This window comes from Rhizobium esperanzae (assembly GCF_014197615.1).
GTDB lineage: Bacteria > Pseudomonadota > Alphaproteobacteria > Rhizobiales > Rhizobiaceae > Rhizobium > Rhizobium esperanzae_A.
Genome location: NZ_JACIFY010000001.1, coordinates 388742 through 446412, shown reverse-complemented (window position 1 = coordinate 446412; position 57671 = coordinate 388742). Strand labels below are relative to the sequence as shown.

The 57671-nt window shown below is 62.4% G+C and carries 52 protein-coding genes and 1 pseudogene (1 of these 53 cut by a window edge); 33 read left to right on the top strand and 20 right to left on the bottom strand.

Going from position 1 to position 57671, the window contains the following annotated elements; translation table 11 throughout:
* The 4 genes from GGD57_RS02270 to GGD57_RS02255 form a co-directional block, all read left to right on the top strand.
* On the top strand, positions 1-929 hold the end of the coding sequence (locus tag GGD57_RS02270; protein WP_184466402.1) for an efflux RND transporter permease subunit. Its footprint begins 2224 nt before the window's first position; 929 of the gene's 3153 nt are visible here — the last part of the coding sequence; its start codon lies beyond the left edge, outside the window; the stop codon is at positions 927-929.
* 184 nt (positions 930-1113) lie between these two features.
* The gene (locus GGD57_RS02265; protein ID WP_010066762.1) at positions 1114-1428 is read left to right on the top strand and encodes an ArsR/SmtB family transcription factor; all 315 of its coding nucleotides are present in this window, start codon (positions 1114-1116) and stop codon (positions 1426-1428) included.
* The gene (locus tag GGD57_RS02260; RefSeq protein ID WP_184466400.1) at positions 1425-1796 is read left to right on the top strand and encodes an SRPBCC family protein; all 372 of its coding nucleotides are present in this window, start codon (positions 1425-1427) and stop codon (positions 1794-1796) included. The genes GGD57_RS02265 and GGD57_RS02260 overlap by 4 nt, the downstream gene beginning before the upstream one ends.
* A gap of 46 nt (positions 1797-1842) precedes the next feature.
* Positions 1843-2454: an ATP-dependent Clp protease proteolytic subunit gene (locus GGD57_RS02255; RefSeq protein WP_184466398.1), complete on the top strand. Its 612-nt coding sequence runs from the start codon at positions 1843-1845 to the stop codon at positions 2452-2454.
* A gap of 122 nt (positions 2455-2576) precedes the next feature.
* Here the strand turns inward: GGD57_RS02255 and GGD57_RS02250 are convergent, their stop codons facing one another.
* Positions 2577-3326, bottom strand: a complete 750-nt coding sequence (locus GGD57_RS02250; protein ID WP_184466396.1) for a histidine phosphatase family protein — start codon at positions 3324-3326, stop codon at positions 2577-2579.
* Between the two features lie 185 nt (positions 3327-3511).
* Positions 3512-3844, bottom strand: coding sequence for a hypothetical protein (locus tag GGD57_RS02245; RefSeq protein ID WP_184466514.1), 333 nt, complete (start codon positions 3842-3844; stop codon positions 3512-3514).
* A gap of 240 nt (positions 3845-4084) precedes the next feature.
* Here GGD57_RS02245 and GGD57_RS02240 point away from each other — a divergent pair, with 240 nt between their 5' ends.
* Positions 4085-4924, top strand: a complete 840-nt coding sequence (locus GGD57_RS02240; RefSeq protein ID WP_184466394.1) for a UDP-2,3-diacylglucosamine diphosphatase — start codon at positions 4085-4087, stop codon at positions 4922-4924.
* A 164-nt stretch (positions 4925-5088) separates the two neighbouring features.
* Entirely contained in the window at positions 5089-6309 is a 1221-nt protein-coding gene (locus tag GGD57_RS02235; protein ID WP_184466392.1) for an MFS transporter, read from the top strand.
* Here the strand turns inward: GGD57_RS02235 and dgcA are convergent.
* Positions 6261-7244 carry an N-acetyl-D-Glu racemase DgcA gene (dgcA, locus tag GGD57_RS02230; protein ID WP_184466390.1) on the bottom strand — a complete coding sequence of 328 codons (984 nt, stop codon included), beginning with the start codon at positions 7242-7244 and terminating at the stop codon, positions 6261-6263. The genes GGD57_RS02235 and dgcA overlap by 49 nt on opposite strands.
* Before the next feature lie 85 nt (positions 7245-7329).
* On the opposite strand from dgcA, the gene GGD57_RS02225 reads away from it, so the two are divergent.
* From GGD57_RS02225 to GGD57_RS02205, 5 genes are all read left to right on the top strand, one after another.
* On the top strand, positions 7330-8514 hold the full coding sequence (locus tag GGD57_RS02225; RefSeq protein WP_246713523.1) for an ABC transporter permease: 1185 nt from the start codon (positions 7330-7332) through the stop codon (positions 8512-8514).
* 1 nt (position 8515) lies between these two features.
* Entirely contained in the window at positions 8516-9361 is an 846-nt protein-coding gene (locus tag GGD57_RS02220; protein ID WP_184466389.1) for an ABC transporter ATP-binding protein, read from the top strand.
* 8 nt (positions 9362-9369) lie between these two features.
* Positions 9370-10740 carry an MCE family protein gene (locus tag GGD57_RS02215; protein ID WP_184466387.1) on the top strand — a complete coding sequence of 457 codons (1371 nt, stop codon included), beginning with the start codon at positions 9370-9372 and terminating at the stop codon, positions 10738-10740.
* Between the two features lie 22 nt (positions 10741-10762).
* Positions 10763-11374 carry an ABC-type transport auxiliary lipoprotein family protein gene (locus GGD57_RS02210; protein ID WP_184466385.1) on the top strand — a complete coding sequence of 204 codons (612 nt, stop codon included), beginning with the start codon at positions 10763-10765 and terminating at the stop codon, positions 11372-11374.
* 147 nt (positions 11375-11521) lie between these two features.
* Positions 11522-12775, top strand: a complete 1254-nt coding sequence (locus tag GGD57_RS02205; protein ID WP_184466383.1) for a sensor domain-containing diguanylate cyclase — start codon at positions 11522-11524, stop codon at positions 12773-12775.
* A gap of 12 nt (positions 12776-12787) precedes the next feature.
* On the opposite strand, the gene GGD57_RS02200 is transcribed toward GGD57_RS02205, so the two are convergent.
* Together GGD57_RS02200 and GGD57_RS02195 are read right to left on the bottom strand one after the other, a co-directional pair.
* Complete coding sequence (locus GGD57_RS02200) at positions 12788-13663, bottom strand: D-alanyl-D-alanine carboxypeptidase family protein (RefSeq protein WP_184466381.1); 876 nt, start codon at positions 13661-13663, stop codon at positions 12788-12790.
* A 44-nt stretch (positions 13664-13707) separates the two neighbouring features.
* Positions 13708-14040 (bottom strand): hypothetical protein, encoded by a 333-nt coding sequence (locus GGD57_RS02195; RefSeq protein ID WP_184466379.1) that lies wholly within the window; start codon positions 14038-14040, stop codon positions 13708-13710.
* Here GGD57_RS02195 and GGD57_RS02190 point away from each other — a divergent pair.
* Positions 14033-14782 (top strand): aminoacyl--tRNA ligase-related protein, encoded by a 750-nt coding sequence (locus GGD57_RS02190; protein WP_184466377.1) that lies wholly within the window; start codon positions 14033-14035, stop codon positions 14780-14782. The genes GGD57_RS02195 and GGD57_RS02190 overlap by 8 nt on opposite strands.
* A 45-nt stretch (positions 14783-14827) precedes the next feature.
* Here GGD57_RS02190 and GGD57_RS02185 read toward each other — a convergent pair whose 3' ends face one another.
* Together GGD57_RS02185 and GGD57_RS02180 are read right to left on the bottom strand one after the other, a co-directional pair.
* Entirely contained in the window at positions 14828-15388 is a 561-nt protein-coding gene (locus GGD57_RS02185) for a cysteine hydrolase family protein (protein WP_184466376.1), read from the bottom strand.
* A gap of 120 nt (positions 15389-15508) precedes the next feature.
* Positions 15509-22486 carry a hypothetical protein gene (locus tag GGD57_RS02180; RefSeq protein ID WP_184466374.1) on the bottom strand — a complete coding sequence of 2326 codons (6978 nt, stop codon included), beginning with the start codon at positions 22484-22486 and terminating at the stop codon, positions 15509-15511.
* A 463-nt stretch (positions 22487-22949) separates the two neighbouring features.
* Between GGD57_RS02180 and GGD57_RS02175 the strand changes: the two genes are divergently transcribed.
* Complete coding sequence (locus tag GGD57_RS02175; RefSeq protein ID WP_184466372.1) at positions 22950-23333, top strand: Hpt domain-containing protein; 384 nt, start codon at positions 22950-22952, stop codon at positions 23331-23333.
* Positions 23334-23555: 222 nt separating this feature from the next.
* On the top strand, positions 23556-23876 hold the full coding sequence (locus GGD57_RS02170) for a 2Fe-2S iron-sulfur cluster-binding protein (protein WP_085737415.1): 321 nt from the start codon (positions 23556-23558) through the stop codon (positions 23874-23876).
* A gap of 360 nt (positions 23877-24236) precedes the next feature.
* Here the strand turns inward: GGD57_RS02170 and GGD57_RS02165 are convergent, their stop codons facing one another.
* Positions 24237-24863 (bottom strand): DUF922 domain-containing Zn-dependent protease, encoded by a 627-nt coding sequence (locus GGD57_RS02165; protein ID WP_184466369.1) that lies wholly within the window; start codon positions 24861-24863, stop codon positions 24237-24239.
* Positions 24864-24964: 101 nt separating this feature from the next.
* On the opposite strand from GGD57_RS02165, the gene folP reads away from it, so the two are divergent.
* From folP to folK, 3 genes are read left to right on the top strand one after another with little or no spacing between them, the layout of a single operon-like run.
* Complete coding sequence (gene folP / locus GGD57_RS02160) at positions 24965-25834, top strand: dihydropteroate synthase (protein ID WP_184466367.1); 870 nt, start codon at positions 24965-24967, stop codon at positions 25832-25834.
* Positions 25831-26196, top strand: coding sequence for a dihydroneopterin aldolase (gene folB, locus GGD57_RS02155; protein ID WP_003569012.1), 366 nt, complete (start codon positions 25831-25833; stop codon positions 26194-26196). Before folP ends, folB begins: the two co-directional genes overlap by 4 nt.
* Complete coding sequence (gene folK / locus GGD57_RS02150) at positions 26189-26707, top strand: 2-amino-4-hydroxy-6-hydroxymethyldihydropteridine diphosphokinase (RefSeq protein ID WP_184466511.1); 519 nt, start codon at positions 26189-26191, stop codon at positions 26705-26707. Before folB ends, folK begins: the two co-directional genes overlap by 8 nt.
* Positions 26708-26776: 69 nt before the next feature.
* On the opposite strand, the gene GGD57_RS02145 is transcribed toward folK, so the two are convergent.
* The 4 genes from GGD57_RS02145 to GGD57_RS02130 form a co-directional block, all read right to left on the bottom strand.
* Entirely contained in the window at positions 26777-27328 is a 552-nt protein-coding gene (locus GGD57_RS02145) for a hypothetical protein (RefSeq protein WP_184466365.1), read from the bottom strand.
* A gap of 210 nt (positions 27329-27538) precedes the next feature.
* Positions 27539-28618: a YcjF family protein gene (locus GGD57_RS02140; RefSeq protein WP_184466363.1), complete on the bottom strand. Its 1080-nt coding sequence runs from the start codon at positions 28616-28618 to the stop codon at positions 27539-27541.
* Positions 28615-30090: a YcjX family protein gene (locus tag GGD57_RS02135; RefSeq protein WP_184466361.1), complete on the bottom strand. Its 1476-nt coding sequence runs from the start codon at positions 30088-30090 to the stop codon at positions 28615-28617. The genes GGD57_RS02140 and GGD57_RS02135 overlap by 4 nt, the downstream gene beginning before the upstream one ends.
* 77 nt (positions 30091-30167) lie before the next feature.
* Positions 30168-30662: a SixA phosphatase family protein gene (locus tag GGD57_RS02130; RefSeq protein ID WP_184466359.1), complete on the bottom strand. Its 495-nt coding sequence runs from the start codon at positions 30660-30662 to the stop codon at positions 30168-30170.
* A 276-nt stretch (positions 30663-30938) separates the two neighbouring features.
* Here GGD57_RS02130 and dksA point away from each other — a divergent pair, with 276 nt between their 5' ends.
* Positions 30939-31358 (top strand): RNA polymerase-binding protein DksA, encoded by a 420-nt coding sequence (gene dksA / locus GGD57_RS02125; protein WP_003569003.1) that lies wholly within the window; start codon positions 30939-30941, stop codon positions 31356-31358.
* Positions 31359-31466: 108 nt separating this feature from the next.
* On the opposite strand, the pseudogene GGD57_RS02120 reads toward dksA, so the two are convergent.
* Positions 31467-31970 (bottom strand): annotated as a pseudogene (locus tag GGD57_RS02120) (DUF1062 domain-containing protein); the annotation flags it as partial.
* 190 nt (positions 31971-32160) lie between these two features.
* Positions 32161-33246: a flagellar biosynthetic protein FliO gene (locus GGD57_RS02115; protein ID WP_348645948.1), complete on the bottom strand. Its 1086-nt coding sequence runs from the start codon at positions 33244-33246 to the stop codon at positions 32161-32163.
* Between the two features lie 300 nt (positions 33247-33546).
* Here GGD57_RS02115 and cckA point away from each other — a divergent pair, with 300 nt between their 5' ends.
* Positions 33547-36150, top strand: a complete 2604-nt coding sequence (cckA, locus tag GGD57_RS02110) for a cell cycle histidine kinase CckA (protein WP_184466354.1) — start codon at positions 33547-33549, stop codon at positions 36148-36150.
* 265 nt (positions 36151-36415) lie between these two features.
* Here cckA and GGD57_RS02105 read toward each other — a convergent pair whose 3' ends face one another.
* Complete coding sequence (locus GGD57_RS02105; RefSeq protein WP_184466352.1) at positions 36416-37342, bottom strand: pseudouridine-5'-phosphate glycosidase; 927 nt, start codon at positions 37340-37342, stop codon at positions 36416-36418.
* Between the two features lie 88 nt (positions 37343-37430).
* Positions 37431-38375, bottom strand: coding sequence for a carbohydrate kinase family protein (locus GGD57_RS02100; RefSeq protein ID WP_184466350.1), 945 nt, complete (start codon positions 38373-38375; stop codon positions 37431-37433).
* Between the two features lie 229 nt (positions 38376-38604).
* Here GGD57_RS02100 and recA point away from each other — a divergent pair, with 229 nt between their 5' ends.
* Both recA and alaS read left to right on the top strand, forming a co-directional pair.
* A complete protein-coding gene (gene recA, locus GGD57_RS02095) occupies positions 38605-39693 on the top strand; it encodes a recombinase RecA (protein ID WP_088681186.1) in 1089 nt (362 codons plus the stop codon).
* A gap of 151 nt (positions 39694-39844) precedes the next feature.
* Positions 39845-42499: an alanine--tRNA ligase gene (gene alaS, locus GGD57_RS02090; RefSeq protein ID WP_184466348.1), complete on the top strand. Its 2655-nt coding sequence runs from the start codon at positions 39845-39847 to the stop codon at positions 42497-42499.
* Between the two features lie 128 nt (positions 42500-42627).
* Here the strand turns inward: alaS and GGD57_RS02085 are convergent, their stop codons facing one another.
* Positions 42628-42993 (bottom strand): winged helix-turn-helix transcriptional regulator, encoded by a 366-nt coding sequence (locus tag GGD57_RS02085; RefSeq protein ID WP_184466346.1) that lies wholly within the window; start codon positions 42991-42993, stop codon positions 42628-42630.
* A gap of 113 nt (positions 42994-43106) precedes the next feature.
* Here GGD57_RS02085 and GGD57_RS02080 point away from each other — a divergent pair, with 113 nt between their 5' ends.
* Both GGD57_RS02080 and GGD57_RS02075 read left to right on the top strand, forming a co-directional pair.
* On the top strand, positions 43107-43487 hold the full coding sequence (locus tag GGD57_RS02080) for a nuclear transport factor 2 family protein (protein WP_210303660.1): 381 nt from the start codon (positions 43107-43109) through the stop codon (positions 43485-43487).
* 139 nt (positions 43488-43626) lie between these two features.
* Positions 43627-44478, top strand: a complete 852-nt coding sequence (locus GGD57_RS02075) for an AraC family transcriptional regulator (RefSeq protein ID WP_184466342.1) — start codon at positions 43627-43629, stop codon at positions 44476-44478.
* Positions 44479-44549: 71 nt separating this feature from the next.
* Here the strand turns inward: GGD57_RS02075 and GGD57_RS02070 are convergent, their stop codons facing one another.
* The 3 genes from GGD57_RS02070 to GGD57_RS02060 form a co-directional block, all read right to left on the bottom strand.
* Positions 44550-45176 carry a glutathione S-transferase family protein gene (locus GGD57_RS02070; RefSeq protein WP_184466340.1) on the bottom strand — a complete coding sequence of 209 codons (627 nt, stop codon included), beginning with the start codon at positions 45174-45176 and terminating at the stop codon, positions 44550-44552.
* 88 nt (positions 45177-45264) lie between these two features.
* Entirely contained in the window at positions 45265-45711 is a 447-nt protein-coding gene (locus GGD57_RS02065; protein ID WP_184466338.1) for a GNAT family N-acetyltransferase, read from the bottom strand.
* 70 nt (positions 45712-45781) lie between these two features.
* Entirely contained in the window at positions 45782-46993 is a 1212-nt protein-coding gene (locus GGD57_RS02060) for an NADP-dependent isocitrate dehydrogenase (RefSeq protein WP_003586206.1), read from the bottom strand.
* 187 nt (positions 46994-47180) lie between these two features.
* Here GGD57_RS02060 and GGD57_RS02055 point away from each other — a divergent pair, with 187 nt between their 5' ends.
* The 10 genes from GGD57_RS02055 (at position 47181) to GGD57_RS02010 (ending at position 57645) form a co-directional block, all read left to right on the top strand.
* Positions 47181-47708 (top strand): hypothetical protein, encoded by a 528-nt coding sequence (locus GGD57_RS02055; RefSeq protein WP_184466336.1) that lies wholly within the window; start codon positions 47181-47183, stop codon positions 47706-47708.
* Positions 47709-47830: 122 nt separating this feature from the next.
* On the top strand, positions 47831-49870 hold the full coding sequence (locus tag GGD57_RS02050) for an FUSC family protein (protein WP_184466334.1): 2040 nt from the start codon (positions 47831-47833) through the stop codon (positions 49868-49870).
* 4 nt (positions 49871-49874) lie between these two features.
* Positions 49875-50705 (top strand): RNA methyltransferase, encoded by an 831-nt coding sequence (locus tag GGD57_RS02045; RefSeq protein WP_184466332.1) that lies wholly within the window; start codon positions 49875-49877, stop codon positions 50703-50705.
* Positions 50686-51486, top strand: coding sequence for a glutamate racemase (murI, locus tag GGD57_RS02040; RefSeq protein ID WP_184466330.1), 801 nt, complete (start codon positions 50686-50688; stop codon positions 51484-51486). Before GGD57_RS02045 ends, murI begins: the two co-directional genes overlap by 20 nt.
* A 128-nt stretch (positions 51487-51614) precedes the next feature.
* Entirely contained in the window at positions 51615-53126 is a 1512-nt protein-coding gene (locus tag GGD57_RS02035) for an ATP-binding protein (protein WP_184466328.1), read from the top strand.
* 225 nt (positions 53127-53351) lie between these two features.
* The gene (gene rpsD, locus GGD57_RS02030; RefSeq protein WP_004676212.1) at positions 53352-53969 is read left to right on the top strand and encodes a 30S ribosomal protein S4; all 618 of its coding nucleotides are present in this window, start codon (positions 53352-53354) and stop codon (positions 53967-53969) included.
* 72 nt (positions 53970-54041) lie between these two features.
* A complete protein-coding gene (locus tag GGD57_RS02025; protein ID WP_184466326.1) occupies positions 54042-54971 on the top strand; it encodes a glutaminase in 930 nt (309 codons plus the stop codon).
* Between the two features lie 59 nt (positions 54972-55030).
* Entirely contained in the window at positions 55031-55903 is an 873-nt protein-coding gene (gene ttcA, locus GGD57_RS02020; protein ID WP_010069314.1) for a tRNA 2-thiocytidine(32) synthetase TtcA, read from the top strand.
* Between the two features lie 48 nt (positions 55904-55951).
* Positions 55952-56779, top strand: a complete 828-nt coding sequence (locus GGD57_RS02015) for an inositol monophosphatase family protein (protein ID WP_184466324.1) — start codon at positions 55952-55954, stop codon at positions 56777-56779.
* A 41-nt stretch (positions 56780-56820) separates the two neighbouring features.
* Complete coding sequence (locus tag GGD57_RS02010; RefSeq protein ID WP_184466322.1) at positions 56821-57645, top strand: inositol monophosphatase family protein; 825 nt, start codon at positions 56821-56823, stop codon at positions 57643-57645.
* Positions 57646-57671: the final 26 nt, after the last annotated feature.

The following is a 57671-nucleotide window of genomic DNA, read 5'->3' as shown; positions in this document are numbered from 1 at the left end:
CGATCACCGCCAATCTCGGTTCGAGCTATGTCAACGATTTCCCGAATTCCGGCCGTATGCAGCGCGTCATCGTGCAGGCGCAGGACAAGAGCCGACTTCAGGCCGAAGACCTGATGAAGCTCAATGTCCGCAACGCGAGCGGCGGCATGGTGCCGCTCTCCTCCTTCGCCGTCGCCGAATGGCAGAAGGGACCGGCACAGATCGTCGGCTACAACGGCTATCCCTCCGTGCGCATCTCGGGTGCTCCGGCGCCCGGATATTCATCGGGCGCGGCGATTGCCGAAATGGAGCGGCTGGCCTCGGAGCTGCCCGACGGCTTCGGCTTCGAATGGACCGGCCAGTCGCTGGAGGAGCTCAGATCGGGATCGCAGGCGCCGTTCCTGTTCGGCCTCAGCATCCTTTTCGTTTTCCTGCTGCTATCCGGGCTGTACGAAAGCTGGTCGATCCCGTTGTCGGTGATGCTGGTCGTGCCGCTCGGGGTCATCGGCTGCGTGCTCGCGGTGATGAGCCGCGACATGTCCAACGACATTTATTTCAAGGTCGGCCTGATCGCGATCATCGGACTGTCGGCGAAAAACGCCATCCTCATCGTCGAATTCGCCAAGGATGGCTTTGCCGAGGGGAAATCGCTGATGGAGGCCGCGATCGAAGGCGCCCGTCTGCGTTTCCGGCCGATCATCATGACCTCGCTCGCCTTCACCTTGGGCGTGGTGCCCTTGGCGATCGCCACCGGGCCAAGTGCTGCCAGCCAGAATGCGATCGGCACCGGCGTGCTCGGCGGCATGGTGTCGGCGACGGTGCTGGCGATCTTCTTCGTTCCGGTCTTCTTCGTCTTCGTGCTGCGTCTTCTGAGGACGAAGCGGCCGGAGAGCATAAACGAGGAGGCTCCGGCGGGGCAGGAACCGGCAACGGTGACGTCGCCGACATAAGGTCTCCGCGACAAGCAATCGTTACCGGAATCGGCGGAGACTGGCCCAGGCCGGCTCCGTGCCTCGGCCGGAGTGCGGCCGGCCGATATGGGTGGTCGCCCTGCGTCGCAGCCTTTGGCTGCCAATTCATACAAAAGTCTCAAGCGGGCTTGCGAATCACATAAGTTTGTGCTTATGTATTGTCATGATGGAGCATGATATTTTCCGGGCTTTGGCCGATCCGACCCGCCGTACGATTTTCGAGAAGCTGGCGAACGGCAGCATGAATGCCAGCGCGCTTCGGCAGGGTATGGATATCAGCCAGCCGGCGATGTCCCAACACCTCGCAGTGTTGCGGGAGGCACGACTGGTGCGCGAACAGCGGGAGGGACGTTTCGTGAATTACCAAGTCGATCCGGACGGGCTCGCCCTCATCGCAGAATGGCTGGCGAAATATCGTGCCTACTGGCCCACCCGCATCGACGCTCTCAAGCTCTTGCTGAAGGATATGGACCAATGACCGAGGTGAAGACCCCAGCGCAGACCAAACAACGGCAAACCGGCTTCGAACAGAGATACGAACTGGATGCGCCGCCGGAAAAGGTCTGGCGGGCCATCAGCATTGCGGAATTCCGGGAGAAGTGGCTGCCGAAGGAGGCGCTGTCCGATCCGCAAGCGCTCTCCGAGACACCGGGCAAAGAGGTTCGCTACAGATTGCGCGACGACAGTCCGCCCTTCCTCGAAAGCACCGTCACCTTCACGGTCGCGCCGAATGCATCGGGCGGTACCAGCCTGCGGATCATCCATGAATTGACCGGCGCGACATTCGAGCGCCTCACGAGTTCGGCCGCCAACAGCAACAGCCCGACCCTCATGCTCGCCGCCTGACGCGGCAAGCCATTCCGTCATAGTCCCAAACGATTGGAGTTCGCCGATGCGCGAAGCGATGCAACTCGTCCCTATGGTCGTCGAACAATCCTCCAGAGGGGAGCGATCTTTCGATATCTATTCCCGTCTGCTCAGAGAAAGGATCATCTTCCTCAACGGCGAGGTAAACGACACCGTCTCGGCGCTCGTCTGCGCGCAATTGCTGTTTCTTGAAGCCGAAAATCCCAGGAAGCCGATCCACCTTTATATCAATTCACCGGGGGGTGTCGTGACCAGCGGTCTCGCGATGTACGATACGATGCGCTACATCCGCGCGCCGGTGCATACGCTGTGCATGGGGACCGCCCGTTCGATGGGCTCGTTCCTGTTGATGTCAGGCCAGCCGGGTGAGCGCACAGCGCTTCCCAATGCCAGTATCCATATTCATCAGCCATTGGGCGGCTTCCAGGGGCAGGCATCGGACATGTTCATCCATGCGGAAGAAATGAGACGGACGAAGCACCGCATGACACGGCTCTACGCAGAGCATTGCGGGCGCACCTACGAGGATTTCGAGCGTGCGATGGACCGCGACCGTTTCATGACGGCGGAAGAGGCTGTGGAATGGGGCCTTATCGACCGCATCCTGCAGGTTCGGGAAGGCACGACCGAGCAATGACTTGCCGCCGGTTTTCACGGGCCGTGCAGATGCCCATCTGCGACCCAAAATCTACAAGCAGTCTTGGGATTTTCGCAATGTTGAAAGTGTGCGCCTGCCGGCCGGCTCGGTTCAAAGCCTGATCACGGTCCGCCGGTCTTCGGCGTAATCGTCACGTCGGCGCCATAGGCATCGCGCAGTTCGCCTTCCTGTCCGGGCTGCCGGTCGGCCGCCTGGTGGAGCAGGATCGACTCGTATCCTTGCAGGCGCGTTCCCTCGATCAGCGTGATATCGGCATTTCCAGGGTTGTCGGAGCGCTCGAACCATTCGACGGGATGGTGCAGAAAATTCATTTCGACCGCCCGGTTGGTGACGCCATGGCCGACGATGACGACGTTGTGGTCGCCGTTTTCGGCGTCGCGCATCACTGTCTGGAGGAACAGCCGCACCCGCTGGGCTACATCGGCGCGGCTTTCGCCATCGGGCGGCCGGGCGTAGAACTTGCCGCTGTTGTTGCGCAGCCTCGCCCATTTTTCGAATTCCTCGGGGAATTTCTGCTTCTGCTCGGCATGGTCGTAGATTTCGGTGAAGAGACCGAAATCCTGCTCGCGCAGCAGATAATCCTCCCTGATATCGCCGACGGAGCTTTCCGGCAGGGCCGAGAGCAGCGCATCCTTGCTCTGGCGCGTGCGCAGGAATGGCGAATACCAGATGTGGAGCGGGGAACCTTGGCTCGGCAATCCCTTCAAGTAGGAGGCAATGACGCTGCCTGCCTCGACCGCCTGGCGATAGCCCCATTGCGTCAGCGGCACGTTGTGATCGCCGAATTGGCGATAGGCCCGTTCGTTGATGTTGCCGAGGGATTCGCCGTGGCGAACGAGAAAGAGACGCATCAGCCATCCCGCATTGTCGGATATGGAATCGTCGCCATCATGAACGCGCCCGATCCACAGGGCAACATGCCGGCGAGAAGAGAGAGGGGCGAACGCTTGGTCTGCGCTGGCTCCAATCCCTGTGGGCCGTCGATGCTGTTCACGGTCTCGCCGATGGGATTAGTGAAAGAACGTCTTCGGGAAGATCAGCGGCCCTGGAAGATCTTGACGAGCTTTGGCGTAAACCGGTGAGCCTTGATGTCGAGGAGATCCTGATACGTGGCGCGACCGGAAATCGCGGCCGCCAGATATCGCTGGCAGGCGACCCTCGGAGCGTCCTTGTCCGAGACGTTTGTTACGATCCCGGCGGTACGGCGCTGATTTGCGTCGAAATCCCTTGCGCACACTTTGACGAACTCATTTCTCGCTCTGGCGCTGCCTTCCAGCAGCGTGACGGTCGCATCATAGTCCTGCTGCGTCGGTGCACAGCCTGCAAGCAGTGCAATAGAAATCATTATCGTCGCGGTGCGGGCGCGCATCATCAATTCCCCCAGGTTACGCCGTGATCGGCAACTGCTGTTAATTTGATTCTCGGTATGCGGGAAAGATCCCGAACCTCGCGGCGCGAAATTTAGGATTCCCAGGTGTTGGTATTGCGAGCGTCACGGCCGACGGGATCGGCCTTTACCATCCGGACGGAAAGAGCGGGTTTGCAGGGCTTTTCCCCAGCCTGTCATCTTCCTGAAACACGAGTCTGGTTTTGGAAGGCTAGATGAAAGATGGGGCATGAGCGGCAGCTCGTGATAGACATGATGGAACCCAGACATTTCCGCACGCTCTTCATTTCCGATGTCCATCTCGGCTCGAAGGCCGCGAAGGCGGATTTCCTCTTGGATTTCCTGCGCTACCATGAGGCCGATACGATCGTCCTCGTCGGCGACATCGTCGATGGCTGGCGCCTGAAGCGCAGCTGGTACTGGCCGCAGGTCTGCAACGACGTCGTCCAGAAGCTGCTGCGCAAGGCGCGCAAGGGCACGCGCGTCGTCTATATCCCCGGCAATCACGACGAATTCCTGCGCGACTTCCCGGGCATGCATTTCGGCGGCATCGAGGTCGTCGAACGCATGATGCATGATGGCGCCGACGGCAAGAAATACCTGATCCTGCACGGCGACGAGTTCGACGTCGTCGTCCGCAACGCCCGGCTGCTCGCCTATCTCGGCGACTGGGCCTACGATACGGCGATCCGTATCAACCTCCTGCTGGCGGCCGTGCGCCGCCGCCTCGGCATGCCCTACTGGTCGTTCTCGGCCTGGGCGAAGCTCCAGGTCAAGCATGCCGTCAACTTCATCGGGGAGTTCGAGCGCGTCGTGACGGAGGAAGCCCGTAAAAGCGGCGCCGACGGCGTGATCTGCGGACACATCCATCATGCCATCATCCAGGATATGGACGGCATCCGCTACATCAATACCGGCGATTGGGTGGAAAGCTGCACGGCGGTCGCCGAGCATGAGGACGGCACCTTCGAACTGATCACCTGGCGGGCGCTTGCCAGCGCTGTGCCGGCCCTTGCCGCCGTCGAGCGAGAAGACGCGGAGTTCGCACCCCAAGCTGCCTGATTTTAGCGTCGGCGCCTCGGCGCCTGCGCTCTCAGGAATTTAGCCGTTACCTTCCGGTGACAGGCCCAATTTATTTCCTAAAACGTTTCAGTAGGGCTATTTCTCGCAATAGTCGCCTCCAGGGTGCCATGTTAGGACAACGTCAGTTTCCTTCAGGTCCCCCTATGATTCCCGCTCAACATTCTCCGACAGGTGAGGGAGCGCCGCCGCGCTTCCGGCTGCTCAGCGCGCTTTCCTATTGCGCGCCGCTGCTCGTCAACGGCATCGTTCTGCCGTTCTTTCCCGTCTGGCTCGCAACCCACAGCTTCAGCGACCACGAGATCGGCATTATCCTTGCCATACCGATGGTGGTCCGCGTGCTGGTGGCGCCTGTCGTCGCCATGATCGCCGACCGTTTGAAGGAACGCGCCGACGTGCTGCTCTGGTCGGGCGGCCTGTCGCTGCTGACGGCGATCGCGCTCTTCTGGACGACGAGCTTCTGGCCGGTGGCGATCGTCTATGCACTGCAGGGCGCCACCTTCGCGCCCTATGTGCCGGTCGTCGAATCGATCGTCATCTCCGGCGTGCGCCGCTGGGGGCTCGATTACGGGTCGATGCGCGTCTGGGGCTCGATCGCCTTCATCGTTTCGACGCTGGCCGGCGGCCAGCTGGTCAGCCGTTGGGGCGGCGAGATGGTGCTTAATGTCATGGTGTTCGGCTTTGTCATGACCGTGGTCATGGCGATCTTCTGTCCGCGCATCGGACCGACTCGGCGACGCGGCCTGCCACTCGACATTCCGGCCGCCACCGGCAGCGGGTTGCGTGAACCGCACCTGCTGCTGCTTCTGATCGGCGTTGCCATCCAGCAGTCGAGCCATGCGGTGCTCAATGCGTTTTCGTCGATCTACTGGCACCATCTCGGTCTATCGGGCACCGAGGTCGGCCTGCTCTGGAGCGCCGGCGTCGCTTCGGAGGTAACGGTGTTCTTTCTGTCGAAGCGTCTCAGCCGGCGCTTCAACGCCTGGACGCTGATCCGCTTCGGCTGCGCCGTCAGCGTCTGCCGCTGGATCCTCTTTCCGATGAATACCGGCTTTGCCGGTTTCTTTCTGCTGCAATGTTTCCACGGCTTCACCTATGCTTTCGTGCATACCGGGGTGCAGCGGCGGATCGTGGCGACGGTGCAGGAGACGCAGGAATCCTCGGCGCAGGGCGCCTATTTCTTCTATGTCGGCATGGCGATGGCGCTGATGACCCTGGCGTCGGGTTATCTCTATGCCTGGCTCGGCGTCGTCAGCTATTACGTCATGGCGCTGGTCGCGTTTACCGGCCTGGGCCTTGTCATTTCAGCCTATTACCTTCAGCCCCAGAGCGCGCTTTCCGGCGGAAAGACCAGGGAAGCAGCGTAGCGCAGGCCGGGTTCGCGGTCGCGGGCAAGCAGCAGCGGGCCGTCGAGATCGACGAAATCGGCGTTCTGGGCGAGCAGCACGGCGGGCGCCATGGCAAGCGAGGTGCCGACCATGCAGCCGATCATGATGGAAAAGCCGAGCCGTTCGCCCTCGGCCTTCATCACCAGCGCCTCCGTCAAGCCGCCGGTCTTGTCGAGCTTGATGTTGATGGCGTCGTAACGGTCGGCAAGGCTTGCGAGATCGCCGGTATGGTGGACGCTTTCGTCGGCGCAGACGAGCAGCGGCCGGTGGATTTCTGCGAGCAGCGCATCGCGGCCGGCCGGCAACGGCTGCTCGACAAGAGCCACGCCCGCTTGTGCGGCGATATGAAGATGGCGTTCCAGCACCGCTTCCGGCCAGCCTTCATTGGCATCGAGGATGATGGCGGCATCGGGTGCGGCGGCGCGGACGGCGCGGATACGGCTTTCATCGTCGCCGGTTCCGACCTTGACCTTGAGCAGCGCGCGGCCGGCATGTTCGCGCGCCTGGGCGGCCATTACCTCCGGTTCGCCGAGCGAGATGGTGTAAGCGGTGGTGAGCGGCTTCAGTTCGGCAAGGCCGAGACGAGCCGCGACGCTTTCACCCGTGCGTTTCGCTTCCAGGTCCCAGAGGGCGCAGTCGACGGCGTTGCGGGCAGCGCCCGGCGGCATCGCCGAGAGCAGGTCGCGCCGCGAGATGCCGGCCTCGATCAGCGGGCGGGCGGCTTCGATCTGGGCGAAAACGCTCTCCATGGTCTCGCCGTAACGGCGGTAGGGCACGCATTCGCCATGCCCTCGCGCACCGTCTTCGGTCAGCGTGCAACTGATCACCTCGGCCTCGGTCTTTGCGCCGCGCGAGATGGTGAAGGTCCCGGCAATCGGAAAGGAATTCATCTGGATATCAAGGGTGCGCGGCATTATTGCTGTCCTGCGAGCATGGAAATTGCAGCCTGCTTCTGTATATTGACGCGCCGGTCGTCGAACGGTCGTTCGCGATTCGGCAATGTCGCTGCAAGCCTTGAAAGACATAAGTATCTTGAACGCCGAAAATCGCAACGCTGCCTCGCTTGACGTGGACGACCATGCCGATGGCTCGGGGCAGCATGTGCGTCTCCGCGGCAATTGGCGCAGCGCCTACATTCATCTCGTGCTGCGCGATTTCGAAAAGCTCCTTCATCAGAAGGCCGGCGACCTGACGGTCGACCTCTCTGATATTTCGGATATCGATACCGCCGGAATCTGGCTGCTGTGCCGGCTGAAGAAGGAAGAGGAGGCGGCCGGCCGGACGGTTCGCTTCGAAGGCACCAATCCGCATATCGACGAAATGCTGGCGATGTTTTCCGAGGAGCAGGCCAAACCCGAGCCGGAGCAGCAGGAGAAAGTCTCGCTTGTCGCGCGCATTTTTGCGCCTGTGGGCAAGATGACCTACGACCTCTGGGACAATTTCGCCGCCTCCATGTATATCCTCGGCTCGGCGGTGCGCGGGGCGCAGATGAAGTTCGGTCGCGGCAGCGGCGTTTCGCCGGCCTCGATCGTCAACCAGATCGACCATATGGGCGTTCGCGCCGTTCCGATCATCCTTCTGATGTCGTTTCTGATCGGGGCGATCATTGCCCAGCAGGGCGCCTTCCAGCTGCGCTATTTCGGTGCGGAGGTCTTCGTCGTCGATCTCGTCGGCATTCTGCAATTGCGCGAAATCGGTGTGCTGCTGACGTCGATCATGATCGCCGGCCGTTCAGGCAGCGCGATCACGGCCGAAATCGGCTCGATGAAAATGCGCGAGGAGATCGATGCGCTGAAAGTGATGGGGCTCAACCCCATCGGCGTGCTGATCTTCCCGCGGCTGGTGGCGCTGACCATCGCGCTGCCGCTTCTGACGGTGCTCGCAAATTTCGCCTCGCTCGCCGGCGCGGCCGCCGTCGCCTGGGGTTATTCCGGCATCACCTTCGCCAACTTCCTGTCGCGCCTGCACGAGGCGGTGACGCTGTCGACGGTGCTCTCGGGCATGATCAAGGCGCCGTTCATGGCACTGGTCATCGGCATCGTCGCCGCCGTCGAAGGACTGAAGGTCGGCGGTAGCGCCGAATCGCTCGGCCAGCATGTGACGGCCTCGGTGGTGAAGGCGATTTTCGTCGTCATCCTGATGGACGGGCTTTTTGCGATGTTTTATGCAGCGATCGATTTCTAGCATGGCGGACCGCGTGGACGATCAATCGAACGAAATCGAGAAAGACGGCGAGGGCAGGGACATCGTGCTTTCGGCGCGCGACGTCACCGTCGCCTTCGGCTCGAAGGTCGTGCTCGACAATCTCAATCTGAACATCTACCGCGGCGAAATCCTCGGTTTCGTCGGCGCGTCGGGCACCGGCAAATCGGTGCTGATGCGCACGGTGCTGAGGCTCCTGCCGCGCCGCTCGGGCACGATCAAGATTCTCGGCCAGGATTTCGACGAACTCGATGAGCCGCAGCGCAACGCCCTCGACATGCGGCTGGGCGTGCTGTTCCAGCAGGGGGCGCTGTTTTCATCGCTGACGGTCAAGGAAAACATCCAGGTGCCGATGCGCGAATATCTCGACCTGCCGCGCTCGCTGATGGACGAGCTGGCGCATCTGAAGATCCGCATGGTGGGTCTGGCCGCCGATGCCGCCGACAAATACCCGTCCGAGCTGTCCGGCGGCATGATCAAGCGCGCCGCTCTTGCCCGGGCGCTGGCGCTCGATCCCGAACTCGTCTTCCTGGACGAACCGACGTCGGGTCTCGACCCGATCGGTGCGGCCGAATTCGACGAGCTGATCGCCAACCTGCGCGATAGTCTCGGACTGACCGTGTATATGGTGACGCATGACCTCGACAGCCTGTTTTCGGTCTGCGACCGTATTGCCGTGCTCGGAAAGAAACGGGTAATGGTGGAAGGCACGATCGACGACATGCTGGCCTATGACGATCCCTGGGTGCAGGCCTATTTCAAGGGTAAGCGGGCGCGCTCGATCGTGCCGCAGGATGATGGCGCGCGGCACGGCGTGAGCGGGAAGTGACCGGATAAATGGAAACCAAAGCCAATTACACGATTGTCGGTTTTTTCACGGTGCTGGTGATCGCGGCGGCCTTCGGCTTCGTCTACTGGATGGCCGAATATGGCCGCGGCGGCCCGATGACCGAACTGATCGTGCGTATTCCGGGTTCCGCCAACGGCCTCAGCGTCGGTTCGCCGGTGCGCTTCAACGGCATCCAGATCGGCTCGGTGCAGACGTTGTCGATCGATGCCGACGATCCGCAATATTCGCTGGCCTTCACACAGGTGCGCACCGATGCGCCGATCTACCCCTCCACCAAGGCCGCTCTTGAAATCCAGGGTCTGACCGGGGCTGCCTATATCGAACTGTCGGGTGGCCGCAAGGGCGAGGAAAGTATCCTTCAGCATGCGATCGACAACGGCAAACGCGCCGTCATCGTCGCCGACCAATCGAGCGTCACCAACCTTCTGGCGACCGCCGACAAAATCCTCGATCGCGCCAACGACGCGGTCGGCGAACTCCAGGGCTTCATCCAGGATTCGCGCGCTCCGCTGACCCAGACGTTCAAGAATGCCGAGACCTTCTCGGATGCGCTGGCCAAGAATTCCGACAATATCGACGCCTTCCTGCAAAGCGTCGGTGAGCTCTCCAATACGGTGAAGGCGGTCTCCGGCCGTGTCGATTCGACGCTTCAGGCCGTCGAATCGCTGGTCAAGGCCGTTGACGCTCAGAAGATCGACAATATCGTTTCCAACGCCGAGAAGATCACCGCCAATGTCGCCGATGCCTCGGGCGACCTGAAGGGGGCGATCCAGAAGTTCGACCAGACGGCCACCACCTTCAATGATTTCGGCAAGCAGGCGCAGGCGACGCTCGATCGCGTCGACACGCTGGTTGCTCAGATCGACCCCGCCAAAGTGAAGGGTTCCGTCGACGACATCGCGCAGGCAACCAAGGATGCGCGCACCGCCGTCGCCTCGATCCGCGATGTCGCCGATACGGTTTCGGCCCGCAAGAAAGATATCGACCAGACGATCCAGGACGTTTCGCAGCTGACCAACAAGCTGAATTCGGCCTCGACCCGCATCGACGGCATTCTCATCAAGGTCGATGCGCTGCTCGGAACCGACAACACGCAATCGCTGTTTACCGAGGCGCGCGATACGCTGGAATCCTTCAAGAAAGTCGCCGACAATCTGAATGCGCGCATCGGGCCGATTGCCGATAATCTGCAGAAATTCTCGAGCGGCGGCTTGCGCGACGTGCAGACACTGGTCAACGACATGCGCGGCACCGTGAACAATCTGAACGATACGATCACCAACTTCGACCGCAATCCGCAACGCCTGATCTTCGGCGGGGACACGGTCAAGCAATATGACGGCCGGACGCGGCGTTAACTGGGAAGGCAGGGTAGCGCATATGGTCGCATCGCATTTGTTGTCGCGCCGTTCGTGGATCAAGGGAACGGTGGTCGCGCTGCCGCTGACTGCGTTGATCCTGTCAGGCTGCGGCACGTCAGCCAAGAACGATACCTATGATCTCTCCGCGGCGGTCGACGGCGAGGGGCCTGCCGCCAAATCCCGCCAGATCCTGATCGCCGGGCCGACGGCACTCCGGGCGCTGGACAGCGAGCAGATCGTCATTCGCGTTTCGTCTTCGGAAATCCAGTATCTCTCGCGGGCGCAGTGGGGCGACAAGCTGCCCCGCATGGTGCAGTCGAAGCTGGTGGAAGCCTTCGAAAACTCCGGTAAGCTTGGCGGCGTCGGCATGCCGGGGCAGGGGCTGGCGATCGATTATCAGGTCGTCACCGATATCCGCTCCTTCGAGATCGATGCTTCGAGCGGCAACCAGGCGGTGGTCGAAATCTCCGCCAAGATCCTCAACGACCGCAACGGCTCGGTGCGCGCGCAGAAGGTGTTTCGCGCCACGGCGCCGGCGGGCGGCGATAATGACGGATTCGTCAAGAGCCTCGACCGCGCCTTCTCCACTGTCGCCTCCGAGATCGTCAGCTGGACGCTGCGCTCAATCTGAGATGGCGCTTGGCAGTCGCTGCGTCGACATCAAGGGTTGCTGATTTCGAAAAATATTTGGCCCCATGACGTTGGGGCTGTCATCGTATTCAATTTCTTCACGAATTTATGGAACGCATCATGTTGTCACTGTCAGGAGGCATGCTGCATGGTGGTCGCACGCGTATTCGGAAAATCGTCATCGGAAGCGATTCAACGCGATAATGCTCGCCTGGCGGCGCTGCAGCAGCTCGACATTCTCGACACGCCGAGGGACGAAGGCTTCGAGCGGATCGTCCGCCTGATAAAGCAGATATTTTCCATCGACATCGGCATCGTATCGCTGATCGATGGGCATCGGCAATGGTACAAGGCCTGCTCCGGCCTGTCGGCAGACGAGGTGTCGCTCGAAGACACGTTCTGCCGCTGCGTGGTGGACTGCGACGAGCCTGTCATCGTGCAGGATGCCACCAAGGATGCGCGCTTTTCAAAACATTCCGCGGTGACGGGCGAGGATCATATCCGTTTCTATGCCGGCGTGCCGCTTAGAACGAAAGCCGGGCACATGATCGGAACGGTATGTGCGATCGACCGCCGGCCAAGGTCGTTCGGCAGCCGAGACCTCGCCATTCTCGAGGAGTTGGCGGGAGCGGCGATGGACCGCATCGAGCTGATGCAGTCGGCCGCCACCGACAGCCTGACCGAGGCGATGACGCGGCGCGCCTTCAAGCAGGAAGCAGATCAACTGATTTCGCTCGCTCTGCGGCACCAGCATGACCTGTCCTGCATCGTCTTCGATATCGACCATTTCAAACGGGTGAACGATACGCATGGACACGCTGCGGGAGACGATGTTCTGAAGGCAGTGGCGGCGATCTGCAAGACGACCCTTCGCGTCGGCGATCTGTTCGGCCGGATCGGAGGCGAGGAATTCGCCGTCGTCCTGCCGCATGTCGACCGGGAAGGGGCTGCCGCCGTCGCCGAAAAACTCAGGGCCGCCATCGCCTCGCAGCCGATCCGTGGCGAACATGGCGTCCTGCATGTCACGGCGAGCTTGGGAAGCTCGACGCTGTCGATCGTCAGCAAGGAGATCGAGACCCTGCTGGCTCAGGCGGATGCTGCGATGTATCAGGCCAAACATGGCGGCCGGAATCGCTGCGTATCATGGAGTTCGATTCATGCCGATCATGCCATCGGCGGTCGGCGGCGGGTTCTGAAAGCGGGTTCGATCCTGTTCAACGAGCGACGCTCGACAATCGACTGCACCGTCAAGTCCATCGGCTCGGAGAGTGCGGGCATCTCAGTCTCCAATACGACAGGCATTCCTTCGGAATTCATCCTGGCCATCAAAGGCGAAGGGTTCGAAACGAATTGCAGGGTGATTGCGCAAGACCGGCAGCATCTGGAAGTGGCTTTCAGATAGCCGTGACGCAGTCTACTTCGTCGGCTGCGCGTCCGTCATCGTGGCTCCGGGTTGTTTGCCCGGTGTGGTGGATGCCGTGGCGGTCGATGACGACGGCAGCGTGCTGTCCAGCAGGCCTGCCATCTTGTCGTCGCGCAGGCTGGCGGTTTTTTCGCCCATGACGACGCCGACGACGCGGCGGCCATCCTTCAGTGCCGAGGTCACGACATTGTAGCCGGATGCATCGGTATAGCCGGTCTTGATGCCGTCGACGCCGTTATAGCGGTACATGAGATTGTTGTGGCCGCGCAGCTTCATGCCGCGGAACTGAAAGCCGCGCATGGAGAAGAGCTTGAACTCCTCGGGAAAGTCCCGCATCAGCGAAACGCCGAGGGTTGCCATATCGCGCGCCGAGGTGACCTGTTCCGGGTCGGGGAGGCCCGAGGGATTCTTGAAGACCGTATTCCTCATGCCGAGCTGGCGCGCCTTGTCGGTCATCGTCTTGGCGAAAGCCTGTTCTGAGCCGCCGAGCTGTTCGGCGATCGCGACGGCAGAGTCGTTGGCGGACAGGACGACGATGCTTTCGACTGCTTCACGCAACGTCACCTGGCGACCGGCGCCGATGGCGAGCTTGAACGGCTCCTTGCTCTCGGCATTTTCCGACATGGTGAGCTTCTGGTCCCATTTGAGGCGTCCCTCGTGCAGAGCCTCGAAGGCGAGGTAGAGCGTCATCATCTTGGTCAGCGACGCCGGATAGTTCAGCTCGTCCTGATTGGATGCTTCGAGAACCTGACCGGATTGCGCATCGATGACGAAACTTGCCTGGCCGGCATGAGCGGCCGTGAATGCGCCCATCAGCATGGCGCAGGAGAGCGCGGTGGCAAGGAGCCGGGAGGTCATATTGGTCATCGGGCTACGGTCTCTGTTGTTGGACGGCCGAGGGGAGCCGTTGGCTAAACGCAAGCCGATCGGGAAAGTTTGTGACGAAAAGAAGGACGGAGGGAAATAAAAACGCTCTGTCCACAGCTGATTGCTTTTGCCTCGCGGTCTTCGGTTTTGACAATGGCGCGCATCGCACATAAAAATCCATCATGAGCATAAAGAGCGCGCCTTTCTCCCATCGTCACCGCACCTGCCTGCAGGTCGCGATTGCGCGCGCTTTTGGCGGACGAGGTCTTCGCGTCCTGCTGTGACGTCGGGCGCTGCGGGCGTCCGGGCGCATTGCCGGACGTAAAGCCCCTCACCACGTCAATCAAGGCTGCCAAGGAGACCGGCACCGTGCTCAATCTTTATCATGTCAATTCGCTCGTCCATTGGGAGGAGCGCGAGATTCATCTGCGCGATCACATGATCGGCTTCTTCGCGCAAGAGGTCCGCAGTTTTCTCAGATCCGTCAATCCTGCCTGGGATGTCAGGAGAGTCGAGGCGCCGGCGCTGATGCCGCGGGCGCTGGTTTCGAGCGCCTATTCGAATGCCGATATCTGGGTCCAGGAACAGCTTTCCGCCGGCGATACCGCGCTGGTGCTCAGACCGGAGACCACGCCGTCCACCTATGCCTATATGCAGCACATTCTCGGAAATCACTCGAGGACGCGGCTGCCGCTCTGCGTCTGGCAGGCGGGCCGGTCCTATCGCCGCGAGCAGGAGCAGCCGATGAAACATATGCGGCTGAAGGAATTCTGGCAGCTCGAATTCCAATGCGCCTTCACGGCCGGCAGCGGCAACGATTATCACGCTGCCTGCCTGGAACCTGTCCGCCGCATGATCGCCTCGCTGATCCATCTGCCGACGCGCATCGTGCCCTCCGATCGGCTGCCGGCCTATTCCGAGGTGACGACGGATATCGAGGTCGACAATGGCGACAAATGGATGGAGGTTTGCTCGATCTCGCGGCGTACGGACTTTCCGCAGCGCTACCGGTCGCAGCCCAAGAAAGGCCCCGACATCGAACACGACGTCCTGGTGCTGGAAATTGCCATCGGCCTCGATCGTTGCGTTTACAATTGGAGCATAGCAGCCGATCGGTGAAAGACGGACGATCGGGACCGCCTGGCGGTCCCGGCGGCCCTAAATCTATGAAAAAGCAATACCGGCGGCAGAGCGGATTTCTACCGTCGCCTTGCCCGCATCGAAACCGTCGAGCGTTTCATTATGGTGGGCGACGATCTCTGAGAAGGTGAGGGTCGCCGTGTCGCCGGTGGTGTGACCATCGGCAATCAGTGTCACTTGGTATCCGAGGGAAACGGCGCGCCTGACCGTCGTGTCGACGCAGAATTGTGACATGCAGCCGCCGATGACGAGGTGGGTGACCGACCGCTCGTTCAAGCGTTCGGTCAGATCGGTCTCGAAGAAGGAGTCGGCACTTTTCTTGCGGATGACGACCTCGCCTTGTTTCGGCGCGATCTCCTCGCGCAGCGCCCATCCTTCGGTGCCGACGGCCAATCGATGGCCGCTGTCGCCGTCATGTTGTACCAGCAGGACCGGCGCGCCCGACTGTCGTGCCCTTTCCTGGAGCGATGCGAGCCGAGCGATGGTCTCATCGAGCGCGGTATCGACCTGCGGCCGGCGCTCCGGCGTGGCCTTTCCGGAGAGAATTGCATTCTGTACATCGATGATGAGCAGGGCCTTGGTCATTTCGAATATCTCACGATTGGGCGTTATCTGTCGCGTCCTTGACGAACGAAAGCCGCCCGACATGCGCGCGGCGGCTTCCTGTTCCATTCGCTCAGATGCGATCGATGGTTACAAACAGGCTCAGCTGAGCCTGCCTGCTGCATGGGCGAGCATGGTGTAGACCTTGCCCGTATCCGAGGTGAGGTAGGACTGCGAGACGGTCTGGTTCGGATCGGTGCGGGCGACGTCGGCGAGCAGCTTTTCGAAATCACCGATATAGCGGTCGACGGCGGTGCGGAACTCTGGTTCGCGGTCGTATTTGCGCTTGATCTCATCGAAGGTCTGCTGGCCCTTCAGCGTGTAGAGGCGACGGGTGAAGACGTCGCGCTCGCCGCGCTGGTAACGGCGCCAGAGATCGACCGAGGCGTCGTGATCGATGGCACGGGCGATATCGACAGAGAGCGAGTTCAGCGATTCGACCACGTGGCGCGGATTGCGGCTGTCATTGCTGCGCGCGGCCGGTGCGGCGGCTTCCGCCGGCCGGGCCGGGGCACGGGCAGGCGCCTCGTCTGCGGTCTCCTCACGCGATGCGCCGCGCAGGAGATCGCTGATCCAGCCGCCGCTTTCCGGGCGAGCCGGCTCCTGGCGAGTGGGCGCAGGCTGCGGGGCGGCGCGCTGAGGAGCGGCAACCGGTACTGCCGGCGCGATCGTTCCGCGCAGGCCCGTCGCTTCGATCGATGGGGGCGCTGACGGCTGCTGCGGCTGAACTGCGGCCTGCTGGGTTACAACAGGTTGCGCCGGACGCGGGGCAGGCTGTGCCTGGGCGAGGGTGCGGGCGACGGGTTCGGAGATCTCAAGCTGCTGGCTGGAGCGGCCGACGAGCTGCGAGATATCCTGCAGCGCCTTGATCTGCTCGGCAACGGCCCGGCGCATGGCCGAGGCGCTTTCCTTGGCTTCTTCCGGAAGATCGAAGGCGCCGCGCTTCAATTCGGCGCGGGTGGCGTCGAGTTCGTTGCGGATGTCGGCGGCGGAACGGCGGATATCATCGGTGGCGCCGGAGAAGCGGCCGACGGCATCGTCGATCGCCTCGCGCAGCGCTTCGCGCATGTGCTGGGCAGCGCCGTCGGAGGCACGGCTGGCTTCGCCGACCATGCGCTCGACTTCCGACAGCGAGGCCGTCAGACCGCCGCGAATGCGGTTGGAGAGATCGCCGGAGCGGCGCTCGACATTGGCGAAGGTGCCGTCGATCGTCGTGTTGGCCTCATCGCCGGCGCGGGTGATCGCCTCACGCATCGTCTCGGCTGCTTCCTGGGCGCGCTTCTCGGTTTCGGTGAGAATGCGGCCGATGTCGGCGAAGGACGACTGCACGCCCTGGCGCAGATTGCCGGTGACCTGGCTGGAGCGCTGTTCGGCCCGCTCGAATACGGTCTCGATCATGCCGCCGAGGCCGCGCATCGTCTTTTCGATCTCGTCAGAGCGCTGAACCAGGCTGACGGAGAGCGCCTGCAGCGCGCCTTCGCGTTCCTCGAGCGTCGAGGCAAGGTTGGACTGGGCGGCGCCGAGAAGCTGCGACGCCTGGGTCAGAACCTTGGAGTGTTCGTCGAAGCGGCCGATGATGCCGCCGACCTGCGACAGCGTCTGGCCCGAAATATCGGAAAGGCGGTCGACCTTGCCTTCGAGAAGCCGGGTCGAGGCATTGACCATTTCGGCGGCCTTATTGGCGGAGTCGGCAAAGCGTGTGGTCGTGTCGCCCAGGCGGCCGTCGACACTGGCCAGCTGCTCGGCGGCGCGGTTCATCATCATCGCCATTGCAGCACTGCTTTCCGACATGCGCTGAACGAGACCGTTGACGTTGCCGACCAGGCTGTTTTCGATCGCGCTGACGGCGTTGGCGACATTCTCGGTGCGGGCGGCAACGGCGCTGGCGAGCGCTTCGTTTTCGGCGCGCAGACGGTCGGCGCTGAGATTGGCCGCGGCGGTAATGCGGGCGGCGGCCTGCTCGCCGGCATCGGTGTAGCGATCGATGATCGGGCGAGCCGTTTCATCGAGGATGCGCGTCAGTTCGACCGAGCGGCCAGCGAGCATCGAATTGAGATCGCGGGTGCGGTCTTCAAGCGTCGAGCGGATCGAATTGCCGCGCGCTTCGAGTGCCCGGTCGATGTCGGTGAAGGTCGTGTCGATCTCGCGAGCCCGCTCCTCGAGATTGGAGCGAATGGCACTGCTGCGGGCTTCGAGCGCCCGGTCGACATCGGCCATGGTGGCGGAAATTTCGCTGCCGGCGCCAGACAGCGTCGAGCGGATGGCATCGCCGCGTGCTTCCAGCGACTGGCCGGCATCCGACAATACCTTGGAGATGGCGTTGACCTGGGTTCCGACGATGGTCTCGGCTTCGGCGACCTTGTTGACGATGGCGTTGCCGGCTTCGGAGAAGGTCTGGGCGACGGCAGCGGCCTGGCTCGCCAGCCGGTTCTGGGCTTCTGCGACGCGGGTGACGATCTGCGACGAACGCTCATCCATGGTGCGGGTGAACTCGTCGCTTTTCGTATTGAGATCCTCGGCGAATTGCTGGCCGGTCTTGCCGAGCAGTTCGGTGGTTCTCGTGGCTTCGCCTTCCATTCCCTGGGCTGCTTCGGCAACGGCACTGCGCAGCGTCGAGGCGAGACCGGCGGCCTTGCCTTCGATGGTGCGGTTGACGGCTTCGAGGCCGAGGGTCAACGCCCGGTCCATGGTGGAGAGGCGTTCCTCGATGCGTTCATTGCCGCGGTCGAGGGTCTCGCCGAGGATCGCAGTGCGGCCTTCGATGGCGCCCGTCATGCTCGTGGCGCGGCTGTCCAGCGTCTCGGCCAGATTGGCGGTGCGGCTGTCGATCGCCTGGGTGAGGTTTGCGGCGCTGCCTTCGAGCGTCGCGGAGATGCGCTGCGTGGCGTCGTTGCTGAGCGTACCGAGGCGGGAAATGCCGTCGGCAAGCACGCCGGAGAGTTGGCCGCCGACCGTTTCGACCCTGTCGGCAACGCCGCCGACGCCGTCACGGATGCGGGTCTCGATCGCCGCGAGGCCGGCTTCCACCCGCGATCCAGTTTCTTCAAAACGGCCGGTCAGGCTTTCGACCGACTGGCCGAGATGGGCGGACAAGCTCTGGGCGGAGTTCGAAATCGCGCTTGCCGCCTCCTGGAAACGACCGGCGATCTGGCCGGCGCCGGCCTGCATGCGATTTTCCAATGTCTGGGCGCCGGAATCGATTGCCTGGCGGATGGCGGCTTCACGCTCCTCCAGCGACATTTCGAGCATGCTGACGCTTGTTGCAACCGAAGTACCGATGCTGGTCGCCTGCTCGGTCAGCGTATCGCTGATCAGCGCGTGGGCCTGGCTCAGCGAGAGGTCGATGGCGTTGGCGCGGTCCTCGAGCGTCGTGCGAATGCGGTCATGGGCAGAGTCGAGGCCGCGCTCGATGCGGGCGGCAGTCTCGTCGGCGAGGCCCCCGAGCCGCGCATGGGCATCGGTCAGGCGGCCTTCGATACGGCCGGTCAAGCCGCCGACGATGTCTTCGAAGCGCGAGCCGCCGGCATCCAGAGCGCCGGAGAGGGCAGCGCTGTGCTGGGAGAGCGCATTTTCCAGGCGCTGCTGATTATCGGTATAGGCGGCGCGGATCGCCTCGGTCTTGTCGGCGAAGGCGCCGGCGACGCGCGTCTCGGCGTTGGCAACGGCCTCCATCATGGAGTTGCTGCGGGCTTCAAGCGCACTGTCGAAGCGGCTCTGGTTATCGTCGAGCGAAATGGCGAGCGCCATGGTCTTTTCGTCGAGCGCATCGGTGAGCCGGTCGTGACTTGCCGTTACAGCGCCGATGAGAGCAGCCGTGCGGTGCGTCAAGGCCTCCTCGATGCGGGCCTGGCCTTCGCTCAGCGAGGCGGCAAGGGCGGCGGCCTTCTGGTCGAGCACGCCGTTCACGCCCTCATGCGTGCCGGAGACCGCATTGGTGATCGCATCGGTGCCCGTCGTCAGCGTCTCCTCGAGACGGCTCCGGCTCTCGTTCAGCGAAATGGCAAGCGCCATTGCCCGGTCGTCGAGTGTCTCGGACAGGCGGTCGTGGGTGGCTGCCACCGCATCGAGGAAGGATTGCGAACGGCTCTCCAGCGTGTCCTGCAGGCGGCTCTGACCCTCGTTCAGGGAGGCGGCGAGCGCCGCTGACTTTTCATCGAGCGCCTGCGAAAGGCGGTCGTGGGTGCCGGACACGGATTTGAGGAAGGCTTCGGAGCGCGCTTCCAGCGTGTCTTCGATCCGCGACTGGCTCTCATTGAGCGAGATGGCGAGCGTCATCGCCTTCTCGTCCAGCGTTTCGGACAAACGCTCATGGGTGCCGGAGACGGCGCTCAACACGGCGGCTGCGCCGGTCTCCATCGTATTCTCGATCCGCGTCTGGGTTTCGTTCAGCGAAATGGCGAGCGCCATCGCTTTTTCGTCCAGTGTCTCGGCCAGGCGTTCATGGGTGCCGGAGACAGCGTCCAGCAGGGCGGCGGAACGGGTTTGGAGCGTATCTTCGATGCGGGCCTGGCTCTCGTTCAAGGACTTGGCAATCGCCGTCGCCTTTTCGTCGAGGGTCTCGGCAAGACGGTCGCGTGTGCCGGACACGGTGTTCAGCAGCGCCTCGGCACGCGTTCCAAGCGCATCCTCGATGCGGGCATGGCGCTCGTCGAGCGAGTTCGTCAGGGCCGCCGCCTTGCTGTCCAATGTTTCCGACAGCCGGTCATGAGTGCCGGAGACGGCGTTCAGCAGGGCCGCGGAGCGGGTCTCGAGCGTATCCTCGATGCGGGCCTGGTTTTCGTTGAGCGAAATGGCGAGCGACATCGCCTTTTCGTCGAGCGTCTCGGAGAGGCGGTCATGGGTGCCGGAGACAGCCTTCAGCAGCGCTTCGGAGCGGCTCTCGAGCGTATCCTCGATGCGCGCCTGGCTCTCGTTCAGGGAGATGGCAAGCGACATCGCCTTTTCGTCGAGAGTCTCGGCAAGACGGTCATGGGTGCCGGAGACGGCATTGATGATGGCGTCCGAACGGGAGGTCAGCGCTTCCTCGAAGCGGCCGTGATGGGTGGTGAGCGCTTCGATCAGTGCGCCGCCGCGCTCTGCCATGACGCTGTCGATGCGGCCGTGAGCCGTGCCGAGCGCATCGGTGATTTCAGCCGCACGCGCTGCAAGCGCGCCGGTCAGTTCTTCGGCGCGACCGCCGAAGGCAGCGGTCACCTGCTCGGTGCCGGCGGCAACGGCGGTGGTCAGATCGGTGGTGGTGCTGCGCAGCGTGTCGCGGAGTTCGGCCGAGCGCGTCTGCAGATTGTTCTGCAGTTCGGACGTGCCGGATGCGAGCGTCAGCGCGATGTCGGAGGTCGCGCTCTGCAGCGCCGAGGTCAGTTCGCCGGTGCGGTCACTGAGCGCAGTGGTAATTTCGTCGGCCCGGGCGCCGAGCGTGCTTTCCAGCATTTCATGGCCGGTGGCGAGTGCGGTGGCAAGCGCCAGCGACTGGTCGGTCATCGAGGCGCCGAGCCGGTCGATGCTGGAACTCAGGATGCCGTCGATCGATTCCGAGCCACCGGTCAGCGTCTCGTTGATGCGGGCGAGGCTCTCCATCAGCTTGGTGTCGAGCGAGCCGGTGCGTTTGTCGAAGGCGCTGGTGAATTCGGCGACGCGTTCGTCGAAGGCGGTCGACAGCTGGGCGACGGTCGTCTGCAGCCGTTCTTCGAAGAAGCCGGAGCGCACGTCGAGATCCATGACGGCGTCGTCGGCGGTGCTCTGCAGGCTCTGGCGGAAGCTCGCCCCCTTTTCGTCGAGCGCACTGTTCAGCTTCGCCAGCACATCGTCGAGCGTGCCGCCGATGGTGCGTTCGCCGGATTTCAGGCTCTCATTGATCTCGCGGGTGCGGGCGATCAGGATCTCGCTGAGCTGGTGCGTGCGCTCGTTCAGCGCGGCATTCAGCTTCTCGGTGCTGCTATCCATGGTCGAGGCGCGCGTCTCGAATTGGCTGAGCAGTTTTTCGCCATGGTCGTTGAGGTTGACCGAGAGCGCTTCGAGGCGGTTGTCGAATTCGGTGGCGAGCGCGAAACCCGATGCGTTCAGTGTCTGCAACAGGCTATCGGTCTTGGCGGCGAGCAGGCTGCCTATCGACTGCAGGGCGGTGTCGGATTTTTCCAGGATCGCCGCCGCGCGCGTATCGATCAGCGAGGCAAAGGCTTCGCCCGACGTGGACAGCCGCACGGCGATCTCTTCGGTCGCCAGCGACAGCTCTTCCTTCAACTGATCGTGGACGCTGCCGATCGAGGTGCGGATGCGGTCGGCATGATTGACGATCGCCTCGCGCTCGGAACCGAGTTCGTGGACGAGACCGCGGACGCGCAATTCATTGTCGGCATAGGAGCGTTCAAGTGCATTGACTTCGGAATGGACGAGCGTTTCCAGCTCGGAGGCACGCGCGATAGTGCGCTCGATGCCTTCATTCATGGCCGAGACCTCACGGCGCACGGCCTGGCCGACGGTCATGATGCGTTCGGAAGCGATGGTTTCCGGCTCGGCGAGGCGCAAAGCCACCTCCGCCATGGAGCGGGCGGCATTGCGCATGTCCTGGGCGCGCGCGATCATGATGGCGAAAGCATAGAACATCATCACCGGAATGATGATGCCGACGAGACCGGCGATGACGCCGGGCAGGGCGACGAGATCGGCGAGCGAACGGATCTGCCAGATCTCCGGCGCATAAAGCAGCGACATCAGGCCGAGGCCGGCCATGACCCAGAGCACGGAGAACAGCGTGGCGGTGCGCACCGCCGAGCGGCTGGAGGCGCCGTCGAAGGATTTCAGGATCGAGGCGGGCGTGTTGCGGCTGGCATCGTTGGCGGGCGCGAAGGCCGGCCCCCGGGACGCCTGCTCGCCGGCACTAGCGCGGCGGCTGCGGCGTTGCGCTTCTTCCTGGGCCTGCTGGTTACGCGCATTTACTGGATCAGACACATGAGCCTCCGGGGCCTCTGGCGCATCGCCGCGGCGAGACGGCACGTTATCTTTGCCGAAGTCGATCTGGAGCGCTTCGTCCAATGCCTTGAACGCCTTGTCTTCAATCGACTCGTTATATTTGTTGTTCGCCATTCGGTATGCCTCGTTACTGGTGGCCGGTCCGGCTGCGCATCCCGGGCTTCCGCCTCACCCGGGAAACAACTTTGCCGTTCCAGCCTTCCATCCCAACGACGGACGGATAAGCATGTCATTTCAGAGTAGATAGCCGCTTTTTCAAACGGAAGGTATCAAAACACTACCATTATCCACTCGCTCGGCAAAGGCGCGTACCATAAACCCGCTCCACCAGTATCGTAGTGACACATCTGGGCTCCTCACACAATTAATGAAGGCTTGAGATTTGCGGCCCGTTAACCTGTTGTTAACATCTTTAAATCCGCGGCACCGCTTAAAAACCAATAATTTAGGGATATTTAACGGATGTTAACCATATGGCGAGATTTCCGCTGCGAATGTGCCGGAATTTAACGTGATGGCCACCCTCCCGACGCAGAACTGTTGCATCAGCGCACGACACGAGACGGGAGAATTGGCAATGGCAGCTCAGATGGCGGCATTGAACATCGTATTCGAGGCGCCGGATAATGCAAAGGGACCCTGTCCCTCGAAGGTTCGGCCGATCGATCTGGTCCATCTCGCCAAGCAGACGCTGGGCGACAAGGCGCTGGAAATCGAAGTCCTTCAGATGTTTGCGCGCCAGGCGCGCGCATGTCTGCAGGACATTGCAAGCGGCGAAACCATCCGCGTCGGCGCGGCCGCGCATCGCCTGAAGGGCGCCGCAAGCTCGGTCGGCGCGTTCCGCGTGTCGCAGACGGCGGAAGCCGTCGAGGAAACCGGCGGTGATGCCGGGGCGACGGCAGCATTGGGTGCTGCCGTCATCGACGCCGAGAATTTCATCCTGAAGCTCTGCCGCGGCTGATCTCCAAGTCTTCGGTCGGTGCATGTCGCAGATGTCGTTCGAACGAGGCCCGTTGTTTCATTGCGGAACCACGGGTCTTTTTGCGACCTGCTCCATGACGCTTTGAAGACGGCGGGCAAAGGCCCGATCTGCGACGCTATATCGAACTTCGGCAATGTTGACTGATGCGTCGAATTGTCGGAAGAAAATCCGCCCATCATTTGAAGACCGGAAATAGTCCTGATGCCCAAACTTACCATCGTTGCTTTCGACGGCACACGTTTCGACCTCGACGTCGACCAAGGCTCCACCGTCATGGAGAATGCCGTGCGCAATTCGGTGCCCGGTATTGAGGCCGAATGCGGCGGCGCCTGCGCCTGCGCCACCTGTCATGTCTATGTCGACGAGGCATGGACCGAACAGGTCGGTCAGCCGGAAGCGATGGAAGAGGATATGCTCGACTTCGCCTTCGACGTGCGCCCGACCTCGCGGCTGTCCTGTCAGATCCGCATGAAGGCTGCCTATGACGGGCTCGTGGTGCACGTGCCGGAACGTCAGGCCTAAGCGCACTGGGCTTCGGCCTGATTTAAGCGCGCTGCACTTTGCCGGCCGAGAATCTTCAGATGTGGATCCCACAAAAAAGACGCCTCGCGCGCTAGAGCGAGCGAGGCGAGGCGGGCGCATTACCAACGGATGAGGGAGGAACATCCGCGGCTTCGGAACGCGCCAGGAGAACCCAGCGATGAAAGTGCAGATTCCGTACTTGGTGCGGTGCCTGGACTTTCGAATGTGTTCATATTAACGCGTTCCGGTTGAGTCTGCCAGGATGAAAAATGACCATTCAATCGCTGGGGATGGCGCAGGTTTCGCACAAGTTTCGTTGTGCAGCTAAGGTTTTCCGCTCGCATCCCGGCTGAAAAAGCCTTATTTTTCGCCGGCTCGGCCATTGATTCGATTGTTCAGCAATCTCAGCATGCGCTTCTGGAAATTGACCGCCTCGACGCGGTCGAATCGCGCCTGCTGCCGATCGTGCTCTTCTATACCGCGAGCTGATTCGTCGGAGACAAGTTCCTGCATGGCCTCGCAACTGCGCTGCTGCGGCAGCGCGCGAATGGCGCGTTCCATGGCGCGGGCCTGATCGCGGGCGATTTCGGCATGGCGCTCCTCGTGGCGCTTGATATCGCTCGACAGGGCATCCCATATCATCGACAGCTCCTTGCTGGCGCCCTGGCGGCTGCTCCAGCGCGGCAGGATGATCTGGGTGTGGACCGTGACCTTGACGTTGCCGACGCGGCAACGCCCGTTATCCTGAATATAGGTCGCTTCACCGCCAAAGCGGATCTTCGTGGCACCTGGATGGCGCGCTGAGGAGCCGCTCGACGTCGGGCCGCGCCGGCTGAGTTCGCGGTCGAGCTCATCCGCGGTTTTGCCGCGGATGCTGAAATAGGAATAGCTTTTCGATGCGATCACTTCTGCTGCCACCGGGCTGCAGACGGAAAGAGCAATGGAAAAGGCAATAGGAAGGACCATATAACGCACTGCAAGCGGCATTCTGAACGCAACCCGTGTTGAAATCGACAGGAGCTTGGGGCATAGCCACCGCAAGCGCAATATCGGATGGCGCTTTTTTCGCGATCGATGGGATAAGTCTGGTGAGAGGGCTCGAAGGCAGTTTATGGCGTGTCGGCCATGGCCGGCAGATCGAACTCGGCCGCCGTTCGGTGATCATGGCGATCATCAACGTGACGCCGGACTCCTTTTCCGACGGCGGGCGTTTTGAAACCGTCGATGCGGCGGTCGAACACGCGCTGCGGGCGGTGAGCGAGGGGGCCGGGATTATCGATATCGGCGGCGAATCGACCCGGCCGAACGCCGCAGCCGTCAGTCCTTCGGAGGAGCAGGCCCGCGTGTTGCCGGTTATCGAGGCGCTGCGCGGGCGCACCCAGGCGCTGATCTCGATCGACACCTATCGCGCCGAGACGGCGCGGCTTGCGGTCAGTGCCGGCGCCCATATCGTCAACGATGTGTTCGGGCTGCAGAAGGAGCCCGATATCGCCGACATCGCGGCAGCGACCGGGGCCGGGCTCTGCATCATGCATACCGGCCGCGACAGGGCGAAGCTTCCCGATGTCATTGCCGACCAGGTGCATTTTCTCAAACGGTCGCTGGCGATCGCCGCGGCTGCCGGCGTCAACACCGACCGTATCGTGCTCGATCCGGGCTTCGGCTTCGCCAAGGAGACGGCGGAGGAGAATTTGGAACTGATGGCGCGGTTTTCCGAACTTTCCCGCTTCGGCCTGCCGCTGCTCGCCGGCACGTCACGCAAGCGCTTCCTCGGTGCGGTGACGGGGCGTGAGGCGCAGGACAGGGATTCGGTAACGGCGGTCACCAGCGCTTTGCTCAGGCTTCAAGGGGCTGCGGTTTTCCGAGTGCACAATGTCGCAATCAACAGGGACGCACTCGACATCGCCGATGCTATGCTGAATGCGCGCAAGGAATTCGAGAGGAAGCGGCCGACATGACCACCTACACGATCACGTTGCAGAACTGCGCTTTCTTTGCGCGCCACGGCGTGCATGACGAGGAGGAATTCCTCGGTCAGCGCTTCTTCGTCGATGCCGAACTCGACGTCGTTGCCGGCGAGGCGCTGGAAAGCGATTCGATCGACGATACCGTCAATTACGGCATCGCTTTCACCGTGATCGAGCAGATCGTCACGGGCAAGCGGCGCTACCTGATCGAGGCCCTGGCGCTCGATATCGCCAAGGGACTCTGTCAGACCTTCCCGCAGGTCCGGCGGGCGAAGATCACGGTGCGCAAGCCGAACGCGCCTGTGCCCGGCGTGCTCGATTTCGTGCAGGTGAGCGTTGAGCACTTTGCCTGAAGCCACATTGCAATCGGCCACACTCGGGCTCGGCGGCAATATCGGCGATCCCGTGAAGGCGATGGCCGCCGCACTGCAACGATTGGACGGACGGGACGACTGCCGTGTCGTCGCCGTATCCAGGCTCTATCGCACGCCGCCCTGGGGCAAGACGGACCAGTCCTTCTTTTTCAATGCCTGCGCCGCCGTCGAGACCAGGCTGGAGCCCGAGGCTTTGCTCGATGTCTGCCTGTCGATAGAGCGGGAGATGAAACGCGAGCGTATCGAACGCTGGGGACCGCGCACACTCGATATCGACGTGCTGACCTATGGCGACGTCACCCAGGAGGCGCCGCGGCTGGAACTGCCGCATCCACGCATGACCGATCGCGGTTTCGTGCTGATGCCGCTTGCCGATATCGCGCCGGACCTGCTCGTCAGGGGCAGGGCGGTCAGCGACTGGCTTGATGATGCCGAGATCGGCGGCATCGAGGTGGCCGATAGCGGCCGCGACTGGTGGCGGAGCGTCTGACGCAAAGGGCCTGAAACGGAAAAACGGCGGGAAACCCGCCGCTTCAGGAAAATCCATTGTGCGGTGTATCTACTCGATAGAGCCGACGGCCATTTCGTCGACCTGCCGGGTCAGCGTCAGGCCGATGACCGGGACCATCTGGCTTTCGACCTTGACCGAAACGGTGACGTTCATCGTCTTGTCGTCGCGCACGCGGGCGATCATCGCGCCGTTCAGCTTGGCGCGGTTGATGCCGACGACGACGGTATCTTCGCTGACGGCGCCGGAGACGACGTCAAGACCCTTGCCGGCGGCGCCGTCAAGGAATTTGCCCTTGTAGGTCGAGCCTGACTGCGAGATGACGGCGGTCATCGGCTGCTTGAAGACACCGACACGGCAGGTGCCGTCGAGCTTGATGCCGGCGCCACTGTCGCCAGTCGGCTCGCCGATCAGGTTGCAGGTGAACTTTGTGCCCTTGTACTTGCCGGCGACGATTTCGCCCGGGCCCCTCCATGAGCCGGCGACGGAATCGAAGAATGCCTTGTCACGGGTTGCGGCAGTGGCTGCCGGAGCGACATCTGCGACCGGCGACAAAGCCGCGGCGGCCAGACCGCATATAATGAGAAACTTGCGCGAATACATGGATTTTCCTTGGCAAACACCACTCACGAACTGGCTGCAAGTTTTGCCGAATAATGGTTAATCCTTTCTTTCGATCGTGCCGAAATGCGAGGCGATGCAGGCGTTTCGCGCGACGACGATTTCAAATTATCATCGCTATATCTTTGAATCTACTGCAAGTATTTCGGCATTACGCATGAGAAGGTGAAAACGACGGAATCGCCTCGTCGATCAAGGATTGTTGCTGCGCGGTGACATGGAGGGCGTGAGGTCGCCGATGAAATCACCGATTCCCGGCCGCTTCAAGGCGCGGAAGGCGAGCGGGCGGCAGAGATCCATCGCCGCGATTCCAATGCGGGCGGTCATCAGGCCGTTGACGACACCTTCGCCGAGCCGGGCCGAGAGCTTGGAGGCCAGCCCATGGCCGAGCACCTGCTGGACAAGGCTGTCGCCGACGGCGATCGAGCCGGTGACGGCAAGATGAGCGAGCACGTCACGCAGCAGCCGGAACATGCCGAGCGTGCCGGGGCGGCCGCCGTAAAGCTCGGCCATGGCGCGGATCAGGCGCACGGCCTCGTAGAGCACGTAGAGCAGGTCGACGATGGCGCGCGGGCTGACGGCGGTGACGATCGAAACGCGCTTCGAGGCGTTGACGATCAGGGCGCGCGCCTTGCGGTCGAGGGGAGCGAGCAATTCACGCTCGGCGAGCGCAATCAGATGCGGGGGGTCGATAACCTCGCCCTCGGTCGCCTTCAGCGTCGCACGGCCTTTCGCTGTCTCGGGATTGGCGGAAAGCAGCGTGGTGAGGCGCGTGACGACGGCGCGGGCCCTGGCCGGCCGGGTTTCGACAATCGCCGCTTCCGCTTCGGCCTTGATCGCCTGGACGGCGGCAAGGCGCATCATGCCCGCCGTTTCGCGGATGACGAGGGCGAGCACGGCAAGGATGCCGACGGCGAGCACGGCAAGGGCCACATAACCCAGCCAGTCGGCGCGGGTGAAGAGATCGCGGATCAGGCTATCGGTCCAAAGCCCGATGGCCAGAGACAGCAGGATGCCGAAGGCGCCGGCGGCAATCTTGCCGAAGGAGGTCCGGCGCTTGCGTGGCGCTGCCACAGGGACCGCGCTCAGATCCTTGTCGGGATTGAGGAAGGGATCGTCCTCATCCGCCGTCACGACGATATTTTCGGAGAAACTTTCCGGCTTGCGACGCTGCTCTGCCCGGCGGCCGTTGTCGCGCCGCTCGGTTGCCTCATCCTCATAGGCGAAGGCGGCGGGCGGGCGGCGCGGCGGATCGGACGGGGGCTTGCTCATGCGAGACGGTCTCCGAACAGGAACTGCATGGCGCGGTCGAGGCGGATATGCGGCACCGACAGCTTGATGCCGCCGCCGGTTTCCTCAAGCTGCGGCGGGCGGAACCTGACGACGTTGACATCGGGCAGTTGCAGGCCGCTCTCGCCCGAGGCGATGCGGTCGAACAGGTTTTCCGGATTCTCCGGCAGGTCGCCGGGGAAGATCGCGGTCTTTCTCAGGCCGTCGAAGCGCTCGCCGGCGATGGTTTCACCCTCCATCGGCGTGCCGACGATGACCGGCAGATCATGACCGTCGCGTTTGACTGATGCCTCGCGGGTGGCACGCACGGAGGCGAGCGCCATGACGTCGATGCCGGCACCGGCCATGCCGATGCGGTCGATGGCGCGATCGACCAGCCGGCGGGTCAAAGCATCGAGCCGGTCGTGGCTTTCATGGTGGAGATGATCGGCCTTGGTGGCGGCGACCAGCACGCGATCGATGCGGCGCCCGAGCAGCGAGGAGAGCAGCGAATTGGTGCCGGGGCGGAAACAGGCGAGCACATCGGTCAGCGCCCGCTCCAGATCCTGCACCGCTTCGGGGCCGCGATTCATTGCCTGCAGCGCATCAACCAGCACGATCTGGCGGTCGAGGCGGGCGAAATGCTCGCGGAAGAAAGGTTTGACGACAACCGATTTATAGGCCTCGTAACGCCGCTCCATCATCGCCCAAAGCGAACCGCGGCCGGGACGCCCGTCCGGGGGCAGCGCCAGCGGCGCGAAGGTCAGCGCTGGCGATCCGTCGAGATCGCCCGGCAGCAGCAGGCGGCCGGGCGGCAAGGTGGAGAGCGAGCGTTCATCGGCCTTGCAGGCCTTGAGGTAGTCGGCAAAGGCGGTGGCGATTTCGCGGGCGACCATCTCGTCGGCGCCGGCGTGGATATCGGCTGCACGCGTCAGCGCCAGCCACGCTTGCGACAGCTCGGAGCGGATGCCGGTTTGCGCAAGCGCGATCGTTTCCTCGCTGAAGGTGCGGTAGTCCTTGCCGAGCAGAGGCAGGTCGAGCAGCCATTCGCCGGGATAATCGACGATATCGATCGACAGGCGGCCCGGCGAAAACAGCCGGTTCCAGCCGCTGGCGCTTTGATAATCCAGCGTGATGCGCAGTTCTGATATGGCGCGGGTCGAATCCGGCCAGACACGGTCCTTCACCAGCGCACGGATATGATCCTCGTACTGAAAGCGCGGCACGGCATCGTCTGGCTGCGGTTCCAGCCGCACCGCCGAGACACGGCCCGATTGCACCGGCTCGAACAGCGGCAGGCGGCCGCCATGCAGCAGATTGTGGACCAGTGAGGAAATGAAGACCGTCTTGCCGGAGCGGGAGAGGCCGGTGACGCCAAGCCGCACGGTCGGATTGACAAGGCCGCTCGCCCGGTCGGCGAGATTATCGAGGGCGATGCGGGCGTCGTCGGCTAGGGATGTCAGGCGTGGCGGCAAGGCGCAATTCCGATTGGTGACTGCCGGCAATATAGGAACGCGGCACCGCCCGAAAAAGAAGTGGCGCCGTAAAGACGTCAGACGACCACGAAATCGGTGAGGCGCCAGCCCGCGGCGGAAGCGTCGTAATCGACGACGGCAAGGCCCGCCGTCGGGAAACCGCCGGGAAGGGCGCTGGCCATCGCCTCATGGCCGACCAAAGCCTCCAGGGTTTGCTCCATGGTCGGATTATGGCCGACCAGCATGACGGCCGCCTCGTCCTGGGCATCGACGATCTCGATATAGGTATCGACCGTGGCATTATAGAGCGCATCGACATAACGCACGTCGAGCGTCAGGCCCATCGCCCGATGGACCGCGTCGGCCGTGCCGCGGCAGCGCAATGCCGTCGAGCTGATGAGAAGATCGGGACGATAGCCCTTGTCGGCGGCCTTGTCGGCGATAATCTCGGCATCGCCGTAACCCTTTTCGTTGAGCGGCCGGTCGAAATCGCGCTGTCCGGGTTCGGCCCAGGCCGCCTCGGCGTGACGCAGGAGATAGATGCGGTTGGGCGGAGGCAGCGGTACGGTCATGGGCAAATTCCAGGATCGGGCGGGTCTTTTCAGTAGCGGTTGCGATTGGCTGCCGTCAATCGCCCGCCATGCCGCAACTGCCTAAAACGTGGCCGCCAACACGGCGTTTTGAAGGCGAAGACAAAAACGGTGGCCGGAATAACCATGACAAAATAGATCGTTAGCCGAAAATTGTAACAGATTTAAAAATCTGTTTACCTGTCGTATTTGGCTTGAATCGCGACTAGCGCTTGGGATATACACCCGCCAGATGAGATGTTCTTCAGGAGAATCGCGTTGAGTGAGAAGATCGATCTTAGCAATTACGTTCCCTCGGAAGAGGAAGAGTTCATGAACGTAAACCAGCGTGCCTACTTCAGGACCAAGCTGGTTGCATGGAGAAATGATATCCTTAGAGAAGCGCGTGAAACCCTCGACCACCTGGCCGAGGAAAGCGCGAACCATCCCGACCTCGCCGACCGGGCGTCGTCGGAAACCGACCGGGCGATCGAACTTCGCGCCCGTGACCGGCAGCGAAAGCTGATTTCGAAGATCGACGCGGCACTGCAGCGCATCGAAGACGGCACCTACGGCTATTGCGAGGAAACCGGCGAACCGATCGGCCTCAAGCGTCTCGACGCCCGCCCGATCGCGACGCTGTCGATCGAGGCGCAGGAGCGCCACGAACGCCGCGAAAAGGTCTATCGCGACGAATAACGGTTTTCATGCAGACATGAGAAGCAGAGCAAACGCCGCGATCTGATCGCGGCGTTTGTTCGTTTGAGCCGTCATCCGGCGTACCGGAGAGGAAGGCGGCTTGCGCAATTACAGCGGATCTCCTGTCGCCAGAGGTTTCCATGATCGCTCTCGCTCGGCCTCGATGGAGAGGTCGATCACGATAAGGGTGCCGTTCCGGATTCGTCGCCGCATGATGTCTGCGCGCTCAGGATTCGTCCGGACCATGCCTTCGGCGTGCAGAGCCTGCAGCCTCGAACGTGAAACCGTCAGCTCGGACGCCAGCAAACGGTCGAGGCGTGTACTTGTTGGGAACGGGACCGTCAGTTCGATTGCCAGTCTCGTCCAATTTGCCGGCTGGTGCCGCATCTCCTTTGCGATTTCGAATTCGGCAAACTCATCGACACGCTGCGATTTGTGCCGGAGAGCATCGAGGTTGAAGGTCTCTGCCCGGATCCACTCCGGATCGTTGGACTGCAGCGCACCGAGAACTGCAGGATCGATGTCGCGGACATTCCGGCGCTCGAGGATCGGCCGGTTCCATGTCCTTCCGCAGGTCAGGCATTTGTAGATCAACCAAGCGTCCAGCTTGCGGACTGAGACCGGTATTTACTTAGGCAAAGTGTAACCTCGAATGCGCCGACGCTCTTCAACCCAAGCGATAACAAATCATCGACGACAAAGGTAGCCCCCTGGCGATTCGGAAACGAAAGGCCGGGGCATTGCGGCTTTTATGCAACTTGTCGATGGAGGCAACGCGGTGTGGAAGCTGCCGTTCAGGCTTTCATTTATCGCGATTGACGCTCATTTCGCCGAAGATGCGGGCGACTTCCTTCTGCAGTTCCGTATCGGCGCCGGTGATCGGGGCAAGCTCGGGATCGCGGCGCGGCAGGTTGCTGCCCGGCTGCGGTACGGTTTGGCGGGGCGCCTGGTTTGCCGGCGCCGGCACGATGCGCTCGGCCGTCAGATTGTTCGACATTTCCTCTTCCAGCACCCGCTGGAAATCATGGCGGATCGCCGCCGGCGACTGCGCGGCCGCATCGTCCTCGGCCATCCCGGGTGCGGCACGCGCGGCAGCCGGCATGGGCTGGAGGGGCGGTGTGGAAACTTCGGGTTCGATGCGCTGCTGCGGAAGCACGCGCTGGCGGGCGGCGTCGAGGATCTCGGCCGCACTTGCGGTATCGTGGAAGGGTGCAGGCTGCGCGGCCGGGGGAGCGACGGGACGCTCCGGCGGGCGCGGGGCGACGGGCAGAGGAGCGTCGCGTTCGGCCGACAGCGGCGCTGTCACGGGGTTTGCCGGAAGAGGGCTCGTGGCCACCGGCGGTGCGACGGCCGGCTGGGCAGGCGGTTCGGGGCGCGGACGCGGCTCCGGCGATGCCGGCGCGGAGAAGGAAGGCTCGGCGGCCGGCTCGATTCGGGCTGCGGCCGGCTCGATTCGGGCTGCGGCAGGAGCGATGACGGCCGCTGCGACCGGGGCGCGGGGCGGAGAAACCGGTGGTGTTTCCGGCCGCGCCGGGGAGATCGGACGCTGCTCGACCGGTTGCGGGCGGTTGAAGCTTTCCGGCTGTTCGGCCGCTTCGGGCAGGATGCGGCTTTCGATGACGATATCGCTTGGGCCGCCGATCATGATCAGATGCTCGACGTCATCGCGGCGCACCAGCACCAGCCGGCGGCGGGCATCGACAGCTGCGGCGTCCAGCACCTGCAGGCGGGGCTGGCGGTTGCGGCCGCCGCGCACGAAGGGCGAGGGCGCCCGGCGGCGGATGACCCAGAGTACGAGGATGAGCAGGAGAAGCGCCAGGCCGACGCCACCGGCGGCAAGCAGAAAACGGCCGCCATAAGCTCCGACAACATCATCCAACATAGTCACTCACTCCATTTCACATTCGGCACATATTGACGACTTTTCCGTTCCTTAGGCAAGGGCCGGCGGTGCTGTCCAGTCACGGGAGAACGCGATTTCGTGTTCCGCTGTCGGGCGCCCGGCGATCTCGCTCACGGGCAGCCAGGTCGGGCTTCCGGAGCAGATGGCGCTGTTGCCTGTGAATTCAAGCAGTCTTGCCGGCCGCCGGTGTTTTTGCCGGCGCGGCAAATTGCTAAGAAGGAAGGAGTGCCTGATTCCCGCTTCGTGTTCGTGCTAGGAAGTGAGAGGGGCTTATGTGAGGAATACATGACGAAACCGCGTCAGGCCGACGACTATAACGCACCGCTTGTGGATCGCGGGGGGCGTTCTGGCACGGTTTTGCGCATTCTTCTGCTGGCGCTCGTGCTGATCGCAGCCGCCGGCGGCTTCGTCTTCTTCAAAAAGTCGCTCGACAACGAGATCGTGCTCGGCGGCCTTGGCGTGCTCGCCATGGTCGGCATCTTCTTTCTGGTCTCCTCGGTCATCGGCTTCATCGAGGTGATGCCGCAGCGCCAGTCCGACAGCCTGGCGCGCGCCTTCCTCAACAGCCATCCCGACGGCACCTTGATCACCGACGAAAAAGGCCGGATCATCTATGCCAATGCCGCCTATGGCGCCCTGACCGGGGCGCGCAAGGCGACCGAGGTGCAGACGCTGGAAACGCTGCTGTCGCGCCACCGCGAATCGAACGAGGCGCTCTACAGGCTGGTCAACGGCCTGCGCGAGGGCAGGGAAGGCCGAGAGGAATTCCGCCTGCTGCGCGCCGTCGGGCCCGGCAGCAACAGCTCCGGCGCGCATTGGTACCGGCTGAAGGCGCGGCTGCTGCAGCCGGAGGAAAGCAGCGGCAAGCCGCTGCAGATCTGGCAGATCACCGACATCACCACCGAGCGCGACGACCAAGAGCGGTTCTTCAAGGAGTTGCAGAACGCGATCGATTATCTCGACCATGCGCCGGCCGGCTTCTTTTCCGCCGGCAGGAAGGGCGAGATTTTCTATCTCAATGCGACGCTTGCCGAGTGGCTGGGTCTCGACCTTACCAAGTTCGTGCCGGGCTCGATGTCGATCGGCGACGTCGTGGCCGGCGAGGGGCTGGCGCTGATCCAGTCGGTGCAGGCCGAACCGGGCCTGAAGAAGACGGTGACGCTCGATCTCGATCTGCGCAAGACCAACGGTCAGAGCCTGCCGGTGCAGATCATCCACAGCGTCACCTCGATGCGGGACGGCGCGCCCGGCGAAAGCCGGACGATCGTGCTGGCGCGCGAGAAGAACAGCGAAAGCAGTCAGTCGGCCTCGGCGGCCGCCATGCGCTTCACCCGCTTCTTCAACAACACGCCGATGGCGATTGCTTCGGTCGACGGTGACGGGCGTATCCTGCGGACCAATGCACCGTTCCTCAAGCTGTTTTCCGGCGTCGTCTCGCGCGACGACCTGGAAAAGGCGCCGCATCTTGAAACCATCGTGCAGGAGAGCGACCGGCCGCAGTTGGCCGAGGCGCTGGCGGCGGCCAAGGACCGCCAAGGCGACATCGCGCCGCTCGACACCCGCACGCCGACCGACGAGGCGCGTTATTTCCGCTTCTATGTCAATGCCGTCATCGACCAGAGCGACGAGGCGCCCGAGGAAGCGGCGATCGTCTATGCCGTCGAGGTGACCGAGCAGAAGGCGCTGGAAGCGCAGATGGCGCAGACGCAGAAGATGAATGCGGTGGGAACGCTTGCCGGCGGCATCGCCCATGATTTCAACAACGTGCTGACGGCGATCCTGCTGTCCTCCGACCATCTGCTGCTGCAGGCGCGGCCGGCCGATGCCAGCTTCGCCGACCTGATGGAGATCAAGCGCAACGCCAACCGCGCCGCCGTGCTGGTGCGCCAGTTGCTGGCCTTTTCGCGCAAGCAGACGATGCGGCCCTCGGTGCTCAACCTTACCGATGTCGTCGGCGACCTGCGCATGCTGGTCGACCGGCTGCTCTCGGGCACCAACGTCAAGCTCGACGTGCAATATGGCCGCGACCTCTGGCCTGTCAAAACGGACCTCTCGCAATTCGAGCAGGTGTTGATCAATCTTTGCGTCAATGCGCGCGACGCCATGCCTGAGGGCGGCACGCTGACGCTGCGCACCCGAAACCTGACCGCCGCTGAGGTCTCCGCCTTCAACTATTCCTACATGCCGGCCGAAGACATGGTGCTGGTCGAGGTCGCCGACAACGGCACCGGCATCGCGCCCGAGATCATGGACAAGATCTTCGAGCCCTTCTTCACCACCAAGGATGTCGGCAAGGGCACCGGGCTCGGCCTTGCCATGGTCTACGGCATCGTCAAGCAATCGGGCGGCTACATTCAGCCGGAATCCGAAGTCGGCAAAGGCACGACGTTCCGTGTTTTCCTGCCGCGCCACATCCCGGAGCCGGCGGTGGCCGCCGAAGCCGGTTCGATCGACGGCGCCATCGCCGGGGCGGAGGTGCTGCCGCAGCCTGCACCGCCGCAGCAGCCGGAGGACCTGACGGGATCGGCCGTCATCCTTCTCGTCGAGGACGAGGAGGCGGTGCGCCGCGGCGGCAAGCGCATGCTGGAAACGCGCGGCTACACCGTGCACGAGGCGGGCTCGGGCGTCGAGGCGCTCAGCATCATGGAAGAGCTCGACGGCAAGGTCGACATCGTCGTTTCCGACGTGGTGATGCCGGAAATGGATGGCCCGACGCTGCTGCGCGAGCTGCGCAAAAGCTATCCCGACATGAAATTCATCTTCGTCTCCGGTTATGCCGAGGACGCCTTCGCCCGCAACCTGCCGCCGGAGTCGAAATTCGGATTTTTGCCGAAGCCGTTCTCGCTGAAGCAGCTGGCGGTGGTGGTGAAAGAGACGCTGGATAGCTGATCGCGTGATTGTGAGGGGATGCCGGGTGATACCCCCTCTGCCCTGCCGGGCATCCCCCACAAGGAGGGAGATCGGCTGGGCGCAATGGTTTCCCCAAACAACCACCGTATAGCTGCCGTGCAACGGCAGTGAGGGAACGATGGTCCAGCCTCTTGCCAATCTCCACCCTTGTGGGGGAGATGTCCGGCAGGACAGAGGGGGGTGCTACACGGCACGCCCTCTCCGGAAACCTTCAAGAGCTACAGACCAGCCCACCCGTCAAAAATTACCCACCCAGCGCCACGGCAATCTCCGCCGCAAGCCGTGCATTGTTCTCGACCAACGCGATATTGGTCTTCAGGCTCTGGCCGTCGGTCAGATCGAAAATGGTCGAGAGCAGGTAGGGCGTCACTGCCTTGCCGGTGATTTCGTCGCGTTCGGCGCTGTCGAGTGCGCGCTCGATATAGATCTCCATCTCTTCGCTCGGGATCTCGTCTGCTTCCGGCACCGGGTTGGCGACGAGCATGCCGCCATCGATGCCGAGCTGTTCGCGCACCGTCTGGAAATTGGCGATGGCCGCCGGGCTGTTCAGCGACAGTGGGCTTGATATGCCCGAGGAGCGCGACCAGAAGGCGGGGAATTCTTCGCTCTCATAGGTGACGACGGGAACGCCGCGGGTTTCCAGCACTTCCAGCGTCTTCGGAATATCGAGGATCGCCTTGGCGCCGGCGCAGACGACGATGACGCCGGTGCGGGCGAGCTCCTCGAGATCGGCTGAAATATCGAAGCTTTCCTCGGCGCCGCGATGCACGCCGCCGATGCCGCCTGTGGCAAAAACGCGGATGCCGGCGCGGGCGGCCGCGATCATCGTCGCTGCGACCGTTGTGGCGCCGGTGCGGCGTTCGGCGATCGCGAAGGCGAGATCGGCGCGCGACACCTTCATCACGTCCGTCGCCCTGGCGAGCTGCTCCAGTTCCGCGGATTCAAGGCCGACATGCAGCGTGCCGTGGATGACGGCGATCGTTGCCGGCACGGCGCCCTGTTCACGAATGATCGCCTCGACGCTGCGGGCCATCTCGATATTGCCGGGATAGGGCATGCCGTGAGTGATGATGGTCGACTCCAGCGCCACCAGCGGCGCGCCGCGCTGCTTGGCGCTCGCGACCTCCTTCGAATAGGCGATCGGCAGAGGAGTGGAGATGGGCTTGGTCATGATCTTGTCCTGTGATCGGCGGAGCATGATACCGAAAAGGTGGGCGGCTTTCGAACGACATCATGCTCAACTCTTTAATTCAGCCCCTTCAATGCAGAATTCTGACCTCGGGAACAAGGGCAAGCGCCTCATTCAAGAGATCCGGCGTCAGATTTTCGTTGACGGCGTGCCGCGACTGCACCGTGAGTGTCGCGGCTGCCGTGCCGTGGCGGACGGCTTCCTCGAGCGGCAGGCCTGATATCAAGGCGGCAAGCGTGCCGGCGGCAAGAGAATCGCCGGCACCCGTGACATCTGCGACCGTGTCGGCGATTGGAGGCTGCAGCGCCACGGCGCGGCCTTTACTCAACGCGACGAGCTCACGGCGACCACGGGTGACGACGGCGTTCCTGATGCCGATCTCCTCCAGAAGTGGCGGCCAGCCGTCGGCGTTCTCCGGCTGCCGCCCGGTAAGAGCTCCGGCTTCCGCCTCGTTCAGGAAGAGATAGTCGATATCACCGATGCAGGGCCTCAGCCTGACGACTTTGGCCGGCGAGATGGCGATCGCCGCGACAGGCTTGGCGAGGGAACGCGCCTTTGCGACGATCGCTGTGATCGTCTCTTCCGGCAGGTTGGCATCGAAAAGAATCAGATGATGGGCAGCGAAGGCCTCCCGCACCCAGCGGATGGACAGACGCCGCGGCACGAAGAAGCGGTAGAGATCCATGTCGGCAAGGGCGATCACCAGATTGCCGTCCTTCTCGATGATTGCCGTATAACTCGGCGTCTTGCGGTCGAGGAAGACGAAGGGCCGGTCGTCGATGCCGGCGAAATCGGCAGCTTCGCCGACCATCTCACCGATCGGATCACCGCCGCGCGGCGAAATCATCGTCACCTGAAAACCGAGCCTTGCAAGGTTGCGCGCCGCATTGAAGCCGCCGCCGCCCGGCTCCTCGAACCAGGTCCCGGGATTGCTGGCGCCGGGCGCCGTCTCGCCGGAGATGCGGCCGCGCCTGTCGATATGGGCACCGCCGAGAACGAGAATCTTTTTCTTCATTTCAGCCGCTCTCCGGAGGGGCGAAGGACGAATCGATGCGATGCGTCTTTTCCGATGCATGTCGGTATTTCATGCTTAAGCCATTGCTTTGCATCGATAAAACAAAAATAGAACACGGACCGTTTTACCTTTTTCTTTCAATTGTTTGATCGCCTATTGCGACAGTAGAACAAATAGGGTACAAACTCGACATTGCTTGGGCGGCTTCAATAACCTAAAGGTGGATCGGATGTCTCAGAATTCATTGCGGCTGGTAGAGGACAAATCGGTGGACAAAAGCAAGGCGCTTGAAGCGGCACTCTCACAGATAGAGCGGTCGTTCGGCAAGGGCTCGATCATGAAACTCGGTTCCAACGAGAACGTCGTCGAGATCGAGACGGTTTCGACGGGCTCGCTCGGCCTCGATATCGCGCTTGGCATCGGCGGGCTGCCGAAGGGCCGCATCATCGAAATCTACGGGCCGGAAAGCTCGGGTAAGACGACGCTCGCGTTGCAGACCATTGCGGAAGCGCAGAAGAAGGGCGGTATCTGCGCCTTCGTCGACGCCGAACACGCTCTTGATCCGGTCTATGCGCGCAAGCTTGGCGTCGATCTGCAGAACCTTCTGATCTCGCAGCCCGATACCGGCGAGCAGGCGCTCGAAATCACCGATACGCTGGTGCGCTCCGGCGCCGTCGACGTTCTGGTCGTCGACTCGGTCGCCGCGCTGACGCCGCGCGCCGAAATCGAAGGCGAGATGGGCGACAGTCTTCCAGGCCTCCAGGCCCGCCTGATGAGCCAGGCGCTGCGCAAGCTGACCGCCTCGATCTCGAAATCGAACTGCATGGTGATCTTCATCAACCAGATCCGCATGAAGATCGGTGTCATGTTCGGTTCGCCTGAGACAACGACGGGCGGCAATGCGTTGAAATTCTATGCCTCCGTTCGCCTCGATATCCGCCGCATCGGCGCGGTCAAGGAGCGCGAAGAGGTGATCGGCAACCAGACCCGCGTCAAGGTCGTCAAGAACAAGATGGCGCCTCCGTTCAAGCAGGTCGAGTTCGACATCATGTATGGCGAGGGCGTTTCCAAGACCGGCGAACTCGTCGATCTGGGCGTCAAGGCGGGCATCGTCGAGAAGTCGGGCGCCTGGTTCTCCTATAACAGCCAGCGTCTCGGCCAAGGCCGCGAAAACGCCAAGACCTTCCTGCGCGACAATCCGGATCTTGCCCGCGAGATCGAACTGTCGCTGCGTCAGAATGCCGGCCTGATCGCCGACCGCTTCCTGCAGAACGGCGGACCGGATGCCAATGACGGCGATGACGCGGCGGAAATGTGAGTTTTTCCGCCAGTCTCATTGAAAACCAAGCCGGCCGTATTCCTGATGAGAATGCGGCCGGTTTTGTTTGTCGGCTGGACAGTGGCTGAGGCGAACGTTAAAAGCCGATGGATTTGTATTATCTGCTTCCGGCAGCATTGAAGGGCATAGAATGAGCGGCGTGAACGATATCCGGTCGACCTTCCTCGACTATTTTAAGAAGAACGGCCATGAAATCGTTCCGTCGAGCCCGCTCGTGCCGCGCAACGACCCGACGCTGATGTTCACCAATGCCGGCATGGTGCAGTTCAAAAACGTCTTTACCGGCCTGGAAAAGCGTCCCTATTCCACGGCGACGACCTCGCAGAAATGCGTGCGTGCCGGCGGCAAGCATAACGACCTCGACAATGTCGGCTATACCGCGCGTCACCTGACCTTCTTCGAGATGCTCGGCAACTTCTCCTTTGGCGACTATTTCAAGGAGAATGCGATCGAGCTTGCCTGGAAGCTCGTCACCGAAGGTTTCGACCTGCCGAAGCATCGTCTGCTGGTGACCGTCTATTCCGAAGACGAAGAAGCAGCGGCGCTGTGGAAGAAGATCGCCGGTTTTTCCGACGACAAGATCATCCGCATCCCGACCTCCGACAATTTCTGGCAGATGGGCGATACCGGGCCTTGCGGCCCTTGCTCTGAAATCTTCATCGACCAGGGCGAGAATGTCTGGGGCGGTCCTCCCGGGTCGCCTGAGGAAGATGGCGACCGATTCCTGGAGTTCTGGAACCTCGTCTTCATGCAGTTCGAGCAGACCGAACCCGGCGTGCGCAACTCGCTGCCGCGTCCGTCGATCGATACCGGCATGGGCCTGGAGCGCATGGCCTGCATTCTTCAGGGCGTCCAGAGCGTTTTCGACACTGACCTGTTCCGTACGCTGACCGGCGCGATCGAAGATGCCGTCGGCGTCAAGGCCGCCGGTAGCGCCAGCCATCGTGTCATCGCCGATCACCTGCGCTCTTCCGCCTTCCTGATCGCCGACGGCGTGCTGCCGTCGAATGAGGGCCGCGGCTACGTGCTGCGCCGTATCATGCGCCGCGCCATGCGCCATGCGCAGCTTCTCGGCGCCAAGGAGCCGTTGATCTACAAGCTTCTGCCGACGCTGGTGCAGCAGATGGGCCGTGCCTATCCGGAGCTCGCGCGCGCCGAAGCGCTGATCTCCGAGACGCTGAAGCTCGAGGAAAACCGCTTCCGCAAGACGCTGGAACGTGGCCTGTCGCTTCTATCCGATGCGACCGCCGACCTTTCCAAGGGCGACATGCTCGATGGCGAGACGGCCTTCAAGCTCTACGACACCTACGGTTTCCCGCTCGACCTGACGCAGGATGCGTTGCGCGCTCGTGAAATCGGCGTCGATATATCAGGCTTTACCGATGCGATGCAGCGCCAGAAGGCTGAAGCCCGTTCGCATTGGGCCGGCTCCGGCGAGAAGGCAACGGAAACCGTCTGGTTCGAGCTGAAGGACAAACACGGCGCCACCGAATTCCTCGGTTACGACACGGAAGCAGCCGAAGGCGTTGTTCAGGCGATCGTCAAGGACGGTGCGGTTGCGACCGAGACCAAGGCCGGCGAGAAAGTACAGATCGTCGTCAACCAGACGCCGTTCTATGGCGAATCCGGCGGCCAGATGGGCGATACCGGCGTGATCTCCTCCGACCATGGCAAGATCGAGATATCAGACACGCAGAAGAAGGGCGAAGGCCTCTTCGTGCATTCCGGAACCGTGGTCGAAGGTGTGTTCAAGGCCGGCGACGCCGTTGTGTTGACGGTCGATCATGCCCGCCGTTCGCGCCTGCGCGCCAACCATTCGGCAACCCATCTGCTGCATGAGGCGATGCGCGAGGTACTCGGCACCCATGTGGCCCAGAAGGGGTCGCTGGTCGCGCCCGAGCGCCTGCGCTTCGACGTGTCGCATCCGAAGCCGATGTCGGCCGAAGAACTCAAGGTGGTCGAAGAGATGGCCAACGAGATCGTGCTACAGAACGCGCCTGTCACGACGCGCCTGATGAGCGTCGACGACGCCATTGCCGAAGGCGCCATGGCGCTGTTCGGCGAGAAGTACGGCGATGAAGTGCGTGTCGTGTCGATGGGCACCGGCCTTCATGGCGCAAAGAGCAACAAGCCTTACTCGGTCGAGCTTTGCGGCGGCACGCATGTGTCGGCCACCGGTCAGATTGGCCTCGTGCGCATCCTCGGCGAAAGCGCCGTCGGCGCCGGCGTTCGCCGTATCGAAGCGGTGACCGGTGAATCGGCGCGCGAATATCTCGCCGAGCAGGATGATCGCGTGAAGACGCTCGCCGCCTCGCTGAAAGTTCAGCCTTCGGAAGTTCTGTCGCGCGTCGAAGCGCTGATGGACGAGCGCCGCAAGCTCGAAAAGGAACTGGCCGACGCCAAGCGCAAACTCGCCATGGGCGGCGGGCAGGGCGGTTCAGCCGATGCCGTGCGCGAGGTCGCCGGCGTGAAATTCCTCGGCAAGGCCGTGGCCGGCGTCGATCCGAAGGACCTCAAGGGTCTTGCAGATGACGGCAAGGCCAGCATCGGCTCCGGCATCGTGACGCTGATCGGTGTATCCGAAGATGGCAAGGCGAGCGCCGTCGTCGCGGTGACGCCGGATCTCGTCGATCGTTTTAGCGCTGTCGATCTGGTGCGGGTTGCTTCTGCCGCGCTCGGCGGCAAGGGCGGTGGCGGTCGTCCCGACATGGCGCAGGCCGGCGGTCCCGACGGATCGAAAGCGGATGAGGCGATCGAGGCCGTTGCCGTGGCGCTCGCAGGCTGAACTCCGGAAATCGATTGATTTATAAAGGGCGGGACTTGTTCCCGCCCTTTGTTTGTCAGAGATATCGTTCGCTGCTCAGTCTTATCCTTGCCACGCATCGTTCCATTCCCGATGTCTTCTGCCGTGCGCTACGATTCAGGGGAGTCGGCCGATGACGCATGCTCGAGTCGCGGCTTCACGTGTGTTTCCGACCATGCCGCAAGCTCCTGCAACAATGGTTGCAGAGTTCGGCCGAACGGCGTGATCGAATATTCCACCTTGGGCGGTACTTGCGGATAGATCGTCCGGGTGACGACGCCGTCCGCTTCCAACTCTCGCAACTGCGTGGTCAGCATACGCGGCGTCAGTCCTGGAAGCAGCCTGCCCAGCTCATTGAAACGCTTGGTGCCGTCGAGGATGTGGAACAGCAATATCGCTTTCCATTTGCCGCCGATGATGTCGAGCGCGGCCTCTACGGGACAATTCCCATAAAACGTATGGCGCTGCTTGCGCATCTCTCATGTCTCCACACTATCAAATGAGACAGTATAGGCTTTATTTGTGCGTACTGGCGTAATTTTTCGATCTGCGTCATAGGCTGGCTCCCACTTTGAAAAGGAGCCTGGACGTGAACCATCATACCGTTATCGACTTGGAGAAGGCCGCGCTTGCACGCTGGTGTAATGGCGACCCATCGGGTTTTCTGGAGTTGTCGGCGCCTGATGTTACCTATTTCGATCCTTTTCTACCCGAAAGATTGGATGGGCTGGAAAAGCTCACGGCCTATTACGAGGGGATCCGAGGCAAGATCTTTGCTCCCCGCTACGAGATGATAACGCCGCGTGTTGCCGAAATCGGAAACGCTGCCGTGCTGACCTTTCGCTTCGTCTCCTATAGCGGCAGCGAAGGCGCAGAGATGCGCTGGAACTGTACCGAGGTTTATCGCCGGGAAGATGCGATATGGCGGATCGTACAGACCCATTGGTCGTTTACCGCCGAAGAGCGATAGAACGATTTTCTCACCGAATTTGAACGGCGGAGGCTCGGCTTCCGCTTTTCCTTTCGGTTTCCGCCCGGGTAAAGTCCGCAGGATTTGTCAAATCGGAATATGGTTCTCTGCAGTCGATCGATTTTGCACGAGGTTTGACATGAACGGCGAAACGGCATGGGCACTTTATGAAAGCCGTCTGAGACGGGTTTCGGCCTATATTCACGACCACCTCGACGAGGAGCTGGATATGGAGCGCCTTGCCGAGATCGCCTGCATGTCGAGCTATCACTGGCACAGGATCTACCGGGCGATCTATGGCGAGACGCTGGCGGCAACCGTCAAGCGGCTGCGGCTGCATCGCGCGGCGGGCGAGATTGTCCGTACGGAGCTTACCGTCAGCGAAATTGCGAAGCGATCAGGCTATCCCAATCTCCAATCCTTCAATCGCATCTTCAGGTCGGTCTACGGCATGCCGCCGGCCCGTTACCGGAAAGAGGGAAGCCACACAGCCTTCGAACCCTCACTTAACGGAAAGACCAAAGCCATGTTAGACGTTACAATACGTGAGATCGGACCGATGGAGCTGATCGGTGTTCCCCATACCGGTTCCTACATGCAGATCGACAAGGCCTTCGAGACCCTGTTCGGCACGCTTTACGCCCGCGGCCTCGCCAAGCCCGACATGCGGATGATCGGCGTCTATCTCGACGATCCCGACGTTGTGTCGGAGGAAAAGCTGCGCTCGATTGCCTGCGTCACCGGTGCCTCCGAAGTGCCGGCCGATGTGCCGTTCGAGCGGCGCAGGATCGACGGCGGCGATTATGCCGTGCTGCGCCACAAGGGTCCCTATGCCAATATGCCCAAGTCCTATCAGTGGCTCTTTGCCGAATGGCTGCCGAAATCCGGCCGGCAACTGAAGGACAGGGTCATGTTCGAGGAATATCTCAACAATCCGCGCGAGGTGTCGCCGACGGAGCTTCTGACGGATATTCACATGCCGCTTATCTGAGGTTATCCATAAGGGGCGCGGCGGATCTGCCGCGTCCCCGAACGATTGGGCGACTGTCCGTCCTGGAATTTTCAGGCGGCCTGCATCGTCCTGCCGGCCTCGTCGTCCAGCGCATTGGCGCGCTTATAGGCCTCACGTTCGCTGATGCGGCCGAAATAATCGACGAAGGCCTGGCGTTTTTCGATGCTGCCGAAGCCGAGGCCCCAGCCGACATGCGAGCCGACATAGACGTCGGCGGCTGTGAAGCGCTCGCCGGCGACATAGGTCGAGCCGGAAACGGCCATCTCGAGCGTGTTCATGACGTCGCCGAACCCGCCGCAGCCGGCCATGCGCAGGCGCTCCGTCGGAATTTCGAAGCCGAGCGCCCTCATCGTCACCGCCGATTCCAGCGGGCCGGCGGCAAAGAACATCCAGCGGTAATAGGCGGCGCGTTCCTCCGGTTTGGGGGCCAGCCCCTTTTCCGGGAAGGTCTCGGCGAGATAGGCGCAGATCGCCGCGCATTCGGTGACGACGGTGTCGCCGTGGCGGATCGCCGGCACCTTGCCCATTGGATTGACCGAGAGATATTCGGGCTTCTTCATGCCTTCGCCGAAGGTCAGGAGTTCGGTGCGATAGGGCTGGCCGATTTCCTCCAGCATCCAGCGCGCAATGCGGCCGCGCGACATCGGGTTCGTATAGAATACCAGTTCTTCGGTCATGAGATCCTCCCGCGTGTTGCTCTTGTTCGAGGCATTGCCGTCGCCCGGAATCAATAGCGCGGCGAGGTCCTTGTGCAACCCCCGATCTTTAAAGAGCCTTGCGGTACTGGATGAAACCCGAGCGCTCGGCGATCCTGTCGTAAAGCCGTCGCGCCGTTGCATTCGTTTCGTGCGTCATCCAATAGAGCCGGCCCGCACCATTTGCGCTTGCGAGGTCGGCGACGGCGTCGATCAGCGCGGCACCGGTGCCGAGCCCGCGCCTGTTGCTTTCGACATAGAGATCCTGAAGGTAGCAGGTCCATTGCGCCATCCAGCAGGAACGGTGAAAGATGGCATGGACGATACCGACGAGGCGGCCGTCTTCGTCGAAGGCGCCGAGCGCATGCATCGGCTCGTCGGGATCGTGGAAGCGCGCCCAGGTAAGATCGGTCGTCTCGGCGGGGATCACCACGTCGTAGAAACGCTGATAGGCCGCCCATAGGGGTTCCCAGGCAGCGCGGTCAGAAGGTTCGAGCGGGCGCACGGTCGCCGTCATCAGCTATTCTCCCAAAATGAAAACGGCGGGGAAATCCCCGCCGTTTCAATGCTATCGCGAAAGGGCTGGCTTATGCCATGGCCTTCTGCAGGTTCTGGTCGATCTTGTCGAGGAAGGCGGTGGTCGAGAGCCACGGCTGATCGGGGCCGATGAGCAGCGCCAGATCCTTGGTCATGAAGCCGGATTCGACGGTATCGACGCAGACCTTTTCGAGCGTCGAGGCGAAGCGGGCAAGCTCGGCATTGTCGTCGAGCTTGGCACGGTGTGCGAGGCCGCGGGTCCAGGCAAAGATCGAGGCGATCGAGTTCGTCGAGGTTTCCTGACCCTTCTGGTGCTGGCGGTAGTGGCGGGTAACCGTGCCGTGAGCGGCTTCGGCTTCAACCGTCTTGCCATCGGGCGTCAGCAGAACCGAGGTCATCAGGCCGAGCGAGCCGAAGCCCTGGGCAACCGTGTCGGACTGGACGTCGCCGTCATAGTTCTTGCAAGCCCAGACGTAGCCGCCCGACCACTTGAGCGCCGAGGCGACCATGTCGTCGATCAGGCGGTGTTCGTAGGTGATGCCGGCTTCCTTGAACTGATCCTTGAATTCGGTCTCGTAGACTTCTTCGAAGATGTCCTTGAAGCGGCCGTCATAGGCCTTGAGGATGGTGTTCTTGGTCGACAGGTAAACCGGCCACTTGCGCATCAGGCCGTACATCATCGAAGCGCGGGCGAATTCGCGGATCGATTCATCGAGGTTGTACATCGCCATGGCAACGCCGGCGCCCGGCGCGTTGAAGACTTCCTTCTCGATGACTGTGCCGTCTTCGCCGACGAACTTGATCGTCAGCTTGCCCTTGCCGGGGAATTTGAAGTCGGTGGCGCGGTACTGGTCGCCGAAGGCGTGACGGCCGACGACGATCGGCTGCGTCCAGCCGGGAACCAGGCGCGGCACGTTTTTGCAAATGATCGGCTCGCGGAAGATGACGCCGCCCAGAATGTTGCGGATCGTGCCGTTCGGGCTCTTCCACATTTCCTTGAGGTTGAATTCCTTGACGCGGGCTTCATCCGGCGTGATCGTCGCGCACTTGATGCCGACACCGTACTTCTTGATGGCGTTGGCGGCATCGACGGTGACCTGGTCGTTGGTGGCGTCGCGATTTTCGACGGAGAGGTCGAAATAGTCGATGTCGAGGTCGAGATACGGATGGATCAGCTTGTCCTTGATAAGCTGCCAGATGATGCGCGTCATTTCATCGCCGTCGAGATCGGCGACGGGATTGGCGACCTTGATCTTGTTCATGTATCTGCCTCGTTCGAGCTTGAATGGGGACGGAGGTCCCAGGTGGGTGACGTGGTGAGGAGCGCTATAGCATTGTGAACCGGGAACGCAAAGCTGCAACGGGTTCGAGAATGCGTTTTTGCCGGCATTGCCAAGCGCGGAAATCTGGCTAGTGTCCGCCTTGATTTGCCCGCCCGGAACATTCGACATGAAGACAATCGCCGTTGTTATCGCAAGCCTTATCGCCTTTTCAGGCGCAGCCCATGCGGCCGATGCCATCGCGCCCGTGAAGGAGATCATGGACGCGACTAGGAGCAACTGGGCCGACAACAGCGGCGACTGGACCGACATCTTCGATGCAAGCCGGCTCGCCCGTCTCTACAGCAAGGATTTCGTCGCCAAGTACCAGGCGGCCGCGCAATTTCCGGCGGTCGATGACGATGGCATATCGCCATTCGACTACGACGTCATCGTCAACGGTCAGGATGCATGCCCGCTGGAGGATCTGACGATGGCGGCGGCGCCCGCGGTCAACGGGACGGCTGAGGTGACTGTGCGCTTCAAGAAATCCGCCTGTTCGGATGCGCCCGATGCCAAGGACTACACGACCGTCCGTTTCGAGGTGATCGAAGAAGGTGGTGCACCTGTCATCGACGACATCGTCACCGAGAATATCGAAACGCAGGGCCGAGATTCACTGAAGGCGACGATGGCGCTGATTGCCAAGGGCCAGTAGGCGCGCGACATTCGATCGATACCGGAGAATCGATGCCGGGCGATTGTTCCGACCGGTTCTCCGATGGTTTGATTTCCGCTTTTGCGGCGATATCTGTCGATCCTTCCGTGGCATGAGGGCTCTTGCATTTGTTTTCCGGTTTTCAGCTTCGCGACTGGCTGCTTGCCAATGATCCGGCGCTTTCGCGTCTGCGCATGGCTTCACGGGTGACGCTGGCGATCGTCCTCTCGTTCCTGATCCTGCTTGCTATCCACGCCCTTATTCTGCCGCTGCCGACTGCGGCTTTCGGCCTCGGCATCGTGCTGTCGATCGAAGGCGGGATTGCCGTGCGCGATAAGGGAAATGCGCGCCAGCTCGTGACCCGGCTCCTCGGTTGTGTCGCAAGCCTTGCCATCGTCGCCGTCGCGGCCGGGCTCGAGGATAGCCGTTTTCTCTCCGATCTCGTCTTCCTGGTGGTGATCGCGCTTGCATCGGCGGGACGGGTGTTCGGGCCGCGCGGTTTTGCTATCGGCATGTTCGCCTTCACCTCCTATTTCATGGGCGCCTATTTCCGGCCTTCGCTGGCCGATCTGCCGGAGGTGGCGATCGGCCCCGTCGTCTCGGTGCTCGCCGGTCATCTGGTGAGGGCGGTGCTCCTGCCCGACGATTGGCGGCGCGACCTGCTGCGCTCGCTTGAAAGCGTCAGGGGAAGGATCAACCAGATCCTCTTCAAGCTCGCCGCCATCGCCGGCAGCGCCGAGGTTGGTGACGCCGACCGGCAGGAGCTGCGCCAGCTGGAGGACCGGCTGAAGGAGGTGGTGCTGATGGCGGAGACCTTCATCCCGCGCCCGCCGGCCGGCGTCTTCGACGGTGCCGCCGACCCTGCAGCCGAACTGGCGATCCGGCTCTTCGATGCCCATCTTGCCGCCGAGAGCGCCATCGTGCTGAGTTTCCAGAGCCCGCCGCCTTTTGCGCTCGTTCACGCCGTGATCGAGGCCGACAAGGCCGAGCTTGCCACCTATGAGGGGATGGCTGAATCAATCGGGGATCGGCCGCAGAGCGAGACAGTGCGGGCACTGCTCTGGCTTGGCGAGGCGCGTCAGCAACTGACGCAGGCGATCGACGAGGGGCAGGCTTCCAGCTTTTCCGGCATCGATACGATCAACGACACGGCGCAATCCCAGCCGATCGACTTTTCATTCGGCAATCCGCTGCTGCGCTCGGCGCTGCAGATCACGCTCGCCTCGGCAATCGCCATGGGCTTCGGTCTGCTCTTGTCGCGCGAACGCTGGTTCTGGGCCGTGCTCGCTTCTTTCCTCGTCTTCACCAACACCAATTCGCGCGGCGATACGGCGATGAAGGCGCTGTCGCGCTCGCTCGGCACCGTGTTCGGCATCGCCTTTGGTCTTGGGCTGGCGACGCTGATTTCGGGCGAACAGGCGATTGCCATTCCGGTCGCCGTCGTCTGCATCTTCCTCGCCTTTTATTTCCTGCAGATCTCTTACGCGACGATGACCTTCTTCATTTCTATCGTGCTCTGCCTGGTCTACGGCATGACCGGCGTGCTGACACTCGATCTGTTGAAGCTGCGTATCGGCGAGACCGTGATCGGCGCTATAGCCGGTACGGCGGTTGCCTTCATCGTCTTTCCCACCCGCACGCGCGGCGCGCTCGATGCCGCACTTGCGCGCTGGTTCCAGGCGCTGCGCGATCTGCTTGGCGCGCTCGGCGAGGGCAAGAGCAGTTTCGAGCTGATCGCGCTGTCTCAGAAGATCGACGCCTGTTACCGCGATGTGACGGTGGCGGCGCGGCCACTCGGCTCCTCCTGGTCGGTCGTGACGCGGCCCGGCCAGATTCGCCAGACGCTGGCGATTTTTCTGTCCTGCACCTATTGGGCGCGTATTTTGGCGAAGAGTTACGACATGCCTGTTGCCGACGACAATCTGCACAGGCTGATCGCGGCGGATCTCGCGCTGATCGACAATGCTGCGCCGCGCGGCTCGGCCTGTTTCCTGATCGAGCGCAAGACATCCCGGACAACGGGACGACACCTGCCGCTGTCGCGGGAGGGCGCCAGATTGGGGCTCGAAATGATCGGTTCGGCGCTGGAAAGGCTCTATCCGCAGGCCGATGTCTTGCCGTTTGCAGTGGGCGAGGCTATTGCGCGCTCGAAACAGGGATAGGACCATGGCAGGCACGAACAGCGAACGTCAACTTCTGGCAGAGGGGCCGGCCATCATTCTGGTCGAGCCGCAGATGGGCGAGAATATCGGCATGGTGGCGCGCGCCATGGCGAATTTCGGCCTTGCCGAACTGCGCCTTGTCAATCCGCGCGACGGCTGGCCGAATGAAAAGGCCCTTGCGACGGCATCCAAGGCCGATCATGTGATCGAGGCGACGAAGGTCTACGACACGCTGGAGCAGGCGGTCGCCGACCTCAACTTCGTTTATGCGACGACGGCGCGTGAGCGCGACGGTTATAAGCCGGTGCGCTCCCCGGTCATCGCCGCCGAGACGCTCAGGGCAAAATTCCGGGCGGGCGAGGGCACCGGCATTCTTTTCGGGCGCGAGCGCTGGGGGCTGACGAACGAGGAAGTGGCGCTTGCCGACGAGATTGTCACCTTTCCGGTCAATCCGGCCTTTGCTTCGCTGAACATCGCCCAGGCCGTGCTGCTGATGTCCTATGAATGGATGAAATCGGGCATGGACGATGTCGGCGCCGTGCCTTTCCAGGCGATGGGGCAGACGCCCTCGACCAAGGAACAGCTCTTCGGCCTGTTCGATCAGCTGGAAGAGGCGCTCGATGCGCGCGGATATTTCCATCCTGCCGGGAAAAAGCCGAAAATGATCGACAATCTGCGTGCCGTTCTATCCCGCCGGGCTTTCACGGAGCAGGAAATCAGCGTGTTGCGCGGCGTCATCTCTTCCCTCGACCGCTTCTCGCGCAAGAGCCCGCGCGGCGGCAGGTTCCCGACACCGGCCAAGGAAACACCGCCAGATGACAGCACCGACGCGTGAGCTGAAACCCGTCCTCCTCTTCGATTCCGGCATCGGCGGCCTGACCGTGCTGCGTGAGGCGCGCGTGCTGATGCCGGAACGGGGCTTCATCTATGTCGCCGACGATGCCGGCTTTCCCTATGGCGGCTGGGAGGAAGAGGCGCTCAAGGAGCGGGTGATCGGGCTCTTCGGCAAGCTGCTGACGGAGCATGATCCCGAAGTCTGCATCATCGCCTGCAACACCGCCTTCACGCTCGTCGGCGCCGACCTGCGCGCCGCCTTTCCCCAGATGACTTTCGTCGGCACCGTGCCGGCGATCAAACCGGCGGCGGAGCGCACGCGCTCGGGGCTGGTTTCGGTGCTCGCCACCCCCGGCACGGTAAAGCGGGCCTATACGCGCGACCTCATCCAGTCCTTCGCGCAGCAATGCCATGTCCGCCTTGTTGGTTCGGAGAACCTTGCGCGCATGGCCGAGGCCTATATTCGCGGCGATGCCGTCTCCGATGAGGCCGTGCGCACTGAGATCGACCAATGTTTCGTCGACAAGGACGGTCGGAAAACCGATATCGTCGTCCTGGCCTGCACGCATTATCCTTTCATGGCCAATCTTTTCCGCCGGCTTGCGCCTTGGCCGGTCGACTGGCTGGATCCCGCCGAAGCGATTGCGCGGCGCGCCCGCACACTGGTGCCGCTGGTCGCCGATGCCGTCCATCCGGATAATTTCGACTTTGCGGTCTTCACCTCCGGCAAGCAGGATTTCGCCACGCGGCGGCTGATGCAGGGTTTCGGCCTGAAGGCATGAGCGGAATTGTCCTGTGGGTTGGCGAAATCCGGCCCTGAAAATCAGCAGATTCTTTGATAGACGGGGCGTTGCCGTTTCGGAAGAATGGCGCTTCGTTCATGTGAGTCTCTTGGCCGCGAGGATCAGCATTGCAGGTTGGCATCGATATGGGATTGGCGTCCGGCAGCCCGGCGACGCTCGATATCGAGGAGCTGCTGGCGACCCGTTTGCTCGTCCAGGGTAATTCCGGATCGGGCAAGTCGCATCTTTTGCGCCGTCTGCTCGAGCAGTCCGCGCAATGGGTGCAGCAGGTCATCATCGATCCCGAGGGTGATTTCGTCACTCTCAGCGACAGGTTCGGCCATATCGTCGTCGACGGCGAGCGCACCGAGGCGGAATTGGCGGGCATTGCCAACCGCATCCGTCAGCATCGCGTCTCCTGCGTTCTGACGCTAGAAGGCCTCGATATCGAGCAACAGATGCGTGCGGCCGCCGCTTTCCTCAATGGCATGTTCGATGCCGATCGCGAATATTGGTATCCGGTTCTCGTCGTCGTCGACGAGGCGCAGATGTTTGCACCGTCGGTCGGCGGCGACGTCTCGGAAGATGCGCGCAAGATGTCGCTGGGCGCGATGACCAACCTGATGTGCCGCGGCCGCAAGCGCGGGCTAGCCGGGGTGATCGCGACGCAGCGGCTCGCCAAACTCGCCAAGAATGTCGCGGCCGAGGCCTCTAACTTCCTGATGGGGCGCACCTTTCTCGATATCGACATGGCGCGCGCCGCCGACCTGCTCGGCATGGATCGGCGCCAGGCCGAGATGTTCCGGGATCTGAAGCGCGGCAATTTCGTTGCCCTCGGCCCTGCGCTGTCGCGCCGGCCGCTGCCGATCCAGATCGGCGCGGTGGAAACCTCGGCGCGCTCTTCCAGCCCGAAGCTGATGCCGCTGCCGGATGCGCCACAGGATGTCGAGGACCTGATCTTCACGCCCGATCCGGAGGAATTCCAGCGTCCGCTCGTGCGCCGCGCGCCGCCGGCCCCACGGCCGACCACCGATATACTGGCTGAACTTTCGCGCTCGACGCCGGCGGCGTCACCTGCGCCCGTCGAGGCGAGGGCAAGCCAGGCGGAAGTCTCTGCCGAGGAGCGCGAGGAGCGCCTGGCCGGCGTGCTGGCCGAAATACTCGACGATCCCACCTCCGCCTTCCGTACCGATTCGGTGCTCTACCAGGATTTTCTCGTGCGGTTGCGTATGCGCCGCGTGCCGGGACCGCCGATTGCGCTGCCGGATTTCCGCCGGCGTGTGGCGATCTCCCGCTCCGGCGTCGATGCCGAGACAGCCGCGACCGACGAGTGGGCGACGGCGCTGTCGCTGTCGTCGGGTGTCACCGACGACCTGCAGGGCGTCTTCCTGATGCTCGCCAAAGCCGCAGCCTGCGGCGAACCCTGCCCGTCGGATGCCCGTATTGCCCGCGCCTACGGCACCCATTCCGCACGCCGTGCGCGGCGCCTGCTCGGCTATTTCGAAGAGCAGGGGATCGTCGTCGTGCACACGGATTTCTCTGGCAAGCGCATCGTGGCTTTTCCCGACATGAACTGCCAGACCGCACCGGGCGACGCGAACGCGCCCGATACAGGCGATCAGCCGCTGGCGGCGGAATAGTGGCGCTTTCGGGCTTAGGCGCAGTTGACATTTTCATGACGGGCCTCTAAAGACCGCGCCAAGCACCGGGCAGCAATGTCCGGTGTTTCATTTGACATGTCCCGTGGATGGTTCCAGTTCGCGTAACCGGAATATCCTGTCAGATCTCGGAAGAGATCAGAGGAGGGCGTGTTTCCTTCGTGCGGTTTGGTAACAAACCGTCGTAAACCTTTGAAAGGAAATGCGATGAGCAAGCGCGAATCGTCCAAGTACAAAATTGACCGCCGTATGGGCGAAAACATCTGGGGCCGTCCGAAGTCCCCGGTGAACCGCCGCGAATACGGCCCGGGCCAGCACGGCCAGCGCCGCAAGGGCAAGCTTTCGGACTTCGGCGTGCAGCTGCGCGCCAAGCAGAAGCTCAAGGGCTACTACGGTGACCTGCGCGAAAAGCAGTTCCGCGCGATCTTCGCTGAAGCCGACCGCCGCAAGGGCGACACCTCGGAAAATCTGATCGGCCTGCTGGAATCGCGCCTAGACGCGATCGTCTATCGCGCCAAGTTCGTTCCGACGGTCTTTGCTGCCCGTCAGTTCGTCAACCATGGCCACGTCACCGTCAACGGCGTTCGCGTCAACATCGGTTCTTACCGCTGCAAGGCCGGCGACGTCATCGAAGTTCGCGAGAAGTCGAAGCAGCTGGTGACGGTTCTGGAAGCCGTCAGCCTCGCCGAGCGCGACGTTCCCGACTATATCGAAGTCGATCACAACAAGATGGTCGCTACCTTCGGCCGCGTTCCGACGCTCAGCGACGTTCCGTTCCCGGTCGTCATGGAACCGCATCTGGTCGTCGAATTCTATTCGCGTTAATAAGCACCAGGCGTTTTCGCTTATGGAAAAGCCGCTCTTTCGGGCGGCTTTTTTGTTATTCGGAGAGAAGCGATGGCGGATTTGCAGGCGACCCTCGACAGCATCTACACCGATATTCTGCCGCGGGTCGGCGAGGGTAAGGTCGCCGATTATATTCCTGAGCTGGCCAAGGTCGATCCACGGCAGTTCGGCATGGCGATCGTTACCGTTGACGGCAAGGTCTACCGTGTCGGCGATGCCGACATCGCCTTCTCGATCCAGAGCATCTCCAAGGTCTTCATGTTGACGCTGGCGCTCGGCAAGGTCGGCGAAGGCCTGTGGAAGCGCGTCGGGCGTGAACCGTCCGGATCGGCCTTCAACTCGATCGTCCAGCTCGAGCATGAAAGCGGGATCCCGCGCAATCCATTCATCAATGCCGGCGCGATTGCCGTCAGCGACGTCGTCCTGGCCGGCCATGCGCCGCGTGAGGCGATCGGCGAATTTCTGCGCTTCGTGCGGTATCTCGCCGACGACGAATCGATCACCATCGACGACAAGGTGGCGCGCTCGGAAACCCAGACCGGCTATCGCAATGGCGCGCTCGCCAATTTTATGCGCGCCTATCGCAATCTCGACCATCCCGTCGACCATGTGCTCGGCGTCTATTTCCATCAATGCGCGCTCGCGATGAGCTGCGAGCAGCTCGCCCGCGCCGGGCTGTTTCTGGCGGCGCGCGGCAGCAATCCGATGACCGGCCATTCGGTGGTGTCGCCGAAGCGGGCGCGGCGCATCAATGCGCTGATGCTGACCTGCGGCCATTACGACGGCTCGGGTGATTTCGCCTATCATGTCGGCCTTCCCGGCAAGAGCGGCGTCGGCGGCGGTATCTTCGCCGTTGCGCCCGGCATTGCCTCGATCGCGGTGTGGTCGCCGGGTCTCAATAAGGTCGGCAATTCGCAGCTCGGCGCCGTGGCGCTGGAAATGCTGGCGGCGCGCACCGGCTGGTCTGTTTTCGGCGATTGAGGCTGTGTCGGCGAAGGGTTTCTGATAAGGCAAGCATGAATCTTCGATAGGACGGAGCCATGAATATCGCAGCCAATATCGCGGATGACCTGGAAAGCGGCGAAGCCGACAGCGGCATCGGCCATGCGCTGTTTGCCGATGCACCGCGCTCTGTCTCCTTCAACAAGCTGCGCAAGCGGCTGCTGCGGCAGGTGCGCCAGGCCTTCGACGATTTCGACATGCTGAAGGGGCAGAAGCGTTGGCTGGTCGGCCTTTCCGGAGGCAAGGATTCCTATGGGCTGCTGGCGCTACTGCTCGATCTGCAATGGCGCGGCCTGCTGCCGGTCGAGCTCGTTGCCTGCAATCTCGACCAGGGCCAGCCGAACTTTCCCAAGCACGTGCTGCCGGACTATCTGACCAAAATCGGCGTGCGGCACCGGATCGAATATCGCGACACCTATTCGATCGTGAAGGAGAAGGTGCCGGAGGGGGCGACCTATTGCTCGCTCTGTTCGCGGCTGCGGCGCGGCAATCTCTACCGCGTCGCGCGGGAGGAGGGCTGCGATGCGCTGGTGCTCGGCCATCATCGCGAGGATATTCTCGAAACCTTCTTCATGAATTTCTTTCACGGCGGGCGGCTTGCCTCCATGCCGGCGAAACTTCTGAACGACGAGGGCGACCTGATGGTGCTTCGGCCGCTCGCTTATGCCGCCGAGGACGACCTCGCGAAATTCGCCGCCGCCATGCAGTTTCCGATCATCCCCTGCGATCTCTGCGGCTCGCAGGATGGGCTGCAGCGTAATGCGATGAAGGACATGCTTGCGGATATCGAGCGGCGCATGCCGGGACGCAAGGACACGATGCTGCGCGCGCTTTCGCATGTGAACCCGTCGCATCTGCTCGATCCTAAACTCTTCGACTTTTCCACCCTTGGTGTCACAGATCCGTCATGAATGGCCGGCTAAGCAGGCTGGCTATTTGGATCAAGGACAGGAATTCGCATGACGATTTCAGATCAGGATATTCTCTTTCTCGGCGATTGCGTCAGGGAAGCGGCGCAGGCCGAGATCATGCCGCGTTTTCGCAATCTCGGTGCTGCCGATGTTTCGGAAAAGACCTCGGCGATCGATGTTGTGACGCAGGCGGATCTGCTCGCCGAGCACAGGATCACCGCTGCGCTGAAAGAGCGCTTTCCCTCGGCACTCGTCGTCGGCGAGGAGGCTTATGAGGCCGACCGGTCCGTCGTCCCGGCCCTTGCCGATGCCGAGCTTGCCTTCGTGATCGATCCTGTCGATGGCACATTCAATTTTGCTGCCGGGCTTCCCGTCTTCGGGACGATGCTGGCGGTAACCGTCAAGGGCGAGACGGTCGCCGGCATCATTCACGATCCCGTTCTCGGCGATACGGTGACGGCGATCAAAGGGGCGGGCGCCTTCCTGACGCGGCAGGACGGGCAATCCAGCAGACTGAGGGTGGCGGAACCCGTCGCCTTGAACCAGATGGTCGGCGGCATCTCATGGGGCCACATGGACGACCCGGACCGCTCACGCATCTCGGCCAATATGGCAAAGATCAGGATGACCTTTGCCTTCAACTGCTCGGCCTATGAATATTGGCTGGCCGCCTCCGGCAAGCTGCATTTCATCGGCCATGCAAAGCTGATGCCCTGGGATCACCTGGCCGGCGTGCTCGCACATCAGGAGGCCGGCGGCCATACGGCGAAATTCGACGGTACGCCCTATCGTCCCGGCGAGACGACAGGCGGCATCATCTCCGCCCCCGACAGGGAAAGCTGGCAGATGATCCGGCGTGAGATCGTCGGCATTTGATTTGAGACCCTTGACCCAGAGGCCGAGCCGAAGGATTTGACATGACTGCGACTGTCGACGTGACCGTTCTTGCCGATCTCTTGCGCCGTGCGGCGAAGGCGGAGATCCTGCCGCGCTTCCGCCGGCTTGGCGAAGATGACGTACGCGCCAAGAGCGAGGCAACCGATCTCGTCACAGAGGCCGACGAACGGGCCGAACGGATGATCAAGGCGGAAGCAGAGCGGCTCTGGCCGGACGCGCTGTTCCTCGGCGAAGAATCGGTTGCGGCCGAACCTGATTTGCTCGGCAGGCTCGCAGATGCCGATCTTGCCATCGTCGTCGATCCGGTCGACGGCACGTTCAACTTCGCCGCCGGCATCCCTGCCTTCGGCGTCATGGCCTCGGTCATATCAGGCGGCGAAACCATTGCCGGCATCATCTACGATCCGATGGGCGACGACTGGGTGATGGCGGAGAAAGGCAGCGGCGCCTGGCTGCGGCGGCCGGACGGCGAGGCGCGGCGGCTGCAATCGGCCGAGCCTGTCGCGCTCGGCCAGATGGTCGGCATGGCCTCCACCGGCTATCTGCGGCAGGAAAAGCGGGCGGAGATTCTCGGAAATCTCGCTAAGGTGCGCTTTCTCACCAACTACCGCTGTGCGGCGCATGAATACCGCACTTTCGCCGGCGGGCATGTGCATTATCTGATGTATAACAAAATGATGCCCTGGGATCACCTCGCGGGCGCGTTGATCTCGCAGGAGGCCGGCGGTTATGCTGCCCGTTTCGACGGCTCGCCCTATCTGCCGCGCCATCTCGAAGGCGGGCTGCTGGTGGCTCCCGACAAGGCTTCCTGGGACCTGCTGCGGCGTGAGGTCTTCACGGTTTGAATAGATAAACCCGGCCGCAGAACGCT

Excerpts from the sequence above, each read along its gene's own strand:
- recA (WP_088681186.1), top strand. The coding sequence starts at position 38,605 with ATGTCTCAGAATTCATTGCGGCTGGTAGAGGACAAATCGGTGGACAAA.
- rpsD (WP_004676212.1), top strand. The coding sequence starts at position 53,352 with ATGAGCAAGCGCGAATCGTCCAAGTACAAAATTGACCGCCGTATGGGC.
- GGD57_RS02015 (WP_184466324.1), top strand. The coding sequence starts at position 55,952 with ATGACGATTTCAGATCAGGATATTCTCTTTCTCGGCGATTGCGTCAGG.
- GGD57_RS02145 (WP_184466365.1), bottom strand. The coding sequence starts at position 27,328 with ATGTATTCGCGCAAGTTTCTCATTATATGCGGTCTGGCCGCCGCGGCT.
- GGD57_RS02185 (WP_184466376.1), bottom strand. The coding sequence starts at position 15,388 with ATGACCAAGGCCCTGCTCATCATCGATGTACAGAATGCAATTCTCTCC.
- GGD57_RS02210 (WP_184466385.1), top strand. The coding sequence starts at position 10,763 with ATGGTCGCATCGCATTTGTTGTCGCGCCGTTCGTGGATCAAGGGAACG.
- GGD57_RS02025 (WP_184466326.1), top strand. The coding sequence starts at position 54,042 with ATGGCGGATTTGCAGGCGACCCTCGACAGCATCTACACCGATATTCTG.
- GGD57_RS02055 (WP_184466336.1), top strand. The coding sequence starts at position 47,181 with ATGAAGACAATCGCCGTTGTTATCGCAAGCCTTATCGCCTTTTCAGGC.
- dgcA (WP_184466390.1), bottom strand. The coding sequence starts at position 7,244 with ATGCCGCGCACCCTTGATATCCAGATGAATTCCTTTCCGATTGCCGGG.
- GGD57_RS02170 (WP_085737415.1), top strand. The coding sequence starts at position 23,556 with ATGCCCAAACTTACCATCGTTGCTTTCGACGGCACACGTTTCGACCTC.
- GGD57_RS02245 (WP_184466514.1), bottom strand. The coding sequence starts at position 3,844 with ATGCGCGCCCGCACCGCGACGATAATGATTTCTATTGCACTGCTTGCA.
- GGD57_RS02255 (WP_184466398.1), top strand. The coding sequence starts at position 1,843 with ATGCGCGAAGCGATGCAACTCGTCCCTATGGTCGTCGAACAATCCTCC.
- GGD57_RS02070 (WP_184466340.1), bottom strand. The coding sequence starts at position 45,176 with ATGACCGAAGAACTGGTATTCTATACGAACCCGATGTCGCGCGGCCGC.
- GGD57_RS02260 (WP_184466400.1), top strand. The coding sequence starts at position 1,425 with ATGACCGAGGTGAAGACCCCAGCGCAGACCAAACAACGGCAAACCGGC.
- GGD57_RS02235 (WP_184466392.1), top strand. The coding sequence starts at position 5,089 with ATGATTCCCGCTCAACATTCTCCGACAGGTGAGGGAGCGCCGCCGCGC.
- GGD57_RS02100 (WP_184466350.1), bottom strand. The coding sequence starts at position 38,375 with ATGAAGAAAAAGATTCTCGTTCTCGGCGGTGCCCATATCGACAGGCGC.
- GGD57_RS02205 (WP_184466383.1), top strand. The coding sequence starts at position 11,522 with ATGGTGGTCGCACGCGTATTCGGAAAATCGTCATCGGAAGCGATTCAA.
- alaS (WP_184466348.1), top strand. The coding sequence starts at position 39,845 with ATGAGCGGCGTGAACGATATCCGGTCGACCTTCCTCGACTATTTTAAG.
- GGD57_RS02010 (WP_184466322.1), top strand. The coding sequence starts at position 56,821 with ATGACTGCGACTGTCGACGTGACCGTTCTTGCCGATCTCTTGCGCCGT.
- GGD57_RS02065 (WP_184466338.1), bottom strand. The coding sequence starts at position 45,711 with ATGACGGCGACCGTGCGCCCGCTCGAACCTTCTGACCGCGCTGCCTGG.
- GGD57_RS02265 (WP_010066762.1), top strand. The coding sequence starts at position 1,114 with ATGATGGAGCATGATATTTTCCGGGCTTTGGCCGATCCGACCCGCCGT.
- GGD57_RS02240 (WP_184466394.1), top strand. The coding sequence starts at position 4,085 with ATGGGGCATGAGCGGCAGCTCGTGATAGACATGATGGAACCCAGACAT.
- GGD57_RS02175 (WP_184466372.1), top strand. The coding sequence starts at position 22,950 with ATGGCAGCTCAGATGGCGGCATTGAACATCGTATTCGAGGCGCCGGAT.
- GGD57_RS02075 (WP_184466342.1), top strand. The coding sequence starts at position 43,627 with ATGAACGGCGAAACGGCATGGGCACTTTATGAAAGCCGTCTGAGACGG.
- GGD57_RS02220 (WP_184466389.1), top strand. The coding sequence starts at position 8,516 with ATGGCGGACCGCGTGGACGATCAATCGAACGAAATCGAGAAAGACGGC.
- GGD57_RS02140 (WP_184466363.1), bottom strand. The coding sequence starts at position 28,618 with ATGAGCAAGCCCCCGTCCGATCCGCCGCGCCGCCCGCCCGCCGCCTTC.
- GGD57_RS02215 (WP_184466387.1), top strand. The coding sequence starts at position 9,370 with ATGGAAACCAAAGCCAATTACACGATTGTCGGTTTTTTCACGGTGCTG.
- GGD57_RS02200 (WP_184466381.1), bottom strand. The coding sequence starts at position 13,663 with ATGACCAATATGACCTCCCGGCTCCTTGCCACCGCGCTCTCCTGCGCC.
- GGD57_RS02225 (WP_246713523.1), top strand. The coding sequence starts at position 7,330 with ATGTCGCTGCAAGCCTTGAAAGACATAAGTATCTTGAACGCCGAAAAT.
- GGD57_RS02105 (WP_184466352.1), bottom strand. The coding sequence starts at position 37,342 with ATGACCAAGCCCATCTCCACTCCTCTGCCGATCGCCTATTCGAAGGAG.
- folB (WP_003569012.1), top strand. The coding sequence starts at position 25,831 with ATGACCACCTACACGATCACGTTGCAGAACTGCGCTTTCTTTGCGCGC.
- GGD57_RS02250 (WP_184466396.1), bottom strand. The coding sequence starts at position 3,326 with ATGCGTCTCTTTCTCGTTCGCCACGGCGAATCCCTCGGCAACATCAAC.
- GGD57_RS02085 (WP_184466346.1), bottom strand. The coding sequence starts at position 42,993 with ATGCGCAAGCAGCGCCATACGTTTTATGGGAATTGTCCCGTAGAGGCC.
- GGD57_RS02060 (WP_003586206.1), bottom strand. The coding sequence starts at position 46,993 with ATGAACAAGATCAAGGTCGCCAATCCCGTCGCCGATCTCGACGGCGAT.
- cckA (WP_184466354.1), top strand. The coding sequence starts at position 33,547 with ATGACGAAACCGCGTCAGGCCGACGACTATAACGCACCGCTTGTGGAT.
- murI (WP_184466330.1), top strand. The coding sequence starts at position 50,686 with ATGACAGCACCGACGCGTGAGCTGAAACCCGTCCTCCTCTTCGATTCC.
- GGD57_RS02180 (WP_184466374.1), bottom strand. The coding sequence starts at position 22,486 with ATGGCGAACAACAAATATAACGAGTCGATTGAAGACAAGGCGTTCAAG.
- GGD57_RS02130 (WP_184466359.1), bottom strand. The coding sequence starts at position 30,662 with ATGACCGTACCGCTGCCTCCGCCCAACCGCATCTATCTCCTGCGTCAC.
- GGD57_RS02165 (WP_184466369.1), bottom strand. The coding sequence starts at position 24,863 with ATGCCGCTTGCAGTGCGTTATATGGTCCTTCCTATTGCCTTTTCCATT.
- ttcA (WP_010069314.1), top strand. The coding sequence starts at position 55,031 with ATGAATATCGCAGCCAATATCGCGGATGACCTGGAAAGCGGCGAAGCC.
- GGD57_RS02045 (WP_184466332.1), top strand. The coding sequence starts at position 49,875 with ATGGCAGGCACGAACAGCGAACGTCAACTTCTGGCAGAGGGGCCGGCC.